Annotated in this window: 53 protein-coding genes, 1 tRNA gene and 1 pseudogene (1 of these 55 only partly in view); 32 read left to right on the top strand and 23 right to left on the bottom strand. The window is 63.2% G+C overall.

Annotated features, from left to right (window positions below; genetic code table 11):
* Positions 1–280 carry the end of an ROK family transcriptional regulator gene (locus tag MKZ91_RS22445; protein WP_336173246.1) on the top strand. It extends 953 nt beyond the left edge of the window, so the window shows 280 of its 1,233 coding nt (coding positions 954–1,233); the start codon falls outside the window, past its left edge; it ends in the stop codon at positions 278–280.
* Positions 280–708, top strand: coding sequence for an RbsD/FucU family protein (locus MKZ91_RS22440; protein WP_336173245.1), 429 nt, complete (start codon positions 280–282; stop codon positions 706–708). The genes MKZ91_RS22445 and MKZ91_RS22440 overlap by 1 nt, the downstream gene beginning before the upstream one ends.
* Before the next feature lie 98 nt (positions 709–806).
* Here MKZ91_RS22440 and MKZ91_RS22435 read toward each other — a convergent pair whose 3' ends face one another.
* Positions 807–1,229: a DoxX family protein gene (locus tag MKZ91_RS22435; protein ID WP_336173244.1), complete on the bottom strand. Its 423-nt coding sequence runs from the start codon at positions 1,227–1,229 to the stop codon at positions 807–809.
* 269 nt (positions 1,230–1,498) lie between these two features.
* On the opposite strand from MKZ91_RS22435, the gene MKZ91_RS22430 reads away from it, so the two are divergent.
* Positions 1,499–2,203, top strand: a complete 705-nt coding sequence (locus MKZ91_RS22430) for a Crp/Fnr family transcriptional regulator (RefSeq protein WP_336173243.1) — start codon at positions 1,499–1,501, stop codon at positions 2,201–2,203.
* 5 nt (positions 2,204–2,208) lie between these two features.
* Complete coding sequence (locus tag MKZ91_RS22425; protein ID WP_336173242.1) at positions 2,209–4,077, top strand: CHASE2 domain-containing protein; 1,869 nt, start codon at positions 2,209–2,211, stop codon at positions 4,075–4,077.
* A gap of 65 nt (positions 4,078–4,142) precedes the next feature.
* Here MKZ91_RS22425 and MKZ91_RS22420 read toward each other — a convergent pair whose 3' ends face one another.
* A complete protein-coding gene (locus tag MKZ91_RS22420) occupies positions 4,143–4,760 on the bottom strand; it encodes a FecR family protein (RefSeq protein ID WP_336173289.1) in 618 nt (205 codons plus the stop codon).
* Positions 4,761–5,040: 280 nt separating this feature from the next.
* On the opposite strand from MKZ91_RS22420, the pseudogene MKZ91_RS22415 reads away from it, so the two are divergent.
* Positions 5,041–5,532 (top strand): annotated as a pseudogene (locus tag MKZ91_RS22415) (sel1 repeat family protein); the annotation flags it as partial.
* Entirely contained in the window at positions 5,509–5,847 is a 339-nt protein-coding gene (locus MKZ91_RS22410; RefSeq protein ID WP_336173288.1) for a tetratricopeptide repeat protein, read from the top strand. The pseudogene MKZ91_RS22415 and the gene MKZ91_RS22410, both read left to right, overlap by 24 nt.
* Positions 5,848–5,953: 106 nt before the next feature.
* Here the strand turns inward: MKZ91_RS22410 and MKZ91_RS22405 are convergent, their stop codons facing one another.
* Entirely contained in the window at positions 5,954–6,988 is a 1,035-nt protein-coding gene (locus MKZ91_RS22405) for a proline racemase family protein (RefSeq protein ID WP_034797259.1), read from the bottom strand.
* Positions 6,989–7,188: 200 nt separating this feature from the next.
* On the opposite strand from MKZ91_RS22405, the gene spdA reads away from it, so the two are divergent.
* From spdA to MKZ91_RS22375, 6 genes are all read left to right on the top strand, one after another.
* Positions 7,189–7,995, top strand: coding sequence for a 2', 3'cyclic nucleotide phosphodiesterase SpdA (gene spdA / locus MKZ91_RS22400; protein WP_336173240.1), 807 nt, complete (start codon positions 7,189–7,191; stop codon positions 7,993–7,995).
* Positions 7,996–8,021: 26 nt separating this feature from the next.
* Positions 8,022–8,351, top strand: coding sequence for a YkgJ family cysteine cluster protein (locus MKZ91_RS22395; RefSeq protein WP_442892330.1), 330 nt, complete (start codon positions 8,022–8,024; stop codon positions 8,349–8,351).
* A gap of 187 nt (positions 8,352–8,538) precedes the next feature.
* Positions 8,539–12,246, top strand: coding sequence for a trifunctional transcriptional regulator/proline dehydrogenase/L-glutamate gamma-semialdehyde dehydrogenase (gene putA / locus MKZ91_RS22390; RefSeq protein ID WP_336173239.1), 3,708 nt, complete (start codon positions 8,539–8,541; stop codon positions 12,244–12,246).
* Between the two features lie 218 nt (positions 12,247–12,464).
* On the top strand, positions 12,465–13,049 hold the full coding sequence (locus MKZ91_RS22385; RefSeq protein WP_336173238.1) for an IMPACT family protein: 585 nt from the start codon (positions 12,465–12,467) through the stop codon (positions 13,047–13,049).
* Positions 13,050–13,133: 84 nt separating this feature from the next.
* Positions 13,134–14,120 carry an aldo/keto reductase gene (locus tag MKZ91_RS22380; RefSeq protein ID WP_336173237.1) on the top strand — a complete coding sequence of 329 codons (987 nt, stop codon included), beginning with the start codon at positions 13,134–13,136 and terminating at the stop codon, positions 14,118–14,120.
* Positions 14,121–14,277: 157 nt separating this feature from the next.
* Positions 14,278–14,712, top strand: coding sequence for a DUF1810 domain-containing protein (locus MKZ91_RS22375; RefSeq protein WP_336173236.1), 435 nt, complete (start codon positions 14,278–14,280; stop codon positions 14,710–14,712).
* A gap of 660 nt (positions 14,713–15,372) precedes the next feature.
* Here the strand turns inward: MKZ91_RS22375 and MKZ91_RS22370 are convergent.
* The 5 genes from MKZ91_RS22370 to MKZ91_RS22350 all read right to left on the bottom strand — a co-directional run bounded on the left by MKZ91_RS22370 (position 15,373) and on the right by MKZ91_RS22350 (position 20,577).
* Entirely contained in the window at positions 15,373–15,792 is a 420-nt protein-coding gene (locus tag MKZ91_RS22370) for a hypothetical protein (RefSeq protein WP_336173235.1), read from the bottom strand.
* A gap of 21 nt (positions 15,793–15,813) precedes the next feature.
* Positions 15,814–16,119, bottom strand: coding sequence for a hypothetical protein (locus MKZ91_RS22365; RefSeq protein ID WP_336173234.1), 306 nt, complete (start codon positions 16,117–16,119; stop codon positions 15,814–15,816).
* A gap of 149 nt (positions 16,120–16,268) precedes the next feature.
* Positions 16,269–16,345: transfer RNA gene (locus MKZ91_RS22360), tRNA-Arg, on the bottom strand.
* A gap of 358 nt (positions 16,346–16,703) precedes the next feature.
* Positions 16,704–18,185, bottom strand: a complete 1,482-nt coding sequence (locus MKZ91_RS22355; RefSeq protein ID WP_336173233.1) for a sensor histidine kinase — start codon at positions 18,183–18,185, stop codon at positions 16,704–16,706.
* 391 nt (positions 18,186–18,576) lie between these two features.
* Complete coding sequence (locus MKZ91_RS22350) at positions 18,577–20,577, bottom strand: HAMP domain-containing methyl-accepting chemotaxis protein (protein ID WP_336173232.1); 2,001 nt, start codon at positions 20,575–20,577, stop codon at positions 18,577–18,579.
* A 397-nt stretch (positions 20,578–20,974) separates the two neighbouring features.
* On the opposite strand from MKZ91_RS22350, the gene rpmH reads away from it, so the two are divergent.
* The 6 genes from rpmH to MKZ91_RS22320 all read left to right on the top strand — a co-directional run bounded on the left by rpmH (position 20,975) and on the right by MKZ91_RS22320 (position 25,786).
* The gene (gene rpmH / locus MKZ91_RS22345) at positions 20,975–21,109 is read left to right on the top strand and encodes a 50S ribosomal protein L34 (protein WP_077962533.1); all 135 of its coding nucleotides are present in this window, start codon (positions 20,975–20,977) and stop codon (positions 21,107–21,109) included.
* Positions 21,110–21,129: 20 nt separating this feature from the next.
* Positions 21,130–21,528, top strand: a complete 399-nt coding sequence (gene rnpA / locus MKZ91_RS22340; protein ID WP_336173231.1) for a ribonuclease P protein component — start codon at positions 21,130–21,132, stop codon at positions 21,526–21,528.
* Positions 21,528–23,315: a membrane protein insertase YidC gene (yidC, locus tag MKZ91_RS22335; RefSeq protein WP_336173230.1), complete on the top strand. Its 1,788-nt coding sequence runs from the start codon at positions 21,528–21,530 to the stop codon at positions 23,313–23,315. Before rnpA ends, yidC begins: the two co-directional genes overlap by 1 nt.
* Before the next feature lie 153 nt (positions 23,316–23,468).
* A complete protein-coding gene (locus MKZ91_RS22330) occupies positions 23,469–24,401 on the top strand; it encodes a DMT family transporter (RefSeq protein ID WP_336173229.1) in 933 nt (310 codons plus the stop codon).
* A gap of 55 nt (positions 24,402–24,456) precedes the next feature.
* Complete coding sequence (yihA, locus tag MKZ91_RS22325; RefSeq protein ID WP_336173228.1) at positions 24,457–25,110, top strand: ribosome biogenesis GTP-binding protein YihA/YsxC; 654 nt, start codon at positions 24,457–24,459, stop codon at positions 25,108–25,110.
* A gap of 136 nt (positions 25,111–25,246) precedes the next feature.
* Entirely contained in the window at positions 25,247–25,786 is a 540-nt protein-coding gene (locus MKZ91_RS22320; RefSeq protein WP_336173227.1) for a DUF1269 domain-containing protein, read from the top strand.
* Positions 25,787–25,820: 34 nt separating this feature from the next.
* Here MKZ91_RS22320 and msrB read toward each other — a convergent pair whose 3' ends face one another.
* From msrB to MKZ91_RS22300, 4 genes are all read right to left on the bottom strand, one after another.
* Positions 25,821–26,312, bottom strand: a complete 492-nt coding sequence (gene msrB / locus MKZ91_RS22315; RefSeq protein ID WP_336173226.1) for a peptide-methionine (R)-S-oxide reductase MsrB — start codon at positions 26,310–26,312, stop codon at positions 25,821–25,823.
* Positions 26,313–26,581: 269 nt separating this feature from the next.
* Positions 26,582–27,139 carry a fasciclin domain-containing protein gene (locus tag MKZ91_RS22310; protein ID WP_336173225.1) on the bottom strand — a complete coding sequence of 186 codons (558 nt, stop codon included), beginning with the start codon at positions 27,137–27,139 and terminating at the stop codon, positions 26,582–26,584.
* A 167-nt stretch (positions 27,140–27,306) separates the two neighbouring features.
* Complete coding sequence (locus MKZ91_RS22305; RefSeq protein ID WP_336173224.1) at positions 27,307–28,029, bottom strand: anti-sigma factor; 723 nt, start codon at positions 28,027–28,029, stop codon at positions 27,307–27,309.
* Positions 28,026–28,565 (bottom strand): sigma-70 family RNA polymerase sigma factor, encoded by a 540-nt coding sequence (locus MKZ91_RS22300; protein WP_336173223.1) that lies wholly within the window; start codon positions 28,563–28,565, stop codon positions 28,026–28,028. The genes MKZ91_RS22305 and MKZ91_RS22300 overlap by 4 nt, the downstream gene beginning before the upstream one ends.
* A gap of 151 nt (positions 28,566–28,716) precedes the next feature.
* Between MKZ91_RS22300 and argB the strand changes: the two genes are divergently transcribed.
* Positions 28,717–29,604 carry an acetylglutamate kinase gene (gene argB / locus MKZ91_RS22295; RefSeq protein ID WP_336173222.1) on the top strand — a complete coding sequence of 296 codons (888 nt, stop codon included), beginning with the start codon at positions 28,717–28,719 and terminating at the stop codon, positions 29,602–29,604.
* 65 nt (positions 29,605–29,669) lie between these two features.
* Here the strand turns inward: argB and bchE are convergent, their stop codons facing one another.
* The 5 genes from bchE to MKZ91_RS22270 all read right to left on the bottom strand — a co-directional run bounded on the left by bchE (position 29,670) and on the right by MKZ91_RS22270 (position 35,134).
* Positions 29,670–31,199, bottom strand: coding sequence for a magnesium-protoporphyrin IX monomethyl ester anaerobic oxidative cyclase (gene bchE / locus MKZ91_RS22290; RefSeq protein ID WP_336173221.1), 1,530 nt, complete (start codon positions 31,197–31,199; stop codon positions 29,670–29,672).
* 146 nt (positions 31,200–31,345) lie between these two features.
* Positions 31,346–32,116: an isocitrate lyase/PEP mutase family protein gene (locus MKZ91_RS22285; RefSeq protein ID WP_336173220.1), complete on the bottom strand. Its 771-nt coding sequence runs from the start codon at positions 32,114–32,116 to the stop codon at positions 31,346–31,348.
* Positions 32,113–33,192 carry a bifunctional transcriptional activator/DNA repair enzyme AdaA gene (locus MKZ91_RS22280; RefSeq protein ID WP_336173219.1) on the bottom strand — a complete coding sequence of 360 codons (1,080 nt, stop codon included), beginning with the start codon at positions 33,190–33,192 and terminating at the stop codon, positions 32,113–32,115. Before MKZ91_RS22280 ends, MKZ91_RS22285 begins: the two co-directional genes overlap by 4 nt.
* Before the next feature lie 74 nt (positions 33,193–33,266).
* Positions 33,267–34,181, bottom strand: coding sequence for a DMT family transporter (locus tag MKZ91_RS22275; RefSeq protein WP_336173218.1), 915 nt, complete (start codon positions 34,179–34,181; stop codon positions 33,267–33,269).
* A 161-nt stretch (positions 34,182–34,342) separates the two neighbouring features.
* On the bottom strand, positions 34,343–35,134 hold the full coding sequence (locus MKZ91_RS22270; RefSeq protein ID WP_336173217.1) for a sterol desaturase family protein: 792 nt from the start codon (positions 35,132–35,134) through the stop codon (positions 34,343–34,345).
* Positions 35,135–35,294: 160 nt separating this feature from the next.
* Here MKZ91_RS22270 and MKZ91_RS22265 point away from each other — a divergent pair, with 160 nt between their 5' ends.
* Both MKZ91_RS22265 and MKZ91_RS22260 read left to right on the top strand, forming a co-directional pair.
* Positions 35,295–36,008: a pyrimidine 5'-nucleotidase gene (locus MKZ91_RS22265; RefSeq protein WP_336173216.1), complete on the top strand. Its 714-nt coding sequence runs from the start codon at positions 35,295–35,297 to the stop codon at positions 36,006–36,008.
* Between the two features lie 128 nt (positions 36,009–36,136).
* The gene (locus MKZ91_RS22260; protein WP_336173215.1) at positions 36,137–36,658 is read left to right on the top strand and encodes an EF-hand domain-containing protein; all 522 of its coding nucleotides are present in this window, start codon (positions 36,137–36,139) and stop codon (positions 36,656–36,658) included.
* Between the two features lie 332 nt (positions 36,659–36,990).
* On the opposite strand, the gene MKZ91_RS22255 is transcribed toward MKZ91_RS22260, so the two are convergent.
* Positions 36,991–37,890 carry an LOG family protein gene (locus MKZ91_RS22255; RefSeq protein WP_336173214.1) on the bottom strand — a complete coding sequence of 300 codons (900 nt, stop codon included), beginning with the start codon at positions 37,888–37,890 and terminating at the stop codon, positions 36,991–36,993.
* Positions 37,891–38,258: 368 nt separating this feature from the next.
* On the opposite strand from MKZ91_RS22255, the gene dapD reads away from it, so the two are divergent.
* The 3 genes from dapD (at position 38,259) to MKZ91_RS22240 (ending at position 41,663) form a co-directional block, all read left to right on the top strand.
* The gene (gene dapD / locus MKZ91_RS22250; RefSeq protein WP_336173213.1) at positions 38,259–39,116 is read left to right on the top strand and encodes a 2,3,4,5-tetrahydropyridine-2,6-dicarboxylate N-succinyltransferase; all 858 of its coding nucleotides are present in this window, start codon (positions 38,259–38,261) and stop codon (positions 39,114–39,116) included.
* Positions 39,117–39,120: 4 nt separating this feature from the next.
* Positions 39,121–39,513: a DUF805 domain-containing protein gene (locus MKZ91_RS22245; RefSeq protein ID WP_336173212.1), complete on the top strand. Its 393-nt coding sequence runs from the start codon at positions 39,121–39,123 to the stop codon at positions 39,511–39,513.
* A 188-nt stretch (positions 39,514–39,701) separates the two neighbouring features.
* Positions 39,702–41,663: a DEAD/DEAH box helicase gene (locus MKZ91_RS22240; RefSeq protein ID WP_336173211.1), complete on the top strand. Its 1,962-nt coding sequence runs from the start codon at positions 39,702–39,704 to the stop codon at positions 41,661–41,663.
* A gap of 91 nt (positions 41,664–41,754) precedes the next feature.
* Here the strand turns inward: MKZ91_RS22240 and MKZ91_RS22235 are convergent, their stop codons facing one another.
* On the bottom strand, positions 41,755–42,072 hold the full coding sequence (locus MKZ91_RS22235) for a DMT family transporter (protein WP_336173210.1): 318 nt from the start codon (positions 42,070–42,072) through the stop codon (positions 41,755–41,757).
* A gap of 83 nt (positions 42,073–42,155) precedes the next feature.
* Here MKZ91_RS22235 and MKZ91_RS22230 point away from each other — a divergent pair, with 83 nt between their 5' ends.
* Complete coding sequence (locus MKZ91_RS22230) at positions 42,156–42,551, top strand: winged helix-turn-helix transcriptional regulator (protein ID WP_336173209.1); 396 nt, start codon at positions 42,156–42,158, stop codon at positions 42,549–42,551.
* Between the two features lie 3 nt (positions 42,552–42,554).
* Here the strand turns inward: MKZ91_RS22230 and MKZ91_RS22225 are convergent, their stop codons facing one another.
* Positions 42,555–43,466, bottom strand: coding sequence for a LysR family transcriptional regulator (locus tag MKZ91_RS22225; RefSeq protein ID WP_336173208.1), 912 nt, complete (start codon positions 43,464–43,466; stop codon positions 42,555–42,557).
* A 140-nt stretch (positions 43,467–43,606) separates the two neighbouring features.
* Here MKZ91_RS22225 and MKZ91_RS22220 point away from each other — a divergent pair, with 140 nt between their 5' ends.
* The 5 genes from MKZ91_RS22220 (at position 43,607) to MKZ91_RS22200 (ending at position 51,028) form a co-directional block, all read left to right on the top strand.
* On the top strand, positions 43,607–44,431 hold the full coding sequence (locus tag MKZ91_RS22220) for an alpha/beta hydrolase fold domain-containing protein (protein ID WP_336173207.1): 825 nt from the start codon (positions 43,607–43,609) through the stop codon (positions 44,429–44,431).
* An 82-nt stretch (positions 44,432–44,513) separates the two neighbouring features.
* The gene (locus MKZ91_RS22215; RefSeq protein WP_336173206.1) at positions 44,514–45,716 is read left to right on the top strand and encodes an efflux RND transporter periplasmic adaptor subunit; all 1,203 of its coding nucleotides are present in this window, start codon (positions 44,514–44,516) and stop codon (positions 45,714–45,716) included.
* Between the two features lie 129 nt (positions 45,717–45,845).
* Positions 45,846–49,031, top strand: a complete 3,186-nt coding sequence (locus MKZ91_RS22210; protein WP_336173205.1) for an efflux RND transporter permease subunit — start codon at positions 45,846–45,848, stop codon at positions 49,029–49,031.
* 220 nt (positions 49,032–49,251) lie between these two features.
* Entirely contained in the window at positions 49,252–50,445 is a 1,194-nt protein-coding gene (gene dapE, locus MKZ91_RS22205) for a succinyl-diaminopimelate desuccinylase (protein WP_336173204.1), read from the top strand.
* Entirely contained in the window at positions 50,432–51,028 is a 597-nt protein-coding gene (locus MKZ91_RS22200; RefSeq protein WP_336173203.1) for a hypothetical protein, read from the top strand. The genes dapE and MKZ91_RS22200 overlap by 14 nt, the downstream gene beginning before the upstream one ends.
* Positions 51,029–51,048: 20 nt before the next feature.
* On the opposite strand, the gene truA is transcribed toward MKZ91_RS22200, so the two are convergent.
* From truA to def, 3 genes are all read right to left on the bottom strand, one after another.
* Positions 51,049–51,792 carry a tRNA pseudouridine(38-40) synthase TruA gene (gene truA, locus MKZ91_RS22195; RefSeq protein ID WP_336173202.1) on the bottom strand — a complete coding sequence of 248 codons (744 nt, stop codon included), beginning with the start codon at positions 51,790–51,792 and terminating at the stop codon, positions 51,049–51,051.
* A complete protein-coding gene (fmt, locus tag MKZ91_RS22190) occupies positions 51,792–52,727 on the bottom strand; it encodes a methionyl-tRNA formyltransferase (protein WP_336173201.1) in 936 nt (311 codons plus the stop codon). Before fmt ends, truA begins: the two co-directional genes overlap by 1 nt.
* 104 nt (positions 52,728–52,831) lie before the next feature.
* Positions 52,832–53,356, bottom strand: a complete 525-nt coding sequence (gene def, locus MKZ91_RS22185; RefSeq protein ID WP_336173200.1) for a peptide deformylase — start codon at positions 53,354–53,356, stop codon at positions 52,832–52,834.
* A gap of 151 nt (positions 53,357–53,507) precedes the next feature.
* Between def and MKZ91_RS22180 the strand changes: the two genes are divergently transcribed.
* Entirely contained in the window at positions 53,508–54,701 is a 1,194-nt protein-coding gene (locus tag MKZ91_RS22180) for a DNA recombination protein RmuC (RefSeq protein ID WP_336173199.1), read from the top strand.
* 52 nt (positions 54,702–54,753) lie between these two features.
* A complete protein-coding gene (locus MKZ91_RS22175) occupies positions 54,754–55,653 on the top strand; it encodes a ribokinase (RefSeq protein WP_336173198.1) in 900 nt (299 codons plus the stop codon).
* Positions 55,654–56,016 lie beyond the last annotated feature (363 nt).

The following is a 56,016-nucleotide window of genomic DNA, read 5'->3' as shown; positions in this document are numbered from 1 at the left end:
CGATTGCGGCGCAGCGCTTGCGCAGGCGGTCGTCTCGGCCGTGTCGATCGTCGACTTCTCCGCCGTCGTCATCGACGGCGGCTTCCCGCCCTGGGTCCGAGCCCGGCTGCTGGCCGCCACCCGTAAGGCACTCTACGACCTCGACCTTCAGGGCGTCACCATTCCGGAATTGGTGGAAGGTCTGGTCGGCAGTCACGCACGCGCCATCGGCGGCGCCAGCCTGCCACTGTTCTCGCGCTACCTGCTCGACACCAATGTTCTCTTCAAGGAGCTCGGCTGATGCTGAAAGGACTAAACCCGATCCTCAGTCCCGAACTGCTCTTTGCGCTGAGAGCCATGGGGCACGGCGACGAGATCGCGCTGGTCGATGGCAACTATCCGGGACAGGAGCATGCACGCCGTCTCGTCCGGCTCGACGGGCATGGGCTGATCCCGGTGCTCGACGCCATTTTGAGCGTGCTGCCGATCGACGATTTCGTGCCCGAGGCCATCTTCCGTGCCACGGTCAAGCAGGACAAGAACGCACTCGACCCGGTGCATCGCGAGATCATCGAGTGCTGCGGCCGGCACGAGCCGGCAAGGCGCGTCGTTCCCTTGCTGGGTGCGGATTTCTATCCGCGGGTGAAGGCGGCCCATACCGTCGTCCAGACGAGCGAGCCAAGGCTCTATGGCAACGTCATCCTGCGCAAGGGCGTGATCTATCCCTGACATGCGAAAAGCCCGCCGGCGGAGCGGCGGGCTTTGTCTCAACGCGGTAAACTTCAGTATGCCTTGCGCGCTGATGCCGGCGCGCGGCATGGTCGGCCTCAGGCGCCGCGCTTGTCGATCGACAGCGCGCCGGGACCGAAGGCGGCAAGCACCAGGAAACCGCCGGCGACCGAGATGTTCTTCATCATCATCAGGCCGTTGAAGACGGTGAGCAAGCCATTGGCTTCCGGCGGGAAGGCCGGATTATTGATGGCGCCACTGTGGAAAACGAAAGCAGTGACGAGGGTGAATGCCGCCAGCAGGTAGGCCGCAATCTTCGTCTGGAAACCGACGAGAACGGCGATACCGCCAACCAGCTCGAAGACGCCTGCGAGATAGGCAAGTGCAGTCGCTGCCGGCCAGCCGGCACTGTTGATCATATAGGCGGCGCCGGACGGATCCGTGAGCTTGCCGAAACCGGCCATGATGAACATGATGGAAAGCAGGATGCGTCCAACGAGGACGACAACATTCTGAGACATGCGAGGCTCCTGTGAGAAACTGTTGTTGACGACAGAAGTATCAGCAATTTCAAAATCATCTAGCCGCCGCGCAAGCGACAGATCGTTCACAAAGATGAAACGATCTAGAGACATCGTCAATCTGACTCGCCTCAGACAGCGGTTTGCGACACACGCTTTCGGCCCGGGAGTGGCCACAACATCACGGTCGCGTTCTTTTCTGTTGCAAGGAAAGAGCCTGTGGGCGAAGAATTTCACCGCGGCCGGGGAATGCCGCACGGGGGCATGTCATGAATGAAATCAACAAGAGCCCGGCATTCTGGCGCTCGTTTCCGATCTTCGAAGAGTTCGACAAGACCACCATCGCCGAGCTTTCCGAAATCGCGACCTACAGGAAATGGCCCGCCGGCACGGTGATCTTCCAGCGCGGCGACGAAGGCAACTACATGATCGTTGTCATCTCCGGGCGCATCAAACTATCGCTGATCACACCGCAGGGCCGCGAGCTGATGCTACGCCAGCACGAAGCCGGCGCGATCTTCGGAGAAATGGCGGTTCTTGACGGCCAGACACGCTCCGCCGACGCCACGGCCATGACCGCGTCTGAAGGCTATGTCATCGGCAAGAAGGCCTTCCTCGACATCGTCACCGGCCGCCCGGAGGCGGCCGAAGCGGTCATCCGCTTCCTCTGTGCCCAGCTTCGTGACACGACCGAGCGGCTGGAAACGATCGCGCTCTATGATCTCAACGCCCGGGTGGCACGCTTCTTCCTGGCGACGCTGCGGCAGATCCACGGCAATGAGTTGCCAGAAAGCGCCAATCTCCGACTCACCATGAGCCAGACGGACATCGCCGGCGTGCTCGGTGCCAGCCGGCCGAAGGTCAACCGCGCCATCCAGTGGCTGGAGGAGAGCGGCGCGATCAGAAGGAACGAGGGCATCATCGCCTGCAAGGTCGGCCGCCTGCAGAGCATTGCCGATCCCGAGGAGGACTGAAACGCATGGCCGCTGCGCCGCGCCGGCGATTGCGTTTGCCTCCGCTTGCCGGCGGGTTCCTGACAAGTCTGCTTGCCGCCATTGCGCTCTATCTCTACGCCGAACCAGTGCTGGAAACGCAGCGCGAACTGTTCTTCGACAGCCTGACGCAATGGGTTCCCGCACCACAATCGCCTGACATCGTCGTCGTCGACATCGACCGGCAGGCGCACCAGTCCCGTACGTCAGGCGAATGGGACCGGGCAGCAACCGCCGATCTCGTCCAGCGGCTCGCAACGGCCGGCGCCAGGGTCGTGGCCGTCGACTTCGTCTTCAGTTCCGAATGCGACGCGTCGGCGGCCGGCAATGCGACGCTCTCTGCAGCCCTTGCAAAAGTCCCCGTCGTTCTCGGCTTTCTCGTTGCCGATACGCTGCAGGAGCGGCCGCGCCCGGTGCCACCGCTCGCTCTCAGTCGCCCCTTTGCCGCTCCCGAACTCTGGTTCCTTGATGGCGCCGAGATGTCCTGTCCTGCCTTCATGGACCAGGCGAAATCGGCGGCAGCCTCGTTCCTGGTCGGCGACGAGGACGCACGGATCCGCCGGGTGCAGGCCTATGCCATCCTCGGCAACGACGCCTATCCGACACTGGCAATCGAGGCGACGCGACTGATGCGCGGCGCCGGCACGCCGATCCTCGGCGGCGCGCCGGCCTGGCTGCGCATCGAAGGGAACGTGATCACGCTCGACGAAACCGGCAGCCTTCGCTTTGTCGCGAGCGCGCCCGAGCGTCTCGCCAATCGCACCGTCTCGGCCGCCGACGTGCTCTTAGGCAAAGTGCCGGCAGACCGCTTCGCCGGCAAGCTCGTGCTCATCGGCAGCAGCCTGCCGAGCTTGGGTGGTCTCAGGCCCAGCGCTTCGATGCCACTCGAGCCCTCGGTCCAGATCCACGCGGACATCGCCAACGCGATCCTGACCGGTTTCAGACCGCAGCGCGGCAGTCTCATGCCGCTCGCAGAAGCGGCTGCGGCATTCCTGGCCGGCCTTGGCGTGGCCTTCGCCGCCACGCGGCTTCGACCGTTGGCATCGGCAATACTTGGCATCGTCGCGGTCGCAGCTGTCATTGCGGCAGCAGCGGTCATCTATGACATCAGCGGTTGGCTCATCGATGCGGTCAGCATCTCGATCGCCCTTTCCGCAGTTCTCGTGGTGACGAGCGTGCTGCAATTTGCCCGGGTGCGGCGCGCCGAAGCCGCGGCGCGGCAGACGTTTTCGCAATATCTGCCGCAATCGGTCGTCGCGCGCTATATCGACAATCCGGGCCTCTCGCGCATGGCCGGCGAGGAACGGCAGGTGACGGCCCTCTTCACCGACATCGAGAGCTTTTCCTCCCTGTCGCAAAGGCTGAAGCCGCGCGAACTCATCGCCCTGCTCGACGTCTACTTTGCCGAGGTCAATGCACTGGTGGCCGCGCATGGCGGCATGGTCGACAAGGTCGTGGGCGACGCCGTCCACGCCTTCTTCAACGCACCTGAAGATCTACCCGAACATGTCGACAAGGCGATTGCATGCGCCCGAGCAATCCGAGTGCTGACCGAAGAAATGCGCAAGCGCCCGCAGTTCGCCGCCAACGGCTTTGCCCGGACGCGGATCGGCGTCGAGACCGGACCCGCAGTCGTTGGCGATGTCGGCGCGAGCGGCAAACTCGACTACACCGCCCATGGAGACGCGATCAATCTGGCCGCGCGTCTGCAGGAGGCGAACAAGTTTCTCGGCACCGCAATCTGTATCGGCCCGGCGGCGGCAGCCGAGAGCACGCAGCCATTGCGTTCACTCGGCAGCCACGAGATCCGCGGTTTTGCGACCATGGAACTCTTCACGGTTCTCGAGGAAAACTGAGACGGCACGCTGCGCAGCGATGCGGCATGGCGAGACGCGTTCAGGGACGTTTTCCGGAAACGGACTTAGAGCCCGACGCTGGCATAGGCTTCCGCGATGCGCGCCTGCCCCCAGTTGACGGGCTCGGTTGGTGCGTCGCCGGGTTTGCCGAACTCCACGCCCTCACCCGCTGCGACAACCCGTGTGACGCCTGCACCTTCGACCGACACGCTTCCATGTTCGACGAACACGGCGAAGGCGGTTTTGCTTGGGCCGCAGAAGAATTTGGTGCCGCGCACGCCGATCATGCCGAAGGCGGTGCGCACGGCGACATCGACCTTCGGCAGTCCTTCCGGACGGTCGAAGACCATGCGACCGAGGCCGAGTTCCAGCGTGCCACCCTGGCCGGCGATGAAACTGTCGACCAGCAACTCTGTTTCCGCTCCAAGCAGCACACGCGTATCGGTGCCGAGGTTCAAGGTTGCGAAACTCTGCGTGCCGGTGTGAACGCGATCGTTCTCGAAGATCTGACCGCCGACCGCCAGTGGATCGTCCTTGTCGGCCTGCTTGCGCCGCACATCGCCGCGAATCTCCGTTGCCTTGCCGACCGCCGGGCTCGCCCATGACGTGGCGACGCTGCTTCCGCCCACCGTCAGCAACAGGCCAGCAATGACAACACGGCGACTCAAGAGCATCTGCCGCAGGGGCGCTGCTCGGTTTTCCATTGTCTCTCTCCCCTTCTTACATCGTGGCGGCCCTTCGAGGATAACCCCGGCATTCCCGGATGCAAGCGGCCCACGGGCAGGCGCTTGTCACCATCACCACTAGGTATGGGTAGTTCGCCAGAGCTTTCCGCTTCAGGCTGTTCCCACTGGAACAGCCGGGGCACGACGTCCCGGATAGGTTGGCATCAAGAGAGGGGAGAGCACCATGGCAAATCGTAGCGCATCCGGCACCCGCATCGTCAACGCCCTGCTTCTGGGCATGGTCAGCCTGTTGGCGGTGGCCGCAATTGCTCTTCCTTCGGCCCGCGCCGGCGAACTGACCGCAACTGAAGTTTGCGACCGCGAAGCAGGCAGCATTTTTGACCTGCAGCGCAATCCGGCCTTCCCTGCCGTTGCCACCGAAGACATCAAGATTGGCGTCGCGCTGTCGGCATGCCGCGAGGCCTATAACCAGAATGGTGGCCCGCGCGCCGAATTCCAGCTGGCCCGGGTTCTGGATAAGGCCGGCCAGAAGATCCAGTCGCTGAAGATCCTCGGCGAGGCGGCCGAACATGGCCATGCCCTGGCGATGACCAATTATGCCGTTCTCGTCGGCGAACAGGGCGATACGGCAACTGAATTCACGCTGAACCAGAAGGCCGCCGCCGCCGGCAATGTTCTCGCCGCCTACAATCTCGGCGTTTCCTATCGCGACGGCATGGGTACGGCGGTCAACGGCAAGCTCGCAATGGAATGGTTCGAGCGCGCCTCGCTTGCCGGGGACGACGCTGCCGCCTTCAACCTCGCGGTCATCCTCGACGAAGGCAAGCTGGTGCCGGAAGACAACGCCAAGGCTGCCAGGTTCTATCGGCTGGCCGCTGACCGCGGCAATGTCGACGCCATGGTCAATCTCGGCCTGATGCTGGAAAACGGCGAAGGCATCGCCAAGGACATTCCGGCAGCGCGCAACATCTTCCGCAAGGCTGCCAACGAGGGTGACGTTTTCGCCGGCCAGAAGCTGGCAGAGTTGAGCGCCGGAGATGCTCTCGAGACCGCCATGCTCGGCAAGATGAGCCGTATCAAGTAACAGAACACGCCTCCCAAGGGCCAACGCGGGTCGGAGATCTCAGATCTTCGGCCCGCGTTTCTGTTTTGGGCACTGGGAAAAGCGTAAGCGCCGCTGACGGAACCGGTTATCGGATTTCACCCGCCTGCGGACCCCAGGTGTCGGTGAGCGCAAAACCGTCGGCCAGCGGATCGAACGGATCGAGCGCCACCTGATGCAGGCCGAAGGTCCAGCCACGTCCTGCGATCGTCGGGATGATCGCCTCGCGGCCGGCAACGGTCGTCACGCCTTCGAGGCCGACTTCGAACTCGGAACCGATGATCGAGCGGGACTTCAGCACGTCGCCGACCTTGACCTTGCCGCGGGCATGCAGCGTCGCGAGATTGGCCGAGCTGCCGGTGCCGCAGGGCGAGCGGTCGACGCGGCCCGGCCACATGGTGGTGCAGGTGCGGATCGTGCCATCAGCCTCGACATCGCGGAACATCACATAGGCGACGCCCTTGATCTCGGGGATCTCCGGATGAACGACGGGAATGGTGCGGTTGACGATGTCCTTCAGGATCATGCCGGCCTCGACGATCTCGCGGGCATTCGCCTTGTCGATCGTCGTGCCGATCTGGCCGACATCGACAAGCGCATAGAAGATGCCGCCATAGCAGAGGTCGAGCTTGATCTTGCCCCACTTCGGCGTGTCGACCTCGACGTCGAGCTCATGCACGAAGGACGGCACCATCGTCAGCTTCACCTTCTCGCAACGACCGTCGCGGCAGGTTGCCGTCGCCTTGACGAGGCCCGACGCCGTGTCGAGCATCACGACGGTCTCCGGCTCTTTCATCTCGATGATGCCGGATTCCAGCAGCGCTGTGGTCACGCAAATCGAGTTCGAACCGGACATGGCATGCGCCTGGTCGGCCTGCAGGATGATGAAACCGGCATCGGCCTCCGGTCGCTTCGGCGGCACAAGCAGGTTGACCGAGCCGATCGAGCCGGAGCGCGGCTCGAGGCACAGGAAACGACGCAGGCTGTCATCCACGGTGTTGATGTGGTTGAGCTGCTCGGCGATCGAATTTCCCGGGATCTTCGGCACGCCGCCGATCGCCACCTTGCCGATCTCACCCTCGCAATGAACATCCAGCAACTGGATCGTGCGCTTCCACCGCATGCCGTTTCTCCACCTGGCTTGCCAGACCCGACAGGCGTGACCCGGCTGATATATCAGATTGCGCAGCCTTAGCGCTTTCCGCCAGGGCCCGCAAGAAAAACCCGCCGGAGCGTTTTGAGACCTCCCCAAAGTTGCCGCTTGACGCAGTACACGTGGAGGGACAGCTTGGGGCGAACGCCAGCACCATTGCCCGGATCTCCATGACAAAGCTGATCATTTTCACCGACCTGCACATGGTGCCCGAAGGCACGACGATCATCGGCCTTGATCCCTATCAGCGCCTCGCCGCCGGTATCGAGCACGTCAACCGCTACCACGCCGACGCCGATCGGGTGATCTTTACCGGCGATCTCACCCACCACGGTGACAGCACCTCATACACGCGCCTCAGGCGCCTCATCGACCAGCTTGTTCCGCCAGTTGCCATCACCATCGGCAACCACGACCGGCGCGAGGTGTTCCTCGAGGTCTTTTCGGGAACGCCGATCGACGCGAACGGTTTCGTGCAACAGGCGATCGATTTTCCGGATTGCCGCGCCATCCTGCTCGATACGCTGTTTGCCCCACCCTATGACTACCCGACCAGCCACGCGGGCCTGCTGTGCGGCGATCGCCTTGCCTGGCTCGACCGGCAACTGGCCGAGGCCGGTGACAGGCCGGCGCTCCTTTTCATGCATCACCCGCCGCACAGGACGGGTTTCACGGGCATGGACATGATCCGGCTCGCCAACGAGGTCGAGTTCTACGACCTCGTCAAAAGGCATGCCAATGTCCGGCATATTTTCGCAGGCCATGTGCACCGTACGATCAGCGGCTCGAGCCGCGGCATTCCCTTCTCGGTCTTCAAGAGCCCAGTGCACCAGCAGCCGATGCCCTTCGACGCGCCCGACGCCTCACTGTCGGTCGACGAGCCGGCAGCCTATGGCATTGCAGTGGTGACTGACGACGGCGTCCTGGTTCATACGGAAGATTACGAGATTGCCCGAAGGGACGCCGCGTTTGCTTGAGAAGCCATTTCGAAGAGCGGACCTTCATGCTAGTTTGGCGCATGACCGAACCGGCCCCTATTGATGAAAGCTTCGACTGCCAGAGCTGCGGCGCCTGCTGCGCCTACTCGGCCGACTGGCCGCGTTTCTCGCTCGAGACGGACGAGGAACTCGACCTGATCCCGGCGGAGTACGTGTCTGCCGATCTCGGCGGCATGCGCTGCGAAGACGATCGCTGCTCGGCACTCAGCGGCAAGCTGGGCGAACACGTCGGCTGCAAGATCTACGCCATCCGCCCGATCGTCTGCCGCACCTGCATGCCCGGCGACGACGAGTGCCTGATGGCCCGCGAGAAGCATTTCGGCAAGGCCGCCTGACACAGGATCATCCGGCGATTTCGCCTTCGTTCCGCATTCTCCTCGGTCACGATCGACTGAGACGGTGAAACATTCCGCAAAAGACAAAATTTGCCGGATGGATGTACGGCGAAAGGAAGCGTATTTTCCGCCCACGATCAGGGGCGTGCCGCGCCCTTAGAAACCGCTTCTCGGAGGATAGCGCTCGATGAGCCAGACACCGCTTCACAAGACCACTGCAGAGACCGGCGCGCCGCAGGCTCCGTTTGCCGAGTTCGCTCCGCCGGTTCGGCCGCAGAGCACGCTACGCCAGGCGATCACCGCCGCCTACCGCCGCCCGGAAACCGAAGCGGTGCCGGCGCTCGTCGAAGCTGCGACGCTTGACGCGGCGACCCGCACGGCTGCCGCCAAGACCGCGCGCAAGCTGATCGAGGCGCTGCGTGCCAAGCACAAGGGCTCGGGCGTCGAGGGCCTCGTGCAGGAGTATTCGCTTTCGAGCCAGGAAGGCGTGGCGCTGATGTGCCTTGCCGAAGCGCTGCTGCGCATCCCGGACACTGCGACGCGTGACGCGCTCATCCGCGACAAGATCGCCGACGGAGACTGGAAATCGCATATCGGCGGCGGTCGCTCGCTGTTCGTCAACGCGGCCACCTGGGGCCTCGTCGTCACCGGCAAGCTCACCTCGACCGTCAACGACCGCAGCCTTTCGGCAGCGCTGACCCGCCTGATCGCCCGCTGCGGCGAACCGGTCATCCGCCGCGGCGTCGACATGGCGATGCGCATGATGGGCGAGCAGTTCGTCACCGGCGAGACCATCGACGAGGCGCTGCGCCGGTCGCGCGCGCTCGAGGAGAAGGGCTTCCGCTACTCCTACGACATGCTCGGCGAAGCGGCGACAACGGCTGCCGACGCGGAGCGCTACTACCGTGACTACGAAACGGCGATCCATGCGATCGGCAAGGCATCGGCCGGCCGCGGCATCTATGAAGGCCCGGGCATCTCGATCAAGCTTTCGGCGCTGCATCCGCGTTACGCCCGTTCGCAGGCGTCGCGCGTCATGGAAGAGCTGTTGCCGAAGGTGAAAGCGCTCGCCGTCATCGCCAAGAAGTATGACATCGGCCTCAATATCGATGCCGAGGAAGCCGACCGCCTCGAACTCTCGCTCGACCTGCTCGAAGAGCTGTGCCTCGACAAGGACCTCGCCGGCTGGGCCGGCATGGGCTTCGTCGTCCAGGCCTATGGCAAGCGCTGCCCCTACGTGCTCGACTTCATCATCGACCTTGCCCGCCGCGCCGAGCGCCGCGTCATGGTGCGCCTCGTCAAGGGCGCCTATTGGGACGCCGAGATCAAGCGCGCCCAGCTCGACGGCCTCGAGGACTTCCCGGTCTATACCCGCAAGATCTACACTGACGTCTCCTACATCGCCTGCGCCAAGAAGCTGCTCGCCGCGACCGACGTGATCTTCCCGCAGTTCGCCACCCACAATGCGCAGTCGCTGGCGACGATCTACGAGATGGCCGGCAAGGACTTCAAGGTCGGCAAGTATGAGTTCCAGTGCCTGCACGGCATGGGCGAACCGCTCTATGACGAAGTGGTCGGCAAGGGCAATCTCGACCGCCCGTGCCGCATCTACGCGCCGGTCGGAACGCACGAGACGCTGCTCGCCTACCTCGTTCGCCGCCTGCTTGAAAACGGTGCGAACTCCTCCTTCGTCAACCGCATCGCCGACCCCAAGGTCTCGGTCGACGAACTGATCGCCGATCCGGTCGAGATCGTGCGCGCCATGCCGGTTGTCGGTGCGCCGCACGACCAGATCGCGCTGCCCGACAATCTCTTCGGTGAAACGCGCCGCAACTCGGCCGGCCTCGACCTTTCCAACGAAGCGGGACTGACCTCGCTGACCGCAGCACTCCAAGCGAGCGCTGCGATCGACTGGAAGGCCGTGCCGCAACTGGCAACCGGCCCTGCCTCCGGCGAAACCCGCGCGGTTCTCAACCCCGGCGACCACCGCGACGTTGTCGGCTCGGTCACCGAGGCGTCCGAAGCCGACGCCCGCCAGGCCGCAAGCCTTGCCGCCAAGGCCGCCGCAAGCTGGGCTGCCGTCTCGCCGGCCGAGCGCGCCGCCTGCCTCACCCGCGCTGCCGACCTGATGCAGGCACGCATGCCGACGCTTCTCGGCCTTATCTCGCGCGAAGCCGGCAAGTCGCTGCCGAACGCGATTGCCGAAGTGCGCGAGGCGATCGACTTCCTGCGCTATTACGCGGAACAGACCCGCCGCACGCTCGGCCCGGCCCACAAGGCACTCGGCCCCATCGTCTGCATCAGCCCGTGGAACTTCCCGCTGGCGATCTTCGCCGGCCAGATTGCTGCGGCCCTCGTTGCCGGCAACCCGGTGCTGGCAAAGCCGGCCGAAGAAACCCCGCTGATTGCCGCCGAAGGCGTGCGCATCCTGCATGAGGCCGGCATTCCGGCCGACGCACTGCAACTGCTTCCCGGCGACGGCCGCATCGGTGCCGCGCTCGTGGCCGCCCCCGAAATCGCCGGCGTGATGTTCACCGGTTCGACCGAGGTCGCCCGCCTGATCCAGGCGCAGCTTGCCGACCGGCTGTCGCCGGCCGGCCGGCCAATTCCGCTGATTGCCGAAACCGGCGGCCAGAACGCCATGATCGTCGACAGTTCGGCGCTTGCCGAACAGGTGGTCGGCGACGTGATCGCCTCGGCCTTCGACAGCGCCGGCCAGCGCTGCTCGGCGCTGCGCGTTCTCTGCCTGCAGGAAGACGTGGCCGACCGCACGCTTGCGATGCTGAAGGGCGCGCTGCACGAGTTGAAGATCGGCCGCACCGACCGGCTCTCGGTCGATGTCGGCCCCGTCATCACCGCGGAGGCCAAGGGCATCATTGAGAAGCACATCGAAACGATGCGCGGCCTTGGCCGCAAGGTCGAACAGATCGGCCCCGCCTCCGGCACCGAACAGGGCACCTTCGTGCCGCCGACGATTATCGAGCTCGACAAGCTTTCCGATCTCAAGCGCGAAGTCTTCGGACCGGTGCTGCATGTCATCCGCTACCGTCGTGACGATCTCGACCGGTTGATCGACGACATCAATGCCACCGGCTACGGCCTCACCTTCGGCCTGCACACGCGTCTTGACGAGACGATCGCCCATGTCACCTCGCGGGTGAAGGCAGGCAACCTCTACGTCAACCGCAACGTCATCGGCGCCGTCGTCGGCGTCCAGCCGTTCGGTGGACGCGGCCTTTCCGGCACCGGCCCGAAGGCTGGCGGCCCGCTCTATCTCGGCCGCCTGGTCGCTACCGCCCCGGTGCCGCCGCAGCACAGTTCGGTCCACACCGATCCGGCGCTGCTCGACTTTGCCAAGTGGCTCGACGGCAAGGGCGCCAAGACGGAAGCCGAAGCCGCGCGCAACGCCGGCAGCAACTCCGCCCTCGGTCTTGCCTCCGAGCTTCCGGGCCCGGTCGGCGAACGCAACCTCTATGCGCTGCATCCGCGCGGCCGCGTGCTGCTGGTTCCGGCAACGCAGAGCGGTCTCTACCACCAGCTCGGCGCTGCCCTTGCCACCGGCAACACGGTCGTCATCGACGCCGCCTGCGGACTGCAGGCCTCGCTGAAGGATCTGCCGGCGAGCGTTTCGACCCGGTTGTCCTGGTCGAAGGACTGGGCAGCCGACAGCCCGTTCGCGGGTGCTTTGGTTGAAGGCGACGGCGAACGCGTGCGCGAAGTGAGCAAGGCGATCGCGGGCCTGCCGGGACCGCTCGTCCTGGTCCAGGCGGCTTCGACCGAGGAGATCGGCAGGAACCCCGATGCCTATTGCCTGAACTGGCTGCTCGAGGAAGTCTCGACCTCGATCAACACGGCCGCCGCCGGTGGTAACGCCAGCCTGATGGCGATCGGCTGATCGTAGGCGGTCCGCGAGACAAGAATGCCTCTCCCGAACGCGGGAGAGGCGATTGGGCTTGAACCTGCCTCTCTCCTCCTCATCTCTGAGCGTGTCACAGAAACGAGGAGGGGAAGAGTTTACGCTTGTTGGGAACACCAGAGCCCACGCCGTCCCCCAAACCGTGGTGGCGCCCTCCCCCACAATCCGTTATCAGCGTTTGAGAAACGGAAGCGGTCATGTTCACCCTCAAGCGCATCGAAACGGCAACCCAGGACGTCAAGAAGAGCCGGTTTCTGGCGTTTGCCGCGCCGGTCGCGGACGAACAGGCGGCAAAAGACTTCCTGTCCACCCATTCCGATCCGACAGCCAACCACAACTGCTGGGCCTGGCGCATCGGCCAGGCCTATCGCTTCAGCGATGATGGCGAGCCGAGCGGTACGGCGGGCAAGCCGATCCTTGCCGCAATCGACGGGCAGGCGCTCGATGGTGTCGCCGTCGTGGTGACCCGCTGGTTTGGCGGCATCCTGCTTGGCAGCGGCGGCCTGGTGCGCGCCTATGGCGGCACGGCCGCCCTCTGCCTCAGGGCGGCGGAAAAGGTCGAGATGATCGAGACCGTGCGCGCGACCGTCGCCTTCGATTTTTCCGACATGGCACTGATCAAGGCGCGACTTCTTGCGCGCAACGTCAGCATCGCCGGCGAGAGCTTCACCGACAAGGGCCCAGTTCTGACGGTGGACTTGCGCAAGGACGAGGCGGAGGCGATCCTCGCCATGGTCGTCGACCTCAGCCGCGGCAAAGCCGTCGTTTCACTCGACCAGTAGCTCTGCCGGAAAATCGACTATTCAAAATAAAAGCCATCGAATATCTGATTAATTTCAGAATCGATCGCATCAGGAGACAGCACCATGAAAACGAGAGTTCTTGGCAAGACCGGCGCAACCATTTCCGAGATCGGTTTTGGCGCCTGGCAGATTGGCGGCGCCTGGGGCGACGTCAGCGAAGCGGACGGCAAGCGCGCCCTCAATGCCGCGCTCGACGCCGGCGTCACCTTCATCGATACCGCCGACGTCTACGGCGACGGGCGTTCCGAGAAGATCATCGCGGCGGTGCTGAAGGAGCGCGGCGGCGACAGGCCCTTCGTTGCCACCAAGGCCGGCCGCCGTCTCAACCCGCATGTCGCCGACGGCTACACCGGCGCCAATATCGAGGCCTTCATCGATCGCAGCCTCGCCAATCTCGGCGTCGAGACGCTCGACCTCGTGCAACTGCATTGCCCGCCGACCGAGGTTTATTATCGCCCGGAGCTTTTCAGAGCGCTCGACCAGCTCGTCGCCAAGGGCAAGATCCGTCACTACGGCGTGTCGGTCGAAAAGGTCGAGGAAGCGCTGAAGGCGATCGAGTATCCTGGTGTCGCGACCGTCCAGATCATCTACAACATCTTCCGCCAGCGGCCGCACGACCTGTTCTTCGCAGAAGCGCTGAAGAAGAATGTCGGCGTCATCGTGCGCGTGCCGCTCGCCTCCGGCCTGCTCTCCGGCAAGATCACCCGCGATACGGCGTTTGCCGCTGACGATCACCGCAACTTCAACCGCCACGGCGAAGCCTTCGATGTCGGCGAGACCTTTGCCGGCGTGCCGTTCGAGACGGCGCTGGAGGCGGTCGAGCAGCTTCGCCCGCTGGTGCCTGAGGGCGTGCCGATGGCGCAGTTTGCGCTGCGCTGGATCCTCGAACAGCAGGCCGTATCCGTCGTCATTCCCGGCGCGCGCAACGAGGCACAGGCGCAATCGAACGCCGCCGCCAGTGCGCTCTCGGCCATCGACGGCGAGACCAAGGCGGCTATCGCGGCGCTTTACGAACGGCTGGTGAAGGTTCATGTTCATCACCGCTGGTAACTGAAGCTCTCGCCTGCTGCACGCGTCCTTTGATCGGAGCCGATGAAAGGACGCACAGCCATTCAAAGCGCCAGCAGTTCAACGTGTTACAGCGACGTTTTTTTTTTCCGATAGACGCGCGGCGCTGCAGGGCGAGCGCGCCAAGGGAGGTGCTGCAATGCCGGATCTCTTCGAGCTCCAACGCTTCGTCGATGCCCAGGACCGTGTCTATGCCACAGTTCTGGAGGAACTGCGGTGGGGGCGCAAGCAGACACACTGGATGTGGTTCGTCTTCCCGCAATTGGCCGGCCTCGGCCATTCGCCGATGGCTGAACGCTACGCGATCTCGGGGCTCGACGAGGCCACCGCCTATCTGGCCCATCCAGTGCTTGGGCCGCGGCTTCGCCAATGCACTGAGCTCACCAATGTAGTTGCAGATAGATCGGCGCACGAGATCTTCTCGAGCCCGGACGACATGAAGTTTCGATCGTCGATGACCCTGTTTGCAAAGGTCGATACCGGCGGAAGCCTGTTCAAACAGGCACTCGATCACTTCTTTTCAGGACAACAGGACCAGCGGACGCTGGATCTTTTGGCGCAGCGTCATTGTTGACGTGCGTTATCACGCGCTTCGACCAAGCGCCCTTTCACGTCACAGGTTCGGCGTGGAATTGATCAGAAAGAACAACACGATGAAGGCGCAGACCGAAAGGCCAGCGACAATCACCAGCAGTTCTTTCATCATGTAGCGATACATCCAGCACCTCCTTTCTTTGTTGGCCGCAACACTGCCTTTATATAGGTGTGCGAACAGGCCAATTCTCAGATACAGGCGTCAAAAGTTCGTGAAGGCGCCTCCGCCTTCTTGTTACCCGAAGCCACAAGATACAAAGGCTTCGCGACGGTTGAGCGCCCCCACGACGCTGTATAATTTATATTATACTAATATACATATTCGTCACGTCATCACTTCGAAGGATCGTCGGAGAGACCCCTCGCCCGAGCGAGCGCGGCTGCACGAAATCATGTCAGGTGATCGCACGGGTCGTTTCGTCGACCACGACCCGCTCAGGCGCGGGTTTTGCGATGGCAGGACGCGCAAGAGGGCCCTGGACGCAAGGTTCCAGCCCTGAGAGACAGGTTTGATCGATTGATTGGGACGATAGTGCGCAGACCCTCGAATGCCAGGCCGACATGCGTCGGGCAGCACACCCTTTCGAAGTAGCCCTACGCCGGCTCCATGACCAGCAATCCGAGCCGGTCGCCAAGATGGCTATTGCCACACCATTTCTTTCGCGAAATCGGGGTCAGCCTTTGATTGCTCGGCCAGCTTGCAGGCGCCGTCCGACATCGCGGTCAACTCTCCGCCGACCAGGATCCCGTACACGACCAGAAGGTGCTTGTCGTGATAGTCCTTCTGCTCTGCCGTCATCTTGTCAGCGCCGACAGGTGCGAGCGCTTCGAACGCCTTTGAGACCTTCTTGTCATCCAGGGTAAAACCGTCACACACGGCTGCGATGGCCGCCTGGTGGGCAATGAGTTGCAGGTTTGCGGTTTGCTCCGCATTCAGCGCGCCTTCCAACAGTGCGATCGCATGCAGGCGCACAAAGCTTGTCGTCGGATCCTTGGCGCTTGCGATGGCCGGGGACAGATATAGAGAGACGCCAACGGCGAGTGAAAGCCAGAACTTCATGGTGCAATCCTTCGTCACGGGTCAGAATACGCGGCTTGTCCAGGCGGGAAGGTAGGTCCCATTGTTGTTGTAGCAAGCGACCTGGTTCGGGTAGCAGATGACGCCGGCGGAAGGACTGAAGGGTGCGCCACCGAAGGCAGGCCGTGGTGTGACGACTTGGTTCTGATGGTGGTGATCATGGGAGGATGCCGCCGCTGCGACACCGCCAAGAAACAGGCCGCCGACCAGGGCGGCGGTATCGTCGGAGTGCCAACTGCGTGCGGAGGCGCTCCCCACCGCAGCCACGCAAATGCCCGTCAAGACTATTCCCGCTGCAAACCTCGCCATCTCGCTCTCTCCTGCAAAGGCAACGTCGCCATCACTCCTGCGTGCAGGGTGACAGGATGCACCTGTGAGTCAAGAACGCTCATCAGAGCTCAGGCTTGCGCAGCAAAACCTTGGGCGTTACCGATGTGTCTGAAAGCATTTGAAAAGAATGGCGCACCCGAAGAGATTCGAACTCCTGACCCCCAGATTCGTAGTCTGGTGCTCTATCCAGCTGAGCTACGGGTGCTTTTGCCTGAAGCGGCGGAACCGCTTGCGTGAGCGGTTCTCTAAAGGGTCCTTTCGGGGATTGCAAGCGCCGTTCGGCAAAAAATTTCATTTTTACGACGGCGCCCTGTTTTGCTGTGGACGAACGCGGCCGCCCCGGCATTGCAACCCCCTGCAAAGCAAGGCGCCGCGGCGAATGGCACCGAAGTCAAAAAAAGTTGCGCACGGTTTACTGACCCGCACCTCGTCTCGGCACAGGAAAACGGATCGCCCATTCGAACGGCTGACACGCCTCTAAGCAAGGCCCCGGCGCCTGTGGCGTCAGGCCAACGATTCTCACCTTCCCGCTCCCGTTTTCCCCGCCCCGGGGACGGCCGCTCTTAGTGGCGGAACTTCGAGCGGAAAGCGTCGAGTGGCACGGGCCGGTCCGGTAGCTCGATGCGGAAGAGCGTACCCGGTGTCGGCTTCTCGACGAGTGCGATCGTGCCGCCATGGGCAAGCACCAGTTCGCGGGCAATCGCCAGGCCAAGGCCGGTACCGCCGGATCGCGCCGAACCACGGAAGGCGGCAAACAGGTTTTCCCGTGCCTTGGGGGGCATGCCGGGACCGGTGTCGTCGACGGAGATGGTGACGACGCTGCCGACACGCATCGCCGAGACGTTGACGATGCGCGGGCGGCCATCCTCCGGCTCGTGATTGGTGAGCGCCTGCACCGCGTTGCGGCAGATATTGTGAACCACCCTGAACAGCTGCTCGCTGTCGGCATCGACCTCGAGGTCGTCCTGCACCTGGATCTGGAAGTCGATGCCTGACTGCGGATCAATCGCCAGGAGTTCGGCGACGTCGGAGACCAGCGGCTTCAGCGCCACGAAGCGGCGGTGCGGCTCGGCTTCGGTCGTGCGGCCATAGGAAAGAACCTCGCGGGTATAACCGACGGCGCGGTCGATGGTGCGCAACAGGGTCGGAGCGAAGCGCTTGACCACGGGATCATCGACGTCGGCCAGCCGGTCGGAGATCAGCTGCGCCGACGACAGGATATTGCGCATGTCATGGTTGATCTTCGACACGGCAAGGCCGAGCTCGGCCAGGCTCTTCTGCTGCTTGAGCGTCTTCTGCAGCTCGTGCTGCATGCTTGCCAGATGCTGGCCGGCGACGGCGAGTTCATCGCGCCCGTCCGGCGGTACCATTACCCGGCCGGGATCGGCCGGATCGTTGGAAAACTCCTGCATGTTCGCCGTCATCCGCCTGATCGGTGTGATCAGCATGCGATTGATCGCGAGGAAGATCAGTGCCGCCGTGATCAGCGAAATGATGATCGACAGCAGGAAGACGTTGCGGGAATAGACAAGCATCGCCTTGCGAAGGCTAGCGTCTTTCATCAACAGCTCGATCGTCGCGTCACTCTCGCCAAGCGGCCCATAGACGCGGATCACACGATTGCCGCCGAAGAGCAGCGTATCGAAGGCATCACGGATCGCGGCAAAGGCAGTGAAATTGGCGACGTCGTATTCGCCTTGGATCTCCGGCGGCATGTCGGTGAGGGCGATCATGCGCGATGCATCCTTGCGACGGATGACGATCGCCTTCGTGCCTGTCGCCATCAGCGTGTCCTTCTGCACGCTGCGCGGCAGCTCGACATTCTGCAGGCCGTCGACGACGACAGCGGCGGCCGCCGCCGTATTCAGCCGGTCTTCCAGCCAGCGAATCCGCATGGTCGCAACGGACGGCGCGAAGATCAGCACTTCCGCCAGCATGACGAAGACGATCGTCAGCAGGAGCAGCTTGCCGGAAAGGCCCCGGAAGAACCCCGCACTCGTCTTCAGTCCTTCATTCGCAGTCGCCGGACGCGTCTCTTCCGCCATGCCCTAGATATTTCCCTGCCCATCAACCAAACGCTTGAGGCCTCGCACAAGTGCCCGAACCAAGGGGCTTCGCGTCAAGGGTTGCATAATAGGAGATGGTCGACTGAATTCCAATCGCAGCGGAGCCGGATAAGGTGCGGCAAAGCCGCGAACGGTTTTGCGCGCCCAGCCGTTGGCAACAGCAAGTGCCTGCATCGTCATCGCCCCCTCTCCCCGCGCATCCGCATGTGCTCGGCTGGGTCTATCTGCGAGGATTCGCAAGCGGTGTAAGTCACCCAGGGAACAGTGCTCAGACCCTCCGCAGCCGGCATGTGCGACCGGCAGAAACGGCGAACCCGCGACACCATGTCGGCGCCGCGGGCTCGGATAACGGAGAGGTCAGAATGGAAGATCAGAATTCTTCCCAATCGTCCCGGGCAACGGCTGCGGCACTGCCACCGCCGAAGGCGCGCGAGACGTTGCTGATCATGCGGCGCGCGGGTGACTCGACCGGCCGGGCGCTCTCGCGTGCCACGGCAATCGGCCGGACCGACGCATTGTCCACCTTGAAGTAGGCTATGAGGTTGGCAAGGTTGTTGGCCTCGGCGGAGAGCTTGTGGGTGGCGGCATTCGCCTCTTCGACCATCGCCGCGTTCTGCTGGGTCACCTGGTCCATCTGGTTGACGGCCGTGCTGACTTCACTGAGGCCCGTCGATTGTTCGCGCGCCGCGGTCGCGATCGAATGGATGTGGTCGTTGATCTTCAGGACCCGTTCCTCGATCTCGCCAAGCGCCGAGCCTGTCTCCTGCACCAGCCGGACACCGGTTGCCACTTCGCTGCCGGACTTCGAAATCAGCGACTTGATGTCCTTGGCGGCACTGGCCGCGCGCTGGGCGAGTTCGCGTACTTCCTGGGCAACGACCGCAAAACCCTTGCCGGCGTCACCGGCACGGGCCGCCTCGACCCCGGCATTCAGCGCCAGGAGATTGGTCTGGAAGGCGATTTCGTCGATCACGTTGGTGATCTGACCGATCTCGCTCGAGGCCTGCTCGATGCGGCCCATGGCGTCGACGGCATTGCGCACGACGGCTGCCGACTGGGCAGCGCTGTGTTTGGCCTCGTTGACCATGACGGTCGCTTCCTGCGCCCGCTCGGTCGAGCTTTTCACCGCGACGGTGATCTCGTCGAGGGCGGCCGAGGTTTCCTCGAGCGCTGCGGCCTGCTGTTCGGTGCGCTTGGAAAGATCATCGGCAGCCGCGCGAAGCTCGGACGAATTGCCGTTGATCGTGTCGGTGGTGACGCGAACCTCGCGCAGCGTCTTCTGCAGCGTCGACAGCGTCTCATTGACGTTCTTCTGCAGCTCTGCGAAGGCGCCCTGGTAGTGACCGCTCATGCTCTGGGTGAGGTCACCTGCCGCAAGGCTGGCGACAACCCGGCGGGTCTCGGCGATACCGGCATCAACACTGCCGACCAGTTCGTTCACGCTCCTTGCGAAGCGATTGAGGTCATCGTTCTCATAGTCCTTGCCGATCCGCTTGGTGAAATCGCCAGCGGCGGCCGCAGCGACGACGACACCGATGCTCGACTGGAGATCGGCGCTCTTTTCACGTAGCGCCGCTTCCTGTGCATTGAGGTCGCGCACGGCCAGGCCGTTCTGCTTGAAGACCTCGACGGCTTCAGCCATCTCGCCAATCTCATCCTTGCGGCCTGCGAAGGGCACGTCGACGGAAAGGTCGCCACCGGCCAGCTGCTTCATCTTGCCGGTCAATTCAAGGATCGGGCGGCTCAGATGGCTCGTGGCGATATAGAAGGCCGCGCCAATGCCGGCGATGAGGCCAAGGCCGGCGATGGCGAGAATGGTGATGATCACGTTGCGCTCGAACGCTGCAACCTCTTGGGTGACGACGTCGAGCGTCTTCAGGTTGATGTCGACGACGGCGTCGATCTGTTCCTGGAACGCCTTCCGGTTCGCGCGGTTGGCGTCGTTATTGCCCTGTTCGTTGGCAGCCTGCGGCGACACCTCGTTGCCGAGCCGCGCCGTTTCGACGCGGAAGGTCCTGAATTCCTTGGCCTTGGCGACCAGCGTATCGAAGGAGGCTTGTGTGTCGGCGGGGATCAGCGGGCGCCACTCGGCAAGCAGCGTGTCGATCTTGTCGAGATTCTTGTGAATGCCTTCGGCGAACGGCTTGGCCTTCTCGATGGTCGGGGCGGCGTAGATTCCGCGCGATTCCATGACCACCGCGGTCACCAGGCGATTGAGGCGTTCGGCGTTGAAGGCACGCTTCGCCACGTTCTCGTACTGATGGAATTTCTCGTTGTATTTGTTGACAGCGACCAGCGACATGCCGGTTACCGCAACCGCCAGCACGCTCATGATGCCGACGATTAGATTGATCTTACCGCGTATTTTCATCCCGACCTCCACGAGGCCGCGGACCTGTCCGTCTATCGAACCTGCCTGGACCTCACTGCACCAGGGAAACCCTAAAATAGGCATGGTTAATAAAGATCATCGCGGTGTCCCAGCATTCTGGGGAGGGCGGATTAGCGCTCCGTTTACCAATCTCGGCTAGCTCCCCCTCCTTCGCGGCAACCCTGGCTGACGCCCGCCACTGGCCAGGCGATCACTTTTGCAGCCCGGATGGATGCTGAATCGCCGCCTGCAATTGACTTTCGCGGAAATTTCCCCTTATAAGCCGCGCACGTCCGGTCAAGCCCTCCTGTCCGCAAGGCGGAGCCGCGCCCGGTAACGTAAACGCTCCTTGCTACACGCAAACCCAAGAAGGGCCGCACACCGCGGTATTAAATAAATGAAGCGTACCTACCAACCGTCCAAGCTTGTCCGCAAGCGTCGTCACGGCTTCCGCTCGCGCATGGCTACCAAGGGTGGCCAGAAGGTCCTCGCAGCCCGCCGGGCTCGTGGCCGCAAGCGTCTTTCGGCTTAAGCCGAAATTGCCCGAAACCAGTGTCCGGGCACATGACGTCAGATAAAGACAAAAAGACTGTCGGGCGGCTGAAAAGCCGTCCGCAGTTTTTGGCCGTTCGGGCAGGAGAAAGCCGTAGAGGCCCCTTGTTTCTCCTCGAAGTGCTCGACCGCAACGATCCGGAAGGCGAGGCCCGCGTCGGCTTCACCGTGACCAAGAAACACGGCAATGCCGTCGAGCGAAACCGGATGCGCCGACGCCTGAAAGAGGCGGTGCGGCTTTCCGCCGGGTTTGCAATGAAACCCGGACACGACTATGTGATTGTCGCGCGACGCGATCTCCTGAATGCCCCGTTCGACGCCTTGACCCGGGGGCTTGGCGAGCGCATCGAAAACAAGCCGAAACAGAAGCGGCCGCCGGCCGGTTCCAGGAAACTATGATGGAAAAAAACCGCAACTATTTCGTGGCGATTGGCCTGTCCGTGCTGATCCTCGTCGCCTGGCAGTTCCTTTACGTCAATCCGAAGATTGAAAAGGAACGCATCGCTGCGGAAGCGCTGCAGGCCCAACAGGCGCAGTCGCAGTCGGCAACCCCGGCACAGCAGCCGTCTGGCCAGGCCCTGCCCGGTGGCGGCGCCATTCCGGGCGCGGGTGAAAACCGCGACCAGGCGATCGCCAAATCGGCACGCGTTGCGATCGACACGCCGGCGCTTTCCGGCTCCATCAACCTGACCGGCGCCCGCTTCGACGACCTGAAGCTCAAGGAGTACCGCGAGACGGTTGATCCGCAGAGCCCGGTCATCACCCTCTTCAGCCCGGCCGAGACGACCGACGGCTACTTTGCCGAACTCGGCTATGTCGGCAGCGAGGCCACCGGTAGCGTTCCGGGTCCGCAGACCGTCTGGACGCTTTCGGGCGGCGACAAGCTGACCGCAGCAACGCCGGTAACCCTCACCTACACCAACGAGAAGGGCGTCGTCTTCACCCGTACGATCTCGGTCGACGACCACTACATGTTCCAGGTGGTCGACAGCATCAAGAACGACACTGCCGAACCGCTGGCGCTGTCGTCCTACGGTCGCGTGACGCGCTTCAACAAGCCGACGACGCCGAGCGTCTACGTGCTGCACGAAGGTTTCATCGGCGTCATCGGCGACCAGGGCCTGCAGGAAGTCGGCTATTCCAAGATCGAGGACGACAAGGCCATCGAACCGGGCAAGGCGACCGGCGGCTGGCTCGGCATCACCGACAAGTATTGGGCGACGGCAATCGTTCCGCCGCAGGCGACCCCATACGACACCCGATTCTCGCACTTTACCGACGGCCGCGGCCGTTACCAGAGCGACTACAAGAGCGATGCCATCACCATTGCACCTAGCCAGTCGTCCGAAGTGAAGAACCTCGTCTTTGCCGGCGCCAAGGAAGTCCCGGTCGTCGACAATTATGAAGTGGCCTACTCGATCCCCAACTTCGACAAGCTGATCGACTGGGGCTGGTTCTACTTCATCACCAAGCCGATGTTCAAAATGATGGACTTCTTCTTCCGTCTGTTCGGCAACTTCGGCATCGCGATCCTAATCACCACCATCGTCGTCAAGGCGATCTTCTTCCCGCTCGCCAACAAGCAGTACGCATCGATGGCGAACATGAAGAAGGTTCAGCCGAAGATGGAGGAATTGAAGAAGAAGTTCGGCGACGACCGCATGGGCCTGCAGCAGGCGATGATGCAGCTCTACAAGGACGAGAAGATCAATCCGCTGGCGGGCTGCTGGCCGATCCTGATCCAGATCCCGGTGTTCTTCGCGCTCTACAAGGTGATCTACATCACCATCGAGATGCGCCATGCGCCGTTCTTCGGCTGGATCCACGACCTGTCCGCCCCGGATCCGACGACGATCGTCAACCTCTTCGGCCTGCTTCCCTTCGAGGGCCCGGCCTTCCTGCACCTCGGCGTCTGGCCGATCATCATGGGCATCACCATGTTCGTCCAGATGCGCATGAACCCGACGCCGCCGGACCCGACCCAGGCGATGCTGTTCACCTGGATGCCGGTGGTCTTCACCTTCATGCTCGCGACCTTCCCGGCCGGCCTCGTCATCTACTGGGCCTGGAACAACACGCTTTCGGTGCTGCAGCAGTCGATCATCATGAAGCGCCAGGGCGTCAAGATCGAGCTCTTCGACAACCTGAAGAGCCTGTTTACGAAGAAGCCCAAGCCGGCGGAATGACGCCGGACAAATAATGCGACACGGAGGCCCCGAACCGCAAGGTTTGGGGCCTTTTCTTTGACGGGCCGACGTGCGACAGACTGCGGCGCGAATGCGAGTGCTGACAGGCCTTCATCCGCACTATTGTGCACCATCTCCCTGGCGAGCCGCATCATGACGCATCAACCCGCCTCTTCCGCGCCGCTTGCCGCCAGTGAAAAACTTGGCGCCCTGCTCGTCTTCGGTTCAGCCTTCTTCTGGAGTTTCGGCGGCGCGATTGCGCGTTTCCTCGAGATCCCGGACAGCTGGACGATCGTCTTCTGGCGCTGCCTGTTTGCCGGCCTTTTCCTGCTCGCCTTCATGCTGGTGCGCGACGGGCCGCGTGGCACTGTGGCCTTGTTTAGGGGCATGGGCTGGCCGGGCGTCGCCGTCGGGCTCTGCTTCACCATTGCCTCCACCTCGTTCATCATCGCCATCTCCTACACGACCATCGCCAATGTCGTGCTGCTCGGCGCCGGCGTGCCCTTGTTTGCGGCGCTGATGAGCTGGATCTTTTTCCGCGAGCGGGTCTCTCGCTTCACCTGGGGCGCAATCACCGCCGTGATCGTCGGGGTCGGCATCATGGTGTCGGAAAGCCTGACGGGCGCCGTCTCGCCTGTCGGCGACGCGCTGGCGCTCTTGATCCCCGTGGTCTTTGCGCTGGCGACCGTGATTACCCGCCGTTACCCGCATGTGCGCATGACGCCGGCAACCTGCTTTGGCTGTTTTGCCGCCGCCGCCATCGCCGCAAGCCAGTCATCAGGGCCGTCGGTCACATCCGGCGAGCTCGCTTTGCTCTTCGTCTTCGGGGCTTTCAACCTGGGGCTCGGCATGGCGCTGTTCGTCACCGGCGCCCGGCTCGTGCCTTCGGCGCTCGCTGCCTTGCTCGGCACGGCCGAAACCGTGCTTGGCCCGCTCTGGGTCGCTCTCATCCATGGCGAAGTGCCGAGCGGCCGCACGATCATCGGCGGCACCTTCATCTTCCTGGCGCTGCTTGCCTATCTCTTTAACGAGTTTCGGCGCCAGCAGGCCGGTCCCGGACGCCCCGTGCGCACGCCGACGCCTTGACATCCACGGCCAAAACCATGAAGCCATGGCTTTCTCGATGAAGGACCCTGCGCCGATGGCCGAAATCAAAACCAAAGACGACAAGCCGCTGTTCGGCCGGCCGTGGATTTTCATTCGCGGCGTGCCCGCCATGAAGTTCCTCCCCCCCGAGGGTCCGGCCGAAATCGCCTTTGCCGGCCGCTCCAATGTCGGCAAGTCGTCGCTGATCAATGCGCTAGTCGGCCACAAGGGTCTTGCCCGCACCTCGAACACGCCCGGCCGCACACAGGAGCTCAACTACTTCGTGCCGGACGGCTATTCCGGTGAGGTGGGGGACCTGCCGCCGATGGCGCTCGTCGACATGCCCGGATACGGCTATGCGCAGGCGCCGAAGGAGCAGGTCGATGCCTGGACGAAGCTCGTGTTCGATTATCTGCGCGGCCGCTCGACGCTGAAGCGCGTCTATGTGCTGATCGACAGCCGACACGGCATCAAGAAGAACGACGAAGACGTGCTCTCGCTGCTCGACAAGGCAGCGGTCTCCTACCAGCTCGTGCTCACCAAGACCGACAAGATCAAGGAAGCCGGCGTGCCGCGGCTGGTGGCCGAGACGCTCGACAAGATCAAGAAGCATCCCGCCGCGTTCCCGGAGGTACTCTCGACTTCGTCGGAAAAGGGGCTGGGGCTCGACGAGCTGCGCGCCGCGATCGAAACGGCGATCGCCCGCTAGGGTTTTGTCGGCCAGGCGGCAACCCCAAAGGACCGTCGGTCGAAAGTCTTTGATCTCTGTCACTACCCTGACATGCGATCCGCTCTATCTCTGGGTTGCGCCCGCATAGCGGCGCGGCCAGAGACAGGAGAGAAACATGTCCGATCTGATCGTTGTCGGGTTCGATGCACCCGATGAGGCCGACAAGGTCCTCGTCAAACTCGCAGGCCTGAAGAAGGAATATCTCATCGATCTCGAGGACGCGGTTGTCGTCGTCCGGGATGCCGAAGGCAAGGTTCACCTCAAGCAGAGCCTCAACCTGACGGCCGTCGGCGCGACCTCGGGCCTGCTCTCCGGCTCGCTCTGGGGCGGGCTCGTCGGGCTTCTGTTCCTCAATCCGCTGGCAGGCTTTGCGATCGGCGGCGCGCTCGGCGCCGGCGCCGGCGCGCTTTCCGGATCGCTGACCGACTACGGCATCGATGACGATTTCATCAAATCGCTCGGCAACACGATCCCCAACAATTCCTCGGCACTGTTCATCCTGGTGCGCAAGGTCCAGCCGGAGAAGGTGCTCGCCGAGCTTCCCAATGTCCGCGGTCGTGTGCTGAAGACGTCACTGTCCCCGGAACAGGAACAAAAGCTGCAGGCGGCGCTTTCGGGCACAGCCTCAGCCTCGCCGCCGGCGGGCTCGTTCTAAGCGGAAGGCGGGATCACTCCGCATCTGGAGTGGTCTAGCTCGACGCCGGCACGAAGGCGAGCGCCAGGCCGTTGATGCAATGGCGCTTGCCGGTTGGCGGCGGGCCGTCGTCGAAGATGTGCCCCAGATGACCGCCGCAGCGCCGGCAATGGCATTCGGTTCGGGTCATGCCAAAAGAACTGTCCTGCCGCGTCGCGACGGCGCGCGGCAGTGACTGCCAAAAACTTGGCCAGCCCGTGCCGCTGTCATACTTCGCCTCGGAGGAATAGAGCGGAAGCGCGCAGCCCGCGCACTGGAAGAGCCCCTTGCGTTTCTCGTTGTTGAGCGCGCTTGTAAACGGTCGCTCCGTATCCTCATGCCGCAGGATCCGATACTGGTCGTCGGTCAAAAGCGCCCGCCACTCCGCGTCAGTCTTGACGACTTCGAAGGTCTCGGTGCCGGCAGCCCGGGCCAAGGGGAGCCGTGCAACGATGGCGGCCGCCGCGAGAGCGCTGCCTGCCATCAGAAAGATGCGTCGGTTGACCATCTACCCCTCCTTGCCGCTCCAAGCCTTGACACTGACCTTAATCGCCTGACGCGACCGCAGCAAAACACTGCCAGTCAAAGCACCGTGAGCCCGTTTCGAAATGCCACCGGCCGAACTACAGCGCCGCGCGTCTTATCAGACGCGCAAAGGTCGCTGTAGCACTTTGAAGTGCTGCATGTTTTTGTCCTTTAATCGAGTACGATTAAAGGAAACATGCAGTAGCCGGTGGCAAGGTGCCGAGGCGGGTGGCGCCCCGGCTGCAGGCGCCATCAGCCCTTGGGCAGCAGCACCTTGTCGATCACATGGATGACGCCGTTCGACTGCTTGACGTCGGCGATGGTCACCGTGGCCGTGCCGCCGGTTTCGTCAGTCAGGGTGATCTTGCCGCCGTCGTCCTTGGCCTTGAGAACGCAGCCGCCGACGGTCTTGACGTCGTGTTCGCCGCCATCGTCCTTGACCATCTTGGCAATCGCTGCGGACATAGCGTCGGCGGCAACGACATGGCAGGTGAGAACCTGGGCGAGCTTCTCCTTGTTTTCTGGCTTCAAGAGCGTATCGACCGTGCCGGCAGGCAGTGCGTCGAAGGCTTCGTTGGTCGGCGCGAAAACCGTGAACGGGCCCTTGGCCTGCAAGGTCTCCACCAGTCCGGCCGCCTTGACTGCGGCGACCAGCGTCGTGTGATCCTTCGAATTGACGGCGTTCTCGACGATATTCTTCTCGGCATACATAGGCGCGCCACCGACCATCGGGTTCTCGGCATGGGCGACGCAGGCGCTCGCTGCAAGAACGGAAGCCGTTGCGACCAAGCGGATAGCAGACGTGAACATCTTTCTTTCCTTCCTGTTGAGGGAGGCGACGCTGAAGCCGCCCCGCCGAAGCTGTCGTTCCCACCGCGGGAACATGACAAGCAACGGAACGGCTGGAGAAAGAGTTTCAGCAATTTTGTCTAAACGTATCCGATTGATAAGATGGGGTATTTCGAGCGTTCTGCGTATTATGGGTTACGCGCTTTGCCGAGCGCGATGATCGGACCGGTGGCCGATCCGGTCGGCGATCCGCCCAGCGGCTCGACGCTGACGGCAAGGACCGAGCCGCTCGAAATCCTCGAGCGGAAGGCCGATGGAACGGCAAGCTCGCCTTCGCCAGACTGCGGCAACACGCCAAGCGAAATCGCCGGATTGCTGCCGTTGATCAGCCAGAGTTCGAGGGATTTCTGTTCCGCCTGCCTTGCCGCGACCGGCGTCACCTTCAGTCGCCCGGACTGATGGTCGTAGTGGGCGACCAGATCGATGGCGCTGCCTTTCCCGGTCAGTTCGGCGACGAGCGACGTGCTCGCCGACGGCGCTGTGAACAGGCCGGCCATCGAGGCGCCCATCACCGCAACTGCGGCGAGCGACGCCAGTGCCAGCCCGCGCCAGACAGCGAGTGAATTCCAGAGCCCGCGGCGGGGCTGAACCGGTGCCACCTGCGATGCCTCGAAAAGCCGCCGTTCGATGGCAGAGAAGGTCTTCGGCGGCGGGACAACCGGCTCATAGCCGTCGTCGAAGGAGGAGAGGTTGCTCTGCCAGCGGTCCACCATGGCAGCAAAATTTCGATCGGAGGCGAGCCGGGCCTCGACCTTGCGCCGGTCGGCGACCGACAGAACGCCGAGCACATACTCGCCCGCGATCACTTCGTCGCGGCGACGATCGCCTCCCTCTGGGCTTGGTGCTGTCATCGCTCCATACACTCTCGTAACTTCATGAGGCTCCGCCTCAACCAAGTCCGCATGGTGTTCAACGGCACTGCGTAAATGTCGGCCAGCTCCTGGTAACTCAAGCCCTCGACATAGGCACGCCGCACCGCCTCCGCACGGTCCCTTTCAAGCTCCTCCATACAGGCATCGATCCGCCTGCCTTCCGCGCTCACGACCGCCGATTTTTCCGGATCGGCAGCAGGATCAGCCAAATCGTAGGCTTCGTCAATCACGTTGGCGGAGGGTTTGCGCGCCCGCACGAGATCAATCGCCTGATTGCGCGCAATTGCCGCCAGCCAGGACGTCGCAGCCGCCTGTCCTTGCGAAAATCGGCCGGCGCGCTGCCAGATCTTGACGTAGATTTCCTGCAGCGCTTCTTCCGCCTCGCTCCGATTTCCAAGGATACGCAAGCAGATGCCGAAAAGTTTCGGGCTGGTCTGCCGGTAAAGCTCGGCAAAGGCGTCGCGATCGCCGAGCGAAACGCGGCCGATAAGCCCGGCTATATCCTCATCGACCATCAAGACGCGTCCCGAAGCTCACCTGCAGACGAACATAGAGCGCAAATCGCCATGCACCAGTCATGTCATTCCGGCTTTATGTTGCTCGCCGATCATTCCATCGGTCCGGAACTTGCGCTAAACAGCAGCCGGTATTTTTCGAGGGTCCGCCATGTCCGCCAATGAAAGTGAAATCCAGGCACGCCTGCTCACCCAGGCCCTGCCCTACATGCAGCGCTACGAGAACAAGACGATCGTCGTCAAATATGGCGGCCACGCCATGGGCAATGCCGAACTCGGCCGCGCCTTTGCAAGCGACATCGCGCTTTTGAAGCAGTCGGGCGTCAACCCGATCGTCGTGCACGGCGGCGGCCCGCAGATCGGCGCGATGCTGACGAAGATGGGCATCGAATCGAAGTTCGAAGGCGGCTTGCGCGTCACCGACGAAAAGACGGTCGAGATCGTCGAGATGGTGCTTGCCGGCTCGATCAACAAGGAGATCGTCGCGCTCATCAACCAGACGGGCGAATGGGCGATCGGCCTTTGCGGCAAGGACGGCAACATGGTCTTCGCCGAAAAGGCGCGCAAGACCATCAAGGACCCGGACAGCAACATCGAGCGCGTGCTCGATCTCGGCTTCGTCGGCGAAGTGGTCGAAGTCGACCGCACGCTGATCGACCTGCTCGCCCGCTCCGAAATGATCCCGGTCATCGCGCCGGTGGCACCGGGCCGCGACGGCCACACCTACAACATCAACGCCGACACCTTCGCCGGCGCGATCGCCGGTGCGCTGAACGCCACGCGCCTCCTGTTCCTGACCGACGTGGCCGGCGTGCTCGACAAGGAAGGCAAGCTGATCAAGGAGCTTTCGGTTGCGCAGGCACGCGCGCTGATCGCCGACGGCACGATTTCCGGCGGCATGATCCCGAAGGTCGAGACCTGCATCGACGCCATCAAGGCAGGCGTCCAGGGCGTCGTCATCCTCAACGGCAAGACGCCTCATTCGGTGTTGCTCGAAATCTTCACCGAGCGCGGCGCCGGCACGCTGATCGTGCCCTGATCAAGCCGATCGGCAAAATGGCATGACGAGGATCCGGAAGTCGTCCCGCACGGCTTCCGGATTTTTTATGCGGCCGCGCTGTCTGCCGGACGGCGCCGGCGCGGCGGCAGCATCGATTCTTCCTCGGCCTCCTGCGGCGCTCCCCAGAACACCTGAAGCGTCGGCCCGGAGTCGAAATGGCGTCGGCGGAAGACGAATTCGTAGAGTTCGTGAAACCAGACCCTGCGCCCCATGCGAGTGTACCACTGCATCGAATGGCGCTGCTGCGGGTCACGGTGCAGGAGAACGCGCGCAAGGGCCTTCGGCCGCGCCTGGATCGCAACCTCGATCAACTTGACGCTCAGGAAGAGCACGGCTGGATGAAGATGCTTCATCTTCAGTACCTGATGCTTGTAGTCCCATTTGCGGATGTCCGGCTCGATGACGGTGCGATCCCTGGCCAGGCCGAAGAATGGGGTCCACCGGTGGAGCGTGACGTAGAGCGCCTGGATCTGGTCCGGATCATAGGACAAGAGCTGCCTGAAACCGCGCCAAAGATCGCCCAGGCGTTCCTCCTCGAAACCGACCACCCAGGTGGCCATCGAGAGAATATCGTGCTGGCGCAGGAGCGCGATTGCCTGCCGGTCGCTCGTGGTAGTCCCGCCCTTCTTGATCAGCTTCAGCGTAGCGTCGTCAGTGTTTTCCATCCCGAGCAGCCAACGCACGACACCGGCCTTACGATAGAGGTGCAATATGTCGGCATCGCGCACGATATCGTCCGCCCGCGTCGAGCCGACGATCTGCACCGACACGTTCTCGGCGATCATGGCGTTCAAGAAGGCGAGCCAGGCCCTGCGCGACGAGGTCGGGTTTTCGTCGGCGAGGTTGATCAGTTCCACGCCCTCTTCGCGGTGAAGGCGGGCGATCTCCTTAGCGAACGCGACCGGATCCCGGTGCCGCCATCGCGTCCAGAAGCCACGCTGGCCGCAATAGTTACACAAATGCGGACACCCCCTCGAAAACTGCAGCACAACAGCGCGCTTTCCGCCCCAATAGCTGTAGTGCCGATGCTCGATCAGCTCCCAGCCGATGCGGTAGGCATCGAGATTGGCGATCGCCTCGGCCGGACGGGTGGCGAGAGCGCTGCCGTCATCATCGCGATAGGCGATGCCCGGAACCTCGCTCAAGGGTTCTAAGGATGACAGGGCGCGCACGAGCCGCCGCACCGTCTCCTCGCCCTCTCCCCTGACGATGTAATCGAAGGCGCCGCTCTCGCTCAGAACCTCGCGCCAATGATAGGTCGGGAACACACCGCCATAGATCACCCGCACGGACGGTGCGGCCATTCTGACATCGCTGGCAATTCGCCTGGCCGTCGGGTGGGCCGACGTCGATCCCGAATGACCGATCAGCAGAAGATCCGGGCAGTCGTTGAGCACGCGTGCGACAATCTCCTCGAAGCCCAAAGGGCCGAATTCGCAATCGATGAGCCGCACGGCGTGGCCATCATCAAGGAGCGGCCCGCCAACGGCGAGCAGGCCGAGTGGCGGGAGATGGTCATCGGGAATACGGCTGCCGATGGCCGTATGCGGGGGATTGAGCAGAACAATCTTCATACGGTGCCTCTCGGGTCGCAACGAACTGCCAGAGACACGATAAAGCTGAAGATTGCGGAAATAACAGCTCCAGGCTGCGGCCAAAAACGTACATTTTCACGGTGAAATCGCGCAACTTGCGCCGCGCGATTTCATCAAGCCCCCGCTCAGCGCGGAGCGTAGATCTCCGACGCTGCCGCCTTCAGCTTTTCCATCATCGCTCGGTAGGGTCCCGGGCCATAGCTGACACGGGCAACGCCGGCGCCGGCAAGCGTCTTCAGATCGGGTGCTGCCGGCCGCATCATGATGTTGACCGGCAGGCTGGAGGCAGCGCAGACCTTGGCGATCAATCCTGCGTCGACCAGCCACGGCACGAAGAAGCCGTTGGCGCCGGCTTCGGCATAGGCCTTGCCACGGGCGATCGCCTCATCGACCAATCCGGCGTGGCGCGCCTCATCACCTTCCTGCAGGAAGAGATCCGTGCGGGCATTGATGAACAGCGGAATGCCCCGCCGGTCGGCCATGTCGCGGATCGCGCGGATACGGGCAGCCTGCTTTTCAATGGCATGGACGCCCCCCTTGCCGACCACCTGGTCCTCGAAATTGATGCCGATGGCGCCAGCATCGAGGATGCGGGAGACGTTTGCGGCCCCGGTTTCCGGATCCTCGGAATAGGCGCCTTCGAAGTCGACGGTCAGGGGCAATTCGGTCGAGGCGACGATCAGCCGCGCGATCTCGGCGAGCCACTCCATCGGCACTTTTTCGCCGTCACCGAAGCCGTGGGCAGCCGCCACCGACCAGCTTCCTGTGGCCAGCGCCTTTGCCCCGGCATCCGCTACGGCCTTGGCGCTCCCGGCATCCCAGATGTTGTAGAGCACCAGCGGATCGCCCTTCTGATGCAGGGCGGCGAAGGCAATCGCCTTTTCCTTCTCAGTCATCGCATTTCCTCCACGAACAAGCCGACAGGTTTCAATTTGGCCTCGTGCCGAAGCAGCCATTGTTTCCGCCAAAGCCCACCGCCATAGCCTGTCAGGGATCCGTCCGCGCCGATGCAGCGATGGCAGGGAATGACGATGGCGATCCGGTTGGAACCGTTGGCCTTGGCCACGGCACGAACGGCGCGGATCGTATCCACCTCGCGGGCAATGTCACTATAGGATCGCGTCTCGCCGACGGGAATTTTGGCGAGTTGCGCCCAAACGTTGCGCTCGAAGGCCGTGCCGCCGGCGGCGAGCGGTGTCTGAAAGCCGTTGCTTTCACCGGAAAAATAGGCATTCAGTTCAGTCTCTATCTGATCGATCGGCGCGGTCCGGCCGGTGACGACTGCGGAGCGTGTCTGGCGTTTCAGGCTTACGAGCTCCGCAGGCAGCGCCTTGCGGTCGTGAAACTCCAGCAAATAGAGATGCTTTGCGTCGGCGACTGCGACCATCGGCCCAAGCGGCGTTTCGATCCAGTCGGAGAAGAGCAGGGCCCGTCCCTGGGCTGCCGCCGGCGCGTCACCGAGCAGCCGCTGGAGGGCCGCGCGAAAACCGCTCGGCGATTCGTAGCCCGCGTCAATCTGGGCGTCGATCACCCGTCCGCCCTCCGCAAGCTGGCGCGCTGCCAAGCCCAGCCGACGATGCCGCGCCAGATCGAGAAAGGTGATGCCGAGCGTGCGCTTGAAGGCGCGCCTGACCGTCGAGGGATCAAGCCCCCGGCGAACGAGGTCACCCTCGCTCCAGCGTCGCTCGGGCGCCGCCTCCAGCGCCTGCAGGAGGTCTTCGACAAGCGGATCCTTGGCGCCGACGGTGGCAAGCGGCCGACACCGCTGGCACGGTCGGAAGCCGGTTTCGAGACAGGCACCGATCGATCCGACGAAGATCGTGTTCTCGCGCTTGGGCTTGCGGGCCGGGCAGGACAGGCGGCAGAAGACGCCTGTCGTCTTGACGCAGACAAAGGCGGCGCCTTCGTATTCGCTGCTTCGCGCAATCAATGCGTCGTAGAGCGTTTCATCGGAGGGAAGATCAAACAACATGCCGTCGTTCTACCACGCCCTCTGAGACAAAGGCGCCGGTTTTCGGGCGGCTATTTTTCAGATCAGCGCTCTTTTCAGATGAGTACGAGCATCACCACGCCGAGCACGATCAGCAGGCAGCCCAAGAGTTCCAGCCGGTTGATCCATTCGCGGAAGATGAAGAAGGACGAGGCGAAGGTGAACAGCATCTCGACCTGAGCGACGACCTTGACGACGGCAGCCTGCTGCAGGGTCATTGCCATGAACCAGCCGAAGGAGGCTGATGCACCGACAAAGCCGACCACGACGGCCGGCTTCCAGGCGGCGGCAATGCGCGGCAGCTCGTCGCGTTCGCGCAGCATGATCCAGATGAGCATGACCACGGTCTGCAGCAGGATGACAAAACCCAGCGTGTAGCTCGCCTGCATCACATAGTCGGGCTGAGGCAGGCTAGGTGCCAGCGCCAGCGAGGCAGAGCGATAAGAAACCGCCGAGAGGCCGAAGAAGGTGCCCGACAGCAGCCCGATGCCGGCCGTGCGGCTGAACACCGAGGTGACCAGCGTGCGCGGGCTCAACGTCGTGCGCGCGACCGAAATCAGCATCACGCCCACGACGGAGATGGCGATCGCCACCAGCGTGCCCTGGCTTGCCTTTTCGCCGAGGAAGATCAGGCCGAACACCGCCGCCTGCGCTGGCTCGGTGCGCGAATAGGCGGTACCGACCGCGAAGTTGCGGAAGGAGAAGAGATGGACGAGCAGGAAGGTGGCGGCAATCTGCGCGAGCCCTCCGATCACCGCCCAGAGGAAGAAGGTGCCGTTCGGCACCGGCAGCGGGCGCCCGGCCACCTGCCACAGCAGGAACAAATAGAGGAAGGCGAAGGGCAGGCCGAAGCCGAAGCGCACGAAAGTGGCGCCCGTCGTGCCCATGACGCCTTTCAGATGTTTCTGCATGGCCGAGCGGACATTCTGAAGGAAGGCCGCGGCGACGGTGATGAGGACCCAGGTTTCCATGGCTGCGCACGTTGGCAATTCCGGCAAAATGCGAAACGGAGCACCGCCCGGAATTACGTTTTTTCAAAGAGTTGGATCGCTTCGCCGTTGCGGGGAAGCGACTGGAAGGATCTAGCACGCGGCTGCGGCGGTTGCCAAGGACGCCACGATGCCTTGGCGGTTCAGTCCGCCTTTTCGGTCGCCTCTTCCGGCAGCGCGGGCTGGCTGAAGGTGAGCGGCGGCCCCTCCTGCTCAAAGGTCTTCACGCGCTGGTCGTAGTTCGGCGAGATGGTGCCGAGCACGCGGTCCCAGAACGAAAAATAGTTGCCGTAATTGTAGCGAAACCCGGAATGGTGCTGATCGTGGAACGTCGTGCACAGCAGGGGCGACGGATAACGCGATGTCGACGACGCGAAATACTCGAAACCGCAGTGCCCGAACATGCCGTTGAAATGTTCGAACAGCCTTTGCCCGATGAGGATTGCCGGCGGGAACGGGACGACGAAAACGATGACGGCGGAAAAACTCTGCAGAAGGAAGTTGTCGAGCACATCCTCCGAATAGGTGCTCCAGATCGTCGGCGCGACGCTTTTGTGATGCAGGGCGTGCAGCGGATAAAACCACTTGGTGTGCAGCAGCCGATGCATGAAATAGAACCAGGTATCGTAGAGGAACATGCACAGCACGAAGAGCGGTACCGCGGTCCACCAGTTGAAGGCCCAGGGCGCCATCGCCCAGCCCTTCTGCTGGGCGTAAAGGCCGATCGTCAGCGGCAGGCAAGCGCTGAACATCGAAGCGAGGCTCTGGCGGATTTCCGCATTGCGGCGCTTGTCGTTATTGCGTCTCCTCTGGATCTTTCGCTCAGGGTTACGCTCGTTGAACCAGGTCAGGCCAAAGCCGAGGGCGAAATAGGTGGCGACTGTCGTCAGGTAGAACCCAAACAGGAAAAGCAGATAGAAGAGTTCGTCCGACATAGGCACCTTGAGCCTCGAGCCAATAAATCCGTCGGGCCGGACCATGCCACGGCACATGGGCAATTCAAAGTGGAAATGCTCCTGTCGACCGGACCGCTTCCGCGCAGGCCCCATGCATTTTCTCGTTTGCGGCCATTGATCCCCATGTCATAAGGCAGTCATGAAGAAGCTCGACCGCCTGCCGACCCGCTCCGAATTCACCCATGTCACCGACTGGGTCTTCGATCTCGACAACACGCTCTATCCGCATCACGTCAACCTGTTCGCGCAGATCGACCGCAACATGACGTCTTACGTGGCAAGACTGCTGTCGCTCGATCCGGCCGACGCCAAGAAGCTGCAGAAGGACTACTACCGCGACCATGGCACGACGCTCAAAGGCTTGATGATCCATCACGGCATTGATCCGAACGACTTTCTCGAGCAGGCACACGCGATCGATTACTCGATCGTGCCCGCCGACCCGGCGCTCGGCGAAGCGATCCGGTCGCTGCCCGGCCGCAAGTTCATCTTTACCAATGGCAGCGTCGCCCATGCCGAGATGACGGCGAGAGCGCTTGGCATCCTCGACCACTTCGACGACATCTTCGACATCGTTGCCGCCGATTTCGTGCCGAAGCCGGCCGGCGAGACCTACGACAAGTTCATGAGCCTGCACCGGGTCGACACCAGAAATGCGGTCATGTTCGAGGACTTGCCGCGCAATCTTCTGGTGCCGAAGGCGCTGGGCATGAAGACGGTGCTGCTCGTTCCGCGTAACTTCGAATACACATTTGCCGAGTCCTGGGAAAAGTCGAACGACACCGACGAGCAGATCGACTACGTGACCGAGGACCTTACCGGCTTCCTGCGTCGGGTCGTCTCCGACCTCTGACCGGACACAATTTGGCCGGTAAAAAACCCCTTTCCGGCCAAAGGCTTAAATTACCAAAGTTTAACTGGTGCGGTGCGTGCCGCCGTCTATCCTCTCGATCAGGGATAACCCGATCGAAAGGAAGCATGATGCGCAACAGAACCCTGATCCTCGGCGTAACCGCGCTGGCTGTGGCGGCAACCGGCATGGCGGCGCCCTCCTTTGCGGCGCGTGAAAAGCTGACGCCCGAACAGCGCGGTGAACGCATGATTGAGCGGCTCGACACCAACAAGGACCAGAAGGTTTCTCTCGACGAATTCCAGGCGCGGATCACCGACAACTTCAGGACATTCGATGCCAATGGCGACGGCCAGATCAGCACCGAAGAGATGAAGGTGAAGCGCGAAGCGTTCCGCGAGGCGCACAAGGCCTGGCGCGAGGCCAAGGACAAGACCGGCGCCGAGCGCGAGACCGCTCTTGCCAAGCTGAAGGAAGCGCACCCGGCCATGCTGCCCGGTCTTCGACCAAAGGCCTTCAAGCGCATCGATACCGACGGCAACGGCTCGTTGAGCACCAGTGAAGTTTCAAGCGCTGCGGAAACCATGTTCAAGCGGCGCGACAAGAATGGTGACGGCGTCATCGACGCCGCGGACTTCACCAGAGCGGGGTGAGGAAAAGTGTATGCGGTTTTCCGCCCGCATCCCGCTCTGATTTCTAGCAAATCTAAAATGCTACAGCGACCTTAGCGCGTATTAAAATACGCGCGGCGCTGTAGGAAGATCTGACGGGAGCCCCGCCTTCTCCCCACCGCCCGGTGGAGAGGCTCCTGCCGAGCCCATAGCCCCTTGCAACCCGCGCGAGGGGCTATGCGCTTCTACAGCGCCGCGCGTCTTATCAGACGCGCAAAGGTCGCTGTATCACTTTGAACTGCTGCATGTTTTTGTCCTGAAATCGAATGCGATTTAAGGAAACATGCAGAAGAAGCGTGCGGCGGTGGACCGACTTAGCGGCGGCCGTTTGCCATCGGCACCGACCTTGGATCGACCGTTTCATAGAACTGGGAAATGATCTCCCAGGCCTCATCCGCCGTTTCGACGAAATGGAAGAGATCGACATCATTCGGCGCGATCGTGCCGAACTCGGCCAGCGCCTCGAAGTTGATGATCGAGCGCCAGAACTTTTCACCGAAGAGAATGAGCGGGACCAGCGCCAGGCGCCCGGTCTGCATCAGCGTCATCGTCTCGAACAGCTCATCCAGCGTGCCGAAACCGCCCGGGAACACCGTGACGGCCTTGGCCCGCAGCAGGAAGTGCATCTTGCGGATGGCGAAGTAATGGAAATTGAACGACAGTTCCGGCGTCACGAAGCGGTTTGGCGCCTGCTCGTGCGGCAGCACGATGTTCAGCCCGATCGACGGCGCGCCGACATCATCGGCGCCGCGGTTGCCCGCTTCCATCACGCCGGGACCGCCACCGGTGACGACCACATATTCCTTGTGGCCGAGCTTGGCCGAATGCTCCGAGCAGAGCCGGGCAAACTTGCGCGCTTCCTCGTAATAGACCGAAGCTGCCTCGAGGTTCTTGCGCTGCGTCTCGTTCTTTGCCGCCCAGGCGTCGCCGCCGGGCTCGGGGATGCGGGCGCCGCCGAACATCACCACGGTCGAGTTGATGCCGTACTCCTCCAGCATCATTTCGGTTTTCAAGAGTTCGAGCTGCAACCGAACCGGACGCAACTCCTCGCGGCAGAGAAAATCGTCGTCGATATAGGCGAGGCGATAGGAGGGCGAGGCCGATTGCGGCGTGACTGGAACCGTCTGTGCGCGCTGCCGGCTCTGCGAGCTGTCGGCAAGCGGATCCCAGACCCCGTGTTTGCGGCGCAATGCGCGCTTCTTCATACGTGCCATTATGTCGTCTTTCCCGTCGCGTTCCGGACAATCGGCATCTCGTCCAGACGCGTCCTATCCTCATTCCTCGGTCATGAAGGTCGCAAGCGCATCGAGGCGCTGCGGCGCCCTTTGCGCACCCCCAAACGGGTACGCGGCGCTGTAGTGCCGGAGTCGCCGCAATTTGCCAAGCCCCGGCCGCCCACGGGACCTGAAAAGCCCTTCAACTTTTCAGGACCATTTTCCGCACTGCGCGCGTCCTTGAGGACGTGTCAAGGTCGCTATAGCAGCTAGATCTGCTGCATAATTTTGTCCTTAAATCGATTCCGATTTCCGGAATTATGCAGTAGAGCTTTCGCAGGATAACCGCCGAACTTTAAGGAATTCCGATGACGAACCACGACCTCGCCTCCCTGTCGCAGACGATCGAAGCCGCCTTTGAAGATCGCGATTCCGTCAACACCGGAACGCGCGGCGCCGTGCGCGATGCCGTCGAGACGGCATTGAACCTGCTCGACAGCGGCAAGGTCCGCGTTGCCCAGCGCGGCGACGACGGCGTCTGGACCGTCAATCAGTGGCTGAAGAAGGCGGTTCTCTTGTCCTTCCGCCTCAACCCGATGGAAATCGTCAAGGGTGGCCCGGGCCAGTCCGTCTGGTGGGACAAGGTGCCGTCGAAATTCGACGGCTGGAGCGTCAACGAATTCGAGAAGGCCGGCTTCCGCGCCGTTCCGAACTGCGTCGTGCGCCGTTCGGCCTACATCGCCCCCAACGCGATCCTGATGCCCTCCTTCGTCAACCTCGGCGCCTATGTCGGCGAAGGCACGATGGTCGACACCTGGGCGACCGTCGGCTCCTGTGCCCAGATCGGCAAGCATGTGCATCTTTCGGGCGGCGTCGGCATCGGCGGCGTGCTGGAGCCGATGCAGGCCGGTCCGACCATCATCGAGGACAATTGCTTCATCGGCGCCCGCTCGGAAGTCGTCGAAGGCTGCATCGTGCGCGAAGGCTCGGTGCTTGGCATGGGCGTCTTCATCGGCAAGTCGACCAAGATCGTCGACCGCGCCACCGGCGAGGTGACCTATGGCGAAGTGCCGCCCTACTCGGTCGTCGTCGCAGGCTCGATGCCCTCGGGCTCGACCATGGCCAACGGCCAGCCGGCGCCGAACCTTTATTGCGCCGTCATCGTCAAGCGCGTCGACGAGAAGACACGCTCGAAGACCGGCATCAACGAACTCCTTCGAGATTGATCTGATGGCACCGGAGGGGCGACAGCCGAACATGGTCTGGCTGTTCTTCAGCCCCTCCGGCCGCATCAGCCGTTTGCCGTTCTTTCTCTCCTGGCTGTTCTGGTGCCTGATCGCCGGCTTCATGGTTGCCAGGATGGCCGCCAACGAGGCGGACGAAACGGCGCTGGGGCTCTGGACGCTGGCCTTCGTCGTCTCAAGCCTCGTCTCGCTTCCCTCGATCGCCATGCTGGCAATCAAGCGCCTGCACGATATCGGTTATCCAGGCCCGCTCTCGCTCTGCCTTTTCATTCCGGTCCTAAGCCCGATCGCCTTTATCGCCCTTTGCCTCTGGCCCGGCACGCCCGGACCCAACGAATTTGGCGCCCATAGCGACGAACCGGGCCCCGGGACCGGCTAGACGGGGCGCAGGCGGGAACGGGCGCCGCATTTCCTCACCCCGGCCCGCGCGCTCGGGCCTGTACATTGACCGCCCAAACGCGTATGTAGCGCGCGATGAACAGGCCCGCGACGTGTTGGCCGCGGCAATTGGCGCTGGTGACGATCCTATCGTCCCGGGCACGACGACCGAAATCCGAAAGACAAGATATGACTGAGTTCGAAGGGATCGCGCCTGCGATCGCCGAGGCGTTGGCAAAACGCGGTTACAACGAATTGACGCCGGTTCAAAAGGCGATGCGCGACCCGGAGCTTGCGGGCAAGGATGCGCTGGTCTCGGCGCAGACCGGTTCCGGCAAGACGGTTGCCTTCGGACTGGCGCTGGCGCCGACATTGCTTGGCGACGAACGCCGCTTCGGTCCCGCCGGCGCGCCGCTGGCGCTCGCCATCGCGCCGACCCGCGAACTGGCGCTGCAGGTCAAGCGCGAGCTCGAGTGGCTCTATGGCGAGACCGGCGCGACGATCGCGTCCTGTGTCGGCGGCATGGACATGCGCACCGAGAAGCGGGCGCTTGAGCGCGGCGCCCACATCGTCGTCGGCACGCCCGGCCGTCTCTGCGACCATATCCGCCGCAACTCGCTCGACATTTCGTCGCTGCGCGCCATCGTGCTTGACGAGGCCGATGAGATGCTCGACCTCGGCTTTCGCGAGGACCTCGAGTTCATTCTCGAGGAATCCCCCGACGACCGCCGCACGCTGATGTTCTCGGCCACAGTGCCGAAGTCGATCGCGACGCTCGCCAAGAGCTACCAGCGCGACGCCGTGCGTATCAGCACCGCTTCGGAACAGAAGCAGCATGTCGATATCGAGTATCGCGCGCTGACGGTTGCGCCGAACGATCGCGAAAACGCGATCATCAACGTGCTGCGCTACTATGAAGCGCGCAACGCCATCGTCTTCTGTTCGACCCGGGCGGCCGTCAACCATCTGACGGCCCGCTTCAACAATCGCGGCTTCTCGGTGGTGGCGCTTTCCGGCGAGCTCAGCCAGAACGAGCGTACCCATGCGCTGCAGGCCATGCGTGACGGCCGCGCCCGCGTCTGCATCGCCACTGACGTTGCCGCCCGTGGCATCGACCTTCCGGGCCTGGAGCTCGTCATTCACGCGGATCTGCCGACCAACTCGGAGACGCTGCTTCACCGCAGCGGCCGCACCGGGCGCGCCGGTCAGAAGGGCGTCAGCGCCTTGATCGTGCCGGTCAACCAGCGGCGCAAGGCCGAGCGGCTGCTCGACGGCGGCCGGATCACGGCGACCTGGGCGCGGCCACCGTCGGCCGACGAGGTCAGCCAGCGTGACGACGAGCGCCTGCTTGCCGACACGAGCTTCGCCGAGCCGATCCGCGAGGACGAGCAGGCGATCGTTGCGGCCCTTCTCGAACGCCACGGCGCCGAACAGATGGCCGCCGCCTTCGTGCGCCAGTTCCGTTCGGGCCGCTCGGCTCCGGAAGACCTGATCGAGGTTGCCGTCGGCGATAACCGTGCCAAGCCGCGCCGCGAAGAACGCGGACCGCGCGAAGATTTCGGCGCCGAGCGCGCGGATTTCAGCGACGGCAGATGGTTCTCGCTTTCGGTCGGCCGCAAGCAGAGCGCCGAACCGCGCTGGTTGATCCCGATGCTCTGCCGCCACGGCAAGCTGACCAAACGCGACATCGGCGCGATCCGCATGCAGCAGGAAGAAACCTTCGTCGAGATGACGGCCGAGGGCGCCGAGCGTTTTCTGTCGGCCATCGGCAAGGACAAGATGCTGGAGAAAGGCATCCGCGTGAAGCCGCTCGCCAGCGCGCCGGACCTCAGCCAGCAGCGGCAGGAAAGGCCAAGCTTCGCCAAGGACAAGCCGCACTTCTCGAAGGATAAGCCGGGCTTTTCCAAGAAGCGCCCCTATTCCGACGATGCCGCCCGTGGCGATGATCGTGGCGACTTCAAGCCGAAGCGGAAGTTCGAAAAGAAGGCCGGCTACTCCGACGGCCCGGCCTATACCGAGGACCGGCCGCCAGCAAAGGGCGCCGACAAGCCCTGGAGCAACAAGAAGAAGGGCAAGACGGACGCCGGCAAGGACGGCGGCTTCAAGCCGAAGGCGAAATCCAAGGGCAACGCGAAGAACCGCCAGGGCTAAGCCCGACGCAGGCACCTTGCCCCACCCATAGAGAAGCGCCGCGATCCGATCGCGGCGCTTTTTTTTCTTCGCGATTTGAGAGATGTCCCGTTCAGGCTTCCAGGAAGCGCAGACCGGCAACGGCAACGACGATCATCGCGATGCAGGCGATGCGCATGAAGGACAACGGATCGCCAAAGAGCACGATGCCGAGCACGGTGATTCCGACCGAGCCGATGCCGGTCCAGGCGGCGTAAGCCGTGCCGGCCGGCAGGTCACGCATCGCGATCGTCAGCAGATAGACGCTGCCGAGTGCCGCAGCGATGCCGATGACGCTCGGCACCAGTTTCGTCCAGCCTTCCGCGTATTTCAAAGCGAGCCCCATGACGATCTCGACGAGGCTTGCCGCGATCAGAATGATCCATGCCATGTTCGTCTCCATTCACAATTCTCACATGGCTCACAAGCTGGTAGCATAGGCACCAGATAGCAATTACGCACCTTTTGGTAACTATGAAAAATCCGGACAGCTCGGAACCGGCAACCTCGATCCCAGACGTCTTCGACCCGACGTGCTCGTCGCGGCACGCGCTTGAATTGATCGCCGGCAAATGGCCGATGCTGATCATCTCGGCGCTCGAAGAGGGGCCGATGCGCAACGCGGCGCTGATGCGTCGGCTCGGTGACATCTCGCAGAAGATGCTGACGCAGACGCTGAAGGAGCTGGAGCGCAACGGCCTCGTCATTCGAAAGGACATGAAGACCGTGCCGCCGCATGTCGAATACAGCCTGAGCCCGGTCGGCCGCTCGCTCAGCGAAACCCTGCTCGTACTCGACCGCTGGGCGGAAACGCATTTCGGCACGCTGGACGCGGCGCGCGAGCGTTACGATGCCGAGTGCAGGAAATGAGGCTCACGCCGTGTCGAGCTGCGATTGGGCGATCACCTTCACCACCCAGTCCGCAAAGACGCGCAGCCGGCTGCTCAAGTGCCGGTTGGGCGGATAGACGAGGTAGATGGGCTCCGGATCGACCTGCCAGTCTGTCAGCACCGGGACCATCGTGCCGTTGCGCAGGTCGTCACGCACCATGAAGAGCGGCACCTGGATGACACCGAGGCCGGCACGTGCGGCGGCAAGATAGCTGGTCGATTCATTGGCCGCGACGCTGTAGCGGGCATGGACTTCGATCTCCTCGTTGCCGCGACGGAACTGGAAGGACATCTGTTGACCGTTCTTCGGCATGAAATAGCCGACAACGGCGCAAGTCTTGCCGAGATCGGAGGGATGCTGCGGCGCCGGATGGTGCTTGAGAAAGTCCGCCGAGGCGCAGGAGACGAACTTCATCTCGGTAATGCGCCGGGCAATCAGGGACTGATCGCTGAGCGCGCCGGCGCGGATGGCGCAGTCGACATTTTCCGCGAGGTAGTCGACCGTGCGATCGGAAACGCCGAGGTCGATCTGGATATCGGGATATTTTTTGTGAAACTCGGGAAGCGCCGGAATGATGATGAGATTGGCGAAGGCGCCCACCGTTTCGACGCGCAGCCGCCCTTTCGGCAAGCTCTGCGCCGTCGACAAGCTGCCGTCGAGCTCGTCGAGATCCGAAAGCAGCCGCGCGGCCCGCTCATAGTAGAGCGCGCCATCGGGCGTCACCAGCACGCGGCGCGTGGTCCGGTTGAGAAGTTTGGTGCGCAGGTGCGCTTCCAATCCCTGAATGAGGTTGGTCAGCGTCGCCTTGGGCATACTCAAAGAAGCGGAGGCACGGGTGAAATTTCCGGTTTCGACGACGCGGAGGAACGCGCGCATGGCCGTGAGCTGGTCCATTTTCAAGAGCCGTAATTGTTCGAGAATACGAATAGTGTAGTCAGATTGAAAAGACTATTCCAGACAGAAGATAATGTTATTCTCCTATCGTGGCCTGTTGTCGCCACATGTGGGTTGGGCTCGGGCCTAAGGCAAGAGAGATGGGTGAACAGTTCAAGGTGGAGACGATGCAAGCGGGCCAAGGCTCGTGCACGGCACGCGTCTACCGCGGCGACGCTTTGCTCAATCCACCGCCGGTCGTGCTGCACCTGCATGGCGGTTCCTTCATGGGCGGAACGATCGCCGCCGGCGAACGTGTCGCCGAGGCGCTGGCTGCAGCCGGAGCGGTGGTGATCTCGCCGGAATATTCGGCCGCCTGCCTCAATCCATTTCCCGCAGCGCTTGACGTTGCCTATGCCATGTTGTCGTCGATGCGTTCGCGCTGCCCTCAGTTCGCGCACAAGAAGTCCGCGCTGTTCGTCGCCGGTGAAGAGGCGGGCGGCAATGTTGCCGCCGGGGCAGCGTTGATGGCGCGTGATCAGTATTTGACCGACCTCAAGGGCCAGATCCTGCTGTCGCCGATGCTGGATCCGTGCCTGGCGACGGCATCGTTCCGGCGATACTGTCCGCAGTCCTCGGCGCAATCGATCGCCGACGGCTGGCATCGCTATCTCGGCGAAGGCGGGGGCTTCACCCACCCCTATGCAGCGCCAGCCCATTGCACGCGGCTTGCCGGTCTCGTGCCTTCGCTGATCCTGACCAGCGAAGAGTGTCCGATGCGCGACGAGACCGAAGCTTATGCCGAGCGCCTGCGTCAGGCAGGTGTGGCAGTCGAATCCCATGTCCTGCCCGGGCGAGCTGGATGGTTGCCGCAGAACACGGTTTCCAACGACGGCTGGGCGCCTCAGCAGGAAGAGATTACCGGCATCTTCTCCCGTTTCTTCCAGAAGGCGGGGGCGAAACCGGCGGAAATGACGGTGCGTTAGACGCGGGCAGCGGTCACCCAGCCCCTTCCCCGATCTGACATCCAAAGCAAAGCGCCGGCTCCCAACCGGCAAGGAGAGAAAAATGACATCGACAGTGACCCGTCGGGCCCTCTGGGGCGCCGGCCTGACTATCCTTTTGTCCGTCGCCGGTGGCGCTGCCGTCATGTTCGGCGTGCCGCAGCACTTCGAGGCGGATGCCGCAACCGATGCCGCAACCGCCCCGCCGCCGGCCGTCCCGGTTTCGGTGGCACGGGCCCAGTCCAAGCGCATCACCACCTGGGAGGAATTCTCCGGTCGGCTCGAAGCCATCGAGCGCGTGGAGGTTCGCCCGCGCGTCGGTGGCGCGGTGCTGAAGGCGCATTTCCGCGAAGGCGCGCTCGTCAGCCAAGGTGACCTGCTGGTGACGATCGATCCGGAACCCTATGCGGCCGCCGTCGAGCGGGCAAAGGCGCAGGTTTCCGCAGCCGAGGCGCGTGTGGCACTTGCCAAGATCGAGCTCGACCGTGGCCGCAAGCTGGTGACCACCAGCGCCGTGCCGCAGAGCAGCGTCGACCAGCGCGCCAGCGCCTATGACGAGGCGCAAGCCGAAGTGCGCTCGGCCAAGGCGGCGCTGCGGACGGCCGAACTCGACCTGCAATATACCGAGGTACGGGCACCGATCTCCGGCCGCGTCGGCCGCCTCGATGTCACCGCCGGTAACCTCGTTGCCGCCGGATCGGCCTCGCCGGTGCTGACGACGCTCGTCTCGGTCGATCCGATCTATGCGAGCTTCAACGCCAGCGAAGAGGTGGTCACCACTGCGCTTGCGAAACTGGCAGCCTCGGCCGGTGGCAGCGCCATCGAACGCATTCCGGTCCAGGTCGGCACCGCCGCCGACGAGGGAACCCCGATATCAGGCCATATCCAGCTCATCAACAACGAGGTGGATGCGGCAACCGGCACGATCCGGGTACGTGCGGCACTTGAAAACGCCGACGGCAAGCTGATCCCGGGCCAGTTCGTCCGCATCCGCATCGGCGAGCCGGACCCGGAAGAAAAGCTGGTGATCAGCGACCGTGCGATCGGTTCCGACCAGGACAAGAAGTTCGTCTTCGTCGTCGGCACCGACAACAAGGTCGAATATCGCCAGGTGAAGCTCGGACCGAATTCCGACGGTCTGCGCATTGTCGAGAGCGGCCTGAAGACGGGCGAGAACATCGTCGTCAACGGCCTGCAGCGGGTCCGCCCCGGCGTCGTCGTGGCGCCGCAGCAGGTCGAGGAAACGACCGCCTCGATCGCCAAGTAATCCGGGCTCCCCCTTCGCCAGCTGCGAAGGGGCCAGCAGCCAAGGCATCACTCAGCAGACAGCGACGCGCGGCGAGGATTTCGCCGCGCCATGCCCGAGGTCTGCCCGAAACGTCCCAAGGGGGATACCATGAACTTCTCACGCTTCTTCGTCGACCGCCCGGTCTTCGCGGGCGTATTGTCGGTCCTGATCTTCGTGGCCGGCCTGATCGGCATGACCGGTCTGCCGATCTCCGAGTATCCGGAAGTCGTCCCGCCGCAGATCGTCGTGCGCGCGCAGTATCCGGGCGCCAACCCGGCCGTCATCGCAGAAACGGTGGCGACACCGCTCGAAGAACAGATCAACGGCGTCGAAGACATGCTCTACATGCAGAGCCAGGCGACCGCCGACGGCCTGATGACGCTGACCGTCACCTTCGCGCTCGGGACCGACCCGGACCAGGCCCAGCAGCTCGTGCAGAACCGTGTCTCGCAGGCCGAGCCGCGGCTGCCCGAGGAGGTGCGCCGCCTTGGCGTCACCACGGTCAAGAGCTCGCCCGACCTGACGATGGTCGTGCACCTGCTGTCGCCGAATGGCCAGTACGACATCAACTATCTGCGCAACTACGGTGTGCTGAACGTCAAGGATCGGCTGGCCCGTATCGAAGGTGTCGGCCAGGTGCAGATCTTCGGCGGCGGCGACTATTCGATGCGCATCTGGATCGACCCGCAAAAGGCAGCCGAGCGCGGCCTTGCCGCAGGCGACATCGCCAATGCGGTACGCGGCCAGAACGTCCAGGCGGCAGCCGGCGTCATCGGCGCCTCGCCCTCCGTCCCTGGTCTTGACCTGCAGCTTTCCGTCAACGCTCAGGGCCGCCTGCAGACGCCTGAGGACTTCGAGAACATCGTCGTCAAATCCGGCGCTCAAGGTGAAGTGACCCGCCTCGGCGACGTCGCCCGCGTCGAAATGGGTGCCTCCGATTATTCGCTGCGCTCGCTGCTCGACAACAAGCCGGCCGTCGGCATGGCAGTCTTCCAGGCCCCTGGCTCGAACGCGATCCAGATTTCCGACGACGTACGCAAGGCCATGGCCGAGATGAAGCTCACCATGCCTGATGGCGTCGACTACAGCATCGTCTACGACACCACCCAGTTCGTGCGCGCTTCGATCGAATCGGTCGTCGACACGCTGCTCGAAGCGATCGCGCTGGTCGTGCTCGTCGTCATCATCTTCCTGCAGACCTGGCGCGCCTCGATCATCCCGCTCGTCGCCGTTCCGGTCTCGATCGTCGGCACCTTCGCGGTCATGTATGTCTTCGGCTTCTCGATCAACGCGCTCAGCCTCTTCGGCCTGGTGCTGGCGATCGGCATCGTCGTCGACGACGCGATCGTGGTGGTGGAAAACGTCGAACGCAACATCGAGCAGGGCCTCTCGCCTGTTCAGGCGACCTATCGCGCCATGCAGGAAGTCTCGGGCCCGATCATCGCGATCGCGCTGGTGCTCGTCGCCGTGTTCGTGCCGCTTGCCTTCATCACCGGGCTCACCGGCCAGTTCTACCGCCAGTTCGCGCTGACGATCGCGATCTCGACCGTCATCTCGGCCCTCAACTCGCTGACGCTCTCGCCGGCGCTGGCTGCCCTTCTCCTGAAGGACCACCACGCACCGAAGGATTGGCTGACTCGGGTGATGGATAGGTTGTTCGGCTGGTTCTTCCGTGGCTTCAACCGCTTCTTCGGCGCAAGCTCGGAAGCCTATGGCCGCGGCGTCGGCCGCATCCTGACACGTAAGTCGTTGATTATGGTGGTCTATGTCGTGCTTCTCGGCGTCACCTTCACGCTGTTTCGCGCGGTGCCCGGCGGCTTCGTGCCGGCGCAGGACAAGCAGTACCTGATCGGCTTTGCCCAGCTTCCCGATGCCGCCACCCTTGACCGCTCGGAAGACGTGATCAAGCGCATGAGTGAGATCGCGCTCAAGCACCCGGGCGTCGAGAACGCCATCGCCTTCCCCGGCCTGTCGATCAACGGCTTCACCAACTCGTCGAACTCCGGCATCGTCTTCGTCGCCTTGAAGCCCTTCGAGGAACGCAAGTCGCCTGAGCTCTCCGGCGGCGCGATCGCCATGCAGCTCAACCAGGAATTCGGCGTCATCCAGGATGCGTTCATCGCCATGTTCCCGCCGCCGCCCGTCCAGGGTCTCGGCACGACCGGCGGTTTCAAGCTGCAGCTCGAGGACAAGAACGGCCTCGGCTACCAGGCGCTCGACGAGGCAGCCAAGGCCTTCCTCGCCAAGGCCTACCAGGCACCGGAACTGGCCGGGCTCTATTCGAGCTACCAGATCAACGTGCCGCAGCTCTATGCCGACCTCGACCGCGTGAAAGCACGCCAGCTCGGCGTCGCCGTCACCGATGTCTTCGAGACCCTGCAGATCTATCTGGGCTCGCTCTACGTCAACGACTTCAACGCGTTTGGCCGCACCTACAGCGTGCGCATGCAGGCAGATGCCAACTATCGCAGCCATGCCGACGACATCGGCAAGCTGAAGGTCCGTTCGCAGTCAGGCGAGATGATCCCGCTGTCGGCGCTCTTAAAGGTCGAGCAGACGGTCGGCGCCGAACGGGCGATTCGCTACAACGGCTTCCTGTCGGCCGACATCAACGGCGGCCCGGCACCGGGCTTCTCCTCCGGCCAGGCGCAGGCTGCCATCGAGCGCATCGCCGCCGAAACCCTGCCGCCGGGCATCGGCTACGAGTGGACGGACCTGACGTACCAGCAGATCCTCGCAGGCAACTCCGGCATCCTGGTTTTCCCGCTGGCGCTGCTGCTCGTCTACCTGGTGCTGGCTGCCCAGTATGAAAGCCTGACGTTGCCGATCGCCATCATCCTGATCGTACCGATGGGCATCATGGCGGCCCTGGTGGGCGTCTGGCTGACCGGAGGCGACAACAACGTCTTCACCCAGATCGGTCTCATCGTGCTGGTCGGGCTATCGGCGAAGAACGCCATCCTGATCGTCGAGTTCGCCCGCGAGCTCGAACTGTCGGGCAGCACGCCGGTCAAGGCGGCGATCGAGGCGAGCCGGCTGCGTCTTCGCCCGATCCTGATGACCTCGATGGCCTTCATCATGGGCGTCGTGCCGCTGGTCATGTCGACTGGCGCCGGTGCGGAAATGCGCTCGGCCATGGGTATCGCCGTCTTTGGCGGCATGATCGGGGTTACCGCCTTCGGCATCTTCATGACGCCGGTGTTCTACGTGCTGATCCGCAAGCTCGCCGGCGAGCGGCCGCTGAAGCACGCAGGAGCCCATATCGAGGCGCCGCATCTGGCGCCTGGAGAATAAGCCCCTCTCCTTCCTTTCGCGATCTTCGGGCGGGCCGGATTACTCCGGCCCGTTGAAGCTGCGGCGCTGCGCCTCCGCCCAGGCGCGGCGTCGTTTTGTGTCCGGCGTGACGGTTGCGATCGTGCGCGCCCCATCTCACGTGACAGGTCGCCGTCGATCGGATAAACCAGCAACCTCCATTCCCAAGGCCCTCGTGGCCATGCAGACGGCATAGCGTTAGATGACCCCCACCGATCCGATCGCCAATCTCGCCACCCTCATCCGTTGCCCGTCGGTCACCCCGGCCGAAGGCGGAGCGCTTTCCGCGCTGGAAACCATGCTGAAGCCGCTCGGCTTTGCGGTCGACCGCGTGACGGCAAAGGACGTCGGCACGCCCGATATCGAGAACCTCTACGCACGGCTCGGAGGCGAAGGTCCGCATCTGATGTTTGCCGGACACACCGACGTCGTTCCGGTTGGCGACGAGGCTGCCTGGAGCCACGGGCCGTTTTCGGCCGACATCGCCGGCGGTGAGATGTACGGCCGCGGCGCCGTCGACATGAAGGGCGGCATTGCCTGCTTCGTCGCCGCGGTTGCCCGCCACATCGAAAAGCATGGGCTCCCGAAAGGCTCGATCTCCTTCCTGATCACCGGTGACGAGGAAGGTCCCGCGATCAACGGCACCACGAAGCTGCTGCAATGGGCCGCTGAAAAAGGCGAGCACTGGGATGCCTGCCTCGTCGGCGAGCCGACCAACCCTGATCACCTCGGCGACATGATCAAGATCGGCCGGCGCGGCTCGCTCTCCGGCCGCATCACCGTTCACGGCGTGCAGGGCCATGCGGCCTATCCGCACCTCGCCGACAGCCCCGTGCGCGGCATCCTGCAGCTGACGCAGGCGCTGATGGACCCGCCCTTCGACAACGGCACCGAGAGCTTCCAGCCGTCCAATCTGGAAGTGACGACGATCGATGTCGGCAACAGCGCCGTCAACGTCATTCCGGCCAAGGCGACGGCCGCCTTCAACATCCGTTTCAACGACACCTGGACGGCCGAAAGCCTGATGGCCGAGATCATCGCCCGGCTCGACCGTGCGGCCGCAAGCGGCAGCCTGCGTCCGGACCGCGCGCCGGTCCGCTACGAGATCACCTGGGCCGAACGCCCGAGCCACGTCTTCCTGACGCGCAACAATGCGCTGATCTCATCGCTTTCGGGCGCAGTCGAGGCCGTCACCGGACGGCAGCCGAAGCTGTCGACGACCGGCGGCACTTCGGACGCGCGTTTCATCAAGGATTATTGCCCGGTGGTCGAATTCGGCCTGGTCGGCCAGACCATGCATATGGTCGACGAGCGTGTTGCCGTCGCCGACCTCGAGACGCTGACGAACATCTACGAAACCTTCATCTCCAGCTGGTTCGGCCATGCCGCTGCTTGATGAGGTGCTTGCCTATATCAGGGGCCTCTGGCTCCTGGCCCAGGGCAATGAAGAGGGTTTTCGCTGGCTTGATTTCAGCGAGGCGGGCCTATGGCGCTCTTTCACGTCGATGCTCTGGTGCCTTCCCGCCATTGCCGTTACCTGGGCGTCCTGGCGGCTCTATTATCTCTCGGCGATGCCGGCGGGCACGACGATCGGCATCGGCTTCATCTTCAAGCTTCTGGTCGTCGATCTCGTCAGCTGGTTGCTGCCACTGGTGCTGATCGCCATCCTGTCGCGCCCGCTCGGCTTTGCCGCAGCGGTGGTGCCGATTGTCGTCACCACCAACTGGCTTTCCGTGCCGCTTTCTTATGCGATGGCAGTTCCGGCGGCGATCCGGCTCACCATTCCCGGAAGCCAGGGCCTGACGAGCCTGATCTGGTTGGCGCTGCTCGTCGTCAGCATTGCCGTGCTCTTCCGCCTGCTGCGGATGGTAACCGGCAACCAGACCCTGCTCGCCTCGGCGCTGACCGCGCTTTTCCTGCTGCCCTCGATGATGATCGGCGAGCTCCTGCAGCGCTTCTTCGGCCTGATCCCGGGCTGAACCTCGGGATCAAGCTGCAGTCAGTAATCCACTTGCAGGAAATAGAGCCCGTCCGGCGGTGCGACCGGGCCGCAGGCCTTGCGGTCGCGCGCTTCGAGTGCGGTCTGCAGGTCATCGGGCGTCCACTTGCCCTCACCCACCAGCTTCAGCGAGCCGGCAAACGAGCGGATCTGGTTGTGCAGGAAGCTCTGCGCCGTGGCGCGGATTTCGATGACGCCGGCAACGAGCGCGACATCCAGCCGGTCGAGCGTGCGCACCGGGCTCGTCGCCTGGCAATGGGCAGAGCGGAAGGTGGTGAAGTCGTGATGGCCGACGAGACGCTGCCCACCCTCGTGCATCGCCTCATGATCGAGCGGCTTCGGCACCCACCACGCGCGCCGGGCTTCGAGCGCCAGCGGCGCCGGCCGTGAAATGATGCGGTAGAGGTAATGACGGCGGATGGCCGAGAAACGGGCATCGAATTCCGACGAAACTTCTTCGGCCTCGAGGATCGCCACGCGCTCGCCCGCAAGTCCCAGATGGGCGTTCAGGGCATTGCGCAGCGTGTAGGGTTTCCATGCTCGCGTGAGATCGGCGTGCATCACCTGGCCGCTGGCGTGAACGCCCGAATCCGTGCGGCCGGCACCGCGGATCGACACGGTTTCGCCGGTCAAGGACAGGATCGCCTTTTCGATCGCCCCCTGCACCGATTGGCCATTGTCCTGCCGCTGCCAGCCGACGTAGTCAGAGCCGTCATATTCGACGGTCAGCTTGAACCGCGGCATCAGCCGATCCTCGTGCCAGGTACAACGGTAGTCCCGCGCCGGAAGTCGGCAGCACCGAGCGCCTTCCCACCAGCGCGCTGCAGGCGCGTGAGCCGCACCGCGCCATCGCCGCAGGCGACCGTGAGGTTGTCGTCGAGCACGGTACCGGATTCACCGGTACCGACAGCCAGTTCTGAGTTCAGCACCTTGACCCGCTCGGGCTTTCCGGCGATCTCCAGCTCGAACCAGGCGCCTGGGAACGGCGACAGCCCGCGAATATGGTCGTGCGCTTCCTTCGCGCTGCGAGCGAAATCGATGCGGGTTTCTGCCTTGCTGATCTTCGCCGCGTAGACGACGCCCTCTTCCGGCTGCGCCGTGAGCGGCAGGTCGTCGGCTTCGAGCTTGGCCATCGCCTCTTTCATCAGCGTCGCGCCGACCTGCATCAGGCGGTCGTGCAACTCGCCCGCCGTCATGGTTTCGCCGATCGCAACAGCCGTGGTGAGTGCCACCGGGCCGGTATCCAGCCCCTTGTCCATCTTCATCACCATCATGCCCGTCTCGTGATCGCCGGCCATGATCGCCCGCTGGATCGGTGCGGCACCGCGCCAGCGCGGCAAAAGCGAGGCGTGGCCGTTGTAGCAACCGAGCTTGGTGCCAGTCAGGATCGCCTCTGGCAGAAGCAGGCCATAGGCGACGACCACGGCCACATCGGCGTCGAAATCGCGGAAGGTCTGGCGGTCGGCCTGATCCTTGAAGTTGACCGGTGTCAGCACCGGGATCCCAAGCAGCTCAGCCGCCTGATGAACCGGCGACTTCTGCAGGTCGAGCCCGCGCCGGCCGCCCGGCCGTGGTGGCTGCGTATAGACGGCGACGATCTGGTGGCCGGCTTCAGCCAGCGCTGCGAGCGTCGGTACCGAAAATTCCGGCGTGCCCATGAAGATGATGCGAAGCGACAAGGCGGCAAACTCCGTCCTTTTGAAATCAGGCCCCTTCAAACGGGTTTCCCGGCTTCAAATCAAGCCCTTCGCGCGATTTGTCTTTGCCGTCGTCGCGACCGGCGTCAGATCGCCTTCGCGCCGCGGGTCTTGGCGGCCTTGGTGAACTTGCGGATCACCATGTCGCGCTTGAGCTTGGAGATGTGGTCGATGAACAGCACGCCGTTCAGGTGATCGATCTCATGCTGCAGGCAGGTGGCGAGCAGGCCTTCGGCCTCGATCACCTGCTCCTTGCCGTCGCGGTCGAGATGCTTGACGGTAATCGCTGCCGGGCGCTCGACTTCGGCGTAGTAGTCCGGGATCGACAGGCAGCCTTCCTCATAGACCGAAAACGCATCGGACGATGCCACGATTTCCGGATTGATGAAGACGAGCGGGCTCTTCTCCTCGCCTTCCTTCGACACGTCGAGCACAAGCATGCGCCGGGCGACACCGATCTGGATCGCGGCAAGGCCGATGCCGGGGGCATCGTACATGGTTTCGAGCATGTCGTCGGCCAGACGGCGGACGTCCGCGTCGATGGTCTCGATCGGCGTGGAAACCTGGCGAAGCACAGGATCGGGAAGGATGATTAGCGGCTTGATCGTCATGGTGCTCCCATAGCCGATCTTTCCATCGGCGTGCAAGAAAATTGCCTTGCCAGCCGCTGCCCCCATGCCGGCAACGCCCGGCGTTAACCGGACGGTACGAATGTTCTTGTTTTGATCTACATATCGTCCGCGAATCTGTTAGGTTTAGTGCATGGAACCCGCGCCCCTCCCCCTTGCCCAGCCGCTGTTTTTCATCGGCACCCTGCCCGTGACGCTCGGTCATCTCGCCATCGCCGTCGGCCTGATGGTGGCAGTGGCGCTGCTGATGGCGCTGTCGCGGCGTCGGGATGGCCGTGACGAGGAACGCCAGGAGCAGATGGCGGCGCTGCTGGCCGCCCAGGCGCAGATGCAGGGCCGGATCGCTGCCATGGCGGATGTGTTCGGCACACGGCAAGCGGAACTCAACCAGACGCTCAGCCAGCGCATCGACGGCATGACCCACCGCATCGGTGCATCGATCACCGAGCAGACCAAGGCGACGCACGAAAACCTCAGGCGGCTGCAGGAGCGCCTGGCGGTGATCGACAACGCCCAGAACAACATCCAGTCGCTGGCCAAGGACATGGCCGGACTTCAGGCCATTCTTTCGAACAAGCAGACACGCGGCGCCTTTGGCCAGTCGCGCATGGAAGCCATCATCGCCGACGGCCTGCCGATCGGCGCCTTTGAATTCCAGGCCACGCTGTCGAATGGCGCGCGACCCGACTGCACCATCCGCATGCCGAACGGCCAGCCGCCACTCATCATCGACGCCAAGTTTCCGCTGGAAGCCTGGAACGCGATGCGCGACGCCGACACCCCGGAGCGTCGCCAGCAGATCGCGCAGCTCTTTCGTCGTGACATGGAGACCCATATTCGCGACATCGCCGGCAAGTATCTGATTGCGGGTGAGACGCAGGACACCGCCTTCCTCTTCGTGCCGTCGGAATCGATCTTCGCCGATATCCACGAGCATTTCGAAACGATCGTGCAGAAGGCGCATCGCCAGCGGATCGTCATCGTCTCGCCGTCCTTGCTGCTTTTGTCGATCCAGGTGATCCAGGCGATCCTCAAGGACGCCCGCATGCGCGAGCAGGCGCATCTGATCCAGGGTGAGGTCGCAAGGCTGATGGAAGATCTCGGTCGGCTCGACGAACGCGTGCGCAAGCTCCAGGGCCATTTCGCCATGAGCCAGAAGGACGTCGAGGATATCCTGGTCTCCTCCGGCAAACTCACCCGCCGCGGCGCCAAGATCGAGGCGCTCGAACTCTCGGCCGAGGGCGGCGCGCGCGAAACGAACGATCAGCGGCCCGCCGTCGACAGCCGCGTCGGGCAATTGCGCCTGCGGGTGGTTGACGAGGACTGAGGCTGTCGGGCACTCTCCGGCCCACTTTTAAATCCGACGGGACATTTTTCACATGATCACAGTTTTTGGGTCCATCAACATGGACCTGATCGCCACCACCGCACGCCTTCCCAAGCCCGGCGAGACGGTTGCCGGCACGGGCTTCTCGACCGCCGCCGGCGGCAAGGGCGCAAATCAGGCGCTCGCAGCACGCCGCGCCGGCGCGGCGGTGCAGATGGCGGGCGCGGTTGGCAAGGACAGCTTTGCCGTTGGCGCACTCGAACTGCTCAAGGGTGCCGGCACCGACCTGTCGCTGACAAAGACCGTCGATGAACCGACCGGCACCGCGCACATCCTCGTCGGCGGTGACGGCGAAAACGTCATCGTCGTCGTCGCCAGCGCCAATGCGACCGTCAACGAGGCCGATGCGGTTGCGGCCGTCGACGGCATGAAGCCCGGCGACACGCTGATGCTGCAGCTCGAGATCCCGGCGGCTTCGGTCGAAAAGGCACTCAATGCCGCCAAGCAGAAGGGTGTTCGCTCGGTCATCAACATCGCGCCACTGACGCCGGATGCCGCCCGTCTTGGCCGCATGGCCGACATCGTCATTGCCAACGAAACCGAGTTCGAACTGCTTGCCGGCAAGAGCGGCATCAGCAGCACTGAGCGCGAAGGCGCGATGAAGGCGCTTCACGCCGAAACCGGCCAGACCGTCATTGTCACGCTCGGCGCCGAAGGCGTCGTTGCCGTTCACGAAGGCGAAGTTGTGCGGGCGAAGGGCCTTAAGATCGAGCCGGTCGATACGGTCGGCGCCGGCGACACCTTCTGCGGCTACCTTGCCGCCAGCCTCGATGCCGGTATCGCCTTTCCGGATGCTTTGCGCCGCGCCGCCGTTGCCGGTTCGCTCGCCTGCCTGAAGAGCGGCGCGCAACCATCGATCCCGCTGGCTGCCGAGGTTCAGTCGCGCCTCTAGCTCCCGGACGTTCTCACGTCTCGAAAACAGTTGAGGACGCGGGTGGCGACTGCCCCCGCGTCCTTTCTCGTTCTACCTTGCCCTACCGCCTTTCCCGCCTCGAAATCGCCGCCTGCGCAATCCGGACAGGCGATGTCGCGGAGATAAAACTTTGCGCACAATTTTATCAAAGCGACGCGTGAATTAGCGTTCGCGTTGGCCCTATCTTAAGATTCTCTCGTCTATTCAGGACCCTGAGAAAGCCGGTCGGTACGATCCGGTTGCTCCACATGCCGGTCGGCATCTGACGCTCCATGATGGAGTCCACCCCCATTGCGAATTGCGTCCGCCGCAGGTGAGAGCCTGTGGACCTCCCAGCACGTG

This window comes from Ensifer sp. MJa1 (assembly GCF_037026475.1).
Lineage (GTDB): Bacteria > Pseudomonadota > Alphaproteobacteria > Rhizobiales > Rhizobiaceae > Ensifer.
Note: the sequence above shows the minus strand (reverse complement) of the source record. Positions and strands in the feature narration are given on the sequence as shown.

Excerpts from the sequence above, each read along its gene's own strand:
- MKZ91_RS22440 (WP_336173245.1), top strand. The coding sequence starts at position 280 with ATGCTGAAAGGACTAAACCCGATCCTCAGTCCCGAACTGCTCTTTGCG.
- MKZ91_RS22435 (WP_336173244.1), bottom strand. The coding sequence starts at position 1,229 with ATGTCTCAGAATGTTGTCGTCCTCGTTGGACGCATCCTGCTTTCCATC.
- MKZ91_RS22430 (WP_336173243.1), top strand. The coding sequence starts at position 1,499 with ATGAATGAAATCAACAAGAGCCCGGCATTCTGGCGCTCGTTTCCGATC.
- MKZ91_RS22425 (WP_336173242.1), top strand. The coding sequence starts at position 2,209 with ATGGCCGCTGCGCCGCGCCGGCGATTGCGTTTGCCTCCGCTTGCCGGC.
- MKZ91_RS22410 (WP_336173288.1), top strand. The coding sequence starts at position 5,509 with ATGGAATGGTTCGAGCGCGCCTCGCTTGCCGGGGACGACGCTGCCGCC.
- MKZ91_RS22405 (WP_034797259.1), bottom strand. The coding sequence starts at position 6,988 with ATGCGGTGGAAGCGCACGATCCAGTTGCTGGATGTTCATTGCGAGGGT.
- spdA (WP_336173240.1), top strand. The coding sequence starts at position 7,189 with ATGACAAAGCTGATCATTTTCACCGACCTGCACATGGTGCCCGAAGGC.
- MKZ91_RS22395 (WP_442892330.1), top strand. The coding sequence starts at position 8,022 with ATGCTAGTTTGGCGCATGACCGAACCGGCCCCTATTGATGAAAGCTTC.
- putA (WP_336173239.1), top strand. The coding sequence starts at position 8,539 with ATGAGCCAGACACCGCTTCACAAGACCACTGCAGAGACCGGCGCGCCG.
- MKZ91_RS22385 (WP_336173238.1), top strand. The coding sequence starts at position 12,465 with ATGTTCACCCTCAAGCGCATCGAAACGGCAACCCAGGACGTCAAGAAG.
- MKZ91_RS22380 (WP_336173237.1), top strand. The coding sequence starts at position 13,134 with ATGAAAACGAGAGTTCTTGGCAAGACCGGCGCAACCATTTCCGAGATC.
- MKZ91_RS22375 (WP_336173236.1), top strand. The coding sequence starts at position 14,278 with ATGCCGGATCTCTTCGAGCTCCAACGCTTCGTCGATGCCCAGGACCGT.
- MKZ91_RS22370 (WP_336173235.1), bottom strand. The coding sequence starts at position 15,792 with ATGAAGTTCTGGCTTTCACTCGCCGTTGGCGTCTCTCTATATCTGTCC.
- MKZ91_RS22365 (WP_336173234.1), bottom strand. The coding sequence starts at position 16,119 with ATGGCGAGGTTTGCAGCGGGAATAGTCTTGACGGGCATTTGCGTGGCT.
- MKZ91_RS22355 (WP_336173233.1), bottom strand. The coding sequence starts at position 18,185 with ATGGCGGAAGAGACGCGTCCGGCGACTGCGAATGAAGGACTGAAGACG.
- MKZ91_RS22350 (WP_336173232.1), bottom strand. The coding sequence starts at position 20,577 with ATGAAAATACGCGGTAAGATCAATCTAATCGTCGGCATCATGAGCGTG.
- rpmH (WP_077962533.1), top strand. The coding sequence starts at position 20,975 with ATGAAGCGTACCTACCAACCGTCCAAGCTTGTCCGCAAGCGTCGTCAC.
- yidC (WP_336173230.1), top strand. The coding sequence starts at position 21,528 with ATGGAAAAAAACCGCAACTATTTCGTGGCGATTGGCCTGTCCGTGCTG.
- MKZ91_RS22330 (WP_336173229.1), top strand. The coding sequence starts at position 23,469 with ATGACGCATCAACCCGCCTCTTCCGCGCCGCTTGCCGCCAGTGAAAAA.
- yihA (WP_336173228.1), top strand. The coding sequence starts at position 24,457 with ATGGCCGAAATCAAAACCAAAGACGACAAGCCGCTGTTCGGCCGGCCG.
- MKZ91_RS22320 (WP_336173227.1), top strand. The coding sequence starts at position 25,247 with ATGTCCGATCTGATCGTTGTCGGGTTCGATGCACCCGATGAGGCCGAC.
- msrB (WP_336173226.1), bottom strand. The coding sequence starts at position 26,312 with ATGGTCAACCGACGCATCTTTCTGATGGCAGGCAGCGCTCTCGCGGCG.
- MKZ91_RS22310 (WP_336173225.1), bottom strand. The coding sequence starts at position 27,139 with ATGTTCACGTCTGCTATCCGCTTGGTCGCAACGGCTTCCGTTCTTGCA.
- MKZ91_RS22305 (WP_336173224.1), bottom strand. The coding sequence starts at position 28,029 with ATGACAGCACCAAGCCCAGAGGGAGGCGATCGTCGCCGCGACGAAGTG.
- MKZ91_RS22300 (WP_336173223.1), bottom strand. The coding sequence starts at position 28,565 with ATGGTCGATGAGGATATAGCCGGGCTTATCGGCCGCGTTTCGCTCGGC.
- argB (WP_336173222.1), top strand. The coding sequence starts at position 28,717 with ATGTCCGCCAATGAAAGTGAAATCCAGGCACGCCTGCTCACCCAGGCC.
- bchE (WP_336173221.1), bottom strand. The coding sequence starts at position 31,199 with ATGAAGATTGTTCTGCTCAATCCCCCGCATACGGCCATCGGCAGCCGT.
- MKZ91_RS22285 (WP_336173220.1), bottom strand. The coding sequence starts at position 32,116 with ATGACTGAGAAGGAAAAGGCGATTGCCTTCGCCGCCCTGCATCAGAAG.
- MKZ91_RS22280 (WP_336173219.1), bottom strand. The coding sequence starts at position 33,192 with ATGTTGTTTGATCTTCCCTCCGATGAAACGCTCTACGACGCATTGATT.
- MKZ91_RS22275 (WP_336173218.1), bottom strand. The coding sequence starts at position 34,181 with ATGGAAACCTGGGTCCTCATCACCGTCGCCGCGGCCTTCCTTCAGAAT.
- MKZ91_RS22270 (WP_336173217.1), bottom strand. The coding sequence starts at position 35,134 with ATGTCGGACGAACTCTTCTATCTGCTTTTCCTGTTTGGGTTCTACCTG.
- MKZ91_RS22265 (WP_336173216.1), top strand. The coding sequence starts at position 35,295 with ATGAAGAAGCTCGACCGCCTGCCGACCCGCTCCGAATTCACCCATGTC.
- MKZ91_RS22260 (WP_336173215.1), top strand. The coding sequence starts at position 36,137 with ATGCGCAACAGAACCCTGATCCTCGGCGTAACCGCGCTGGCTGTGGCG.
- MKZ91_RS22255 (WP_336173214.1), bottom strand. The coding sequence starts at position 37,890 with ATGGCACGTATGAAGAAGCGCGCATTGCGCCGCAAACACGGGGTCTGG.
- dapD (WP_336173213.1), top strand. The coding sequence starts at position 38,259 with ATGACGAACCACGACCTCGCCTCCCTGTCGCAGACGATCGAAGCCGCC.
- MKZ91_RS22245 (WP_336173212.1), top strand. The coding sequence starts at position 39,121 with ATGGCACCGGAGGGGCGACAGCCGAACATGGTCTGGCTGTTCTTCAGC.
- MKZ91_RS22240 (WP_336173211.1), top strand. The coding sequence starts at position 39,702 with ATGACTGAGTTCGAAGGGATCGCGCCTGCGATCGCCGAGGCGTTGGCA.
- MKZ91_RS22235 (WP_336173210.1), bottom strand. The coding sequence starts at position 42,072 with ATGGCATGGATCATTCTGATCGCGGCAAGCCTCGTCGAGATCGTCATG.
- MKZ91_RS22230 (WP_336173209.1), top strand. The coding sequence starts at position 42,156 with ATGAAAAATCCGGACAGCTCGGAACCGGCAACCTCGATCCCAGACGTC.
- MKZ91_RS22225 (WP_336173208.1), bottom strand. The coding sequence starts at position 43,466 with ATGGACCAGCTCACGGCCATGCGCGCGTTCCTCCGCGTCGTCGAAACC.
- MKZ91_RS22220 (WP_336173207.1), top strand. The coding sequence starts at position 43,607 with ATGGGTGAACAGTTCAAGGTGGAGACGATGCAAGCGGGCCAAGGCTCG.
- MKZ91_RS22215 (WP_336173206.1), top strand. The coding sequence starts at position 44,514 with ATGACATCGACAGTGACCCGTCGGGCCCTCTGGGGCGCCGGCCTGACT.
- MKZ91_RS22210 (WP_336173205.1), top strand. The coding sequence starts at position 45,846 with ATGAACTTCTCACGCTTCTTCGTCGACCGCCCGGTCTTCGCGGGCGTA.
- dapE (WP_336173204.1), top strand. The coding sequence starts at position 49,252 with ATGACCCCCACCGATCCGATCGCCAATCTCGCCACCCTCATCCGTTGC.
- MKZ91_RS22200 (WP_336173203.1), top strand. The coding sequence starts at position 50,432 with ATGCCGCTGCTTGATGAGGTGCTTGCCTATATCAGGGGCCTCTGGCTC.
- truA (WP_336173202.1), bottom strand. The coding sequence starts at position 51,792 with ATGCCGCGGTTCAAGCTGACCGTCGAATATGACGGCTCTGACTACGTC.
- def (WP_336173200.1), bottom strand. The coding sequence starts at position 53,356 with ATGACGATCAAGCCGCTAATCATCCTTCCCGATCCTGTGCTTCGCCAG.
- MKZ91_RS22180 (WP_336173199.1), top strand. The coding sequence starts at position 53,508 with ATGGAACCCGCGCCCCTCCCCCTTGCCCAGCCGCTGTTTTTCATCGGC.
- MKZ91_RS22175 (WP_336173198.1), top strand. The coding sequence starts at position 54,754 with ATGATCACAGTTTTTGGGTCCATCAACATGGACCTGATCGCCACCACC.